Here is a 57030-nt window from a genome sequence, read left to right on the forward strand (position 1 = left end):
CCATGATCGGCAGCACCGCGCCGTTCATCGTCATCGACACGGTCATCTCGCCGAGCGGAATGCCGTCGAACAATTGCCGCATGTCGAGGATGGAATCGATAGCCACACCCGCCATGCCGACATCGCCGGCGACGCGCGGATGGTCCGAATCATAGCCGCGGTGCGTGGCGAGATCGAAGGCAACCGAAAGGCCTTTCTGGCCGGCGGCAAGGTTGCGCCGGTAGAAGGCGTTGGATTCTTCGGCGGTCGAAAAACCGGCATATTGCCGGATGGTCCAGGGTTGCTGGACATACATGGTCGGGTAGGGGCCGCGCACGAAGGGCGGCAGGCCCGGATAGGTGTCGAGATGCGACAATCCCTTGAGGTCGGCCTGACTGTACAGCTGCTTGACGACAAGGCCTTCCGGCGTTGTTCGCTGTCCCTTGACCTCGACAGGCGCGCGGCGCGGCGGCACCCAGCCGATCTGACTGAAATCCGGAATCAAGAAGCGGCCCCGATGGATTGATCGATGCGGACCGGAGACAACGCTTCGCACAGGACGACGCCCTCGGTGAAGGCAGGTCGCTTCTCTGCGTCCAGCGTCTCGACCGGGCGCTCGCTTTTCAACGGATAAAGCGTGGCGCCGACAATGGCCCGCTCGTCTGACTTGAAGGCTATGGCGCGATGGGCGGCGGCGTTGCGGACGCGCTGCTGGATATGTCCGTCCCGAAGGCTGGACAGCACGCCACCCTCAGCCTCGATGGCCTGTAATTCCGCCCACGCGGCTTCGCAAAGGTCTGAGGTCAGCGCTTCGACGGCGCCGGAGCCATGGGCGGGATCGGCGACATGATCGACATGGCTTTCATTGGCCATGATCAGCTGCGCGTTGCGCGCGACGCGGCGGGCAAAGGCGGCCGGCAGGCCGTGCGCGATCGTATGCGGCAGGATTGAGATCGAATCGGCGCCTCCCGCCGCCGCGGCGAAGCAGCCGATCGTCGTGCGCAGGATGTTGGTTTCGGGATCCAATGCCGTCATCATGCGAAATGATGTCTCGGCATGGATGTTGGCCGTGGAATTGGGGATCGAGCAGGCCTCCTGCACCCGTGCCCACAGCCTGCGCAGGGCTCGCACCTTGGCCATCGACAGGAACTGGTCCTGGTCGACGCTGAGCGCGAAACCGATATGAGGCGCGGCATAGACGAGCGGCTGCCGCGCCTTCTCGAACATTCGCAGATACGAGACCGCCGAGGCCAGCATGATGCCGAGTTCCTGCGCTTCCGTGGCGCCGGCATTGTGGAAGACGCGACCGTCTGCCTCCAGAAGCACACCCGGAACGCCCATCGAGAAGAAATGCGCCAGCGATTGCGGCATGGATTCCTGCAGCGCCTCGATCGACATGCGCAGCCGGCCGGTGCCGGCGAGGATAGCAGCCGGATCGATGCCGAAGGAAAGGTTGAGCTTTGCCGGATCGGAGCGGCGCTTGCTCAGGAACGCCACCAGCCAGTCGGCCATGGGGCGGCTCCAGGGGTGGGTGTCGATACGGATCTGGACCCGGTTGAGGGGCACGCCCTCCAGCACCGTCTCGAGCGCCTGCGCCGTCCTCGGCAGGCCGTAGCCAAACGCGTTCGGGGCGCCCTCGAAGACGAGCGACAACCCCGTCGCGCCCTGGGCGACATCTTCCAGGGCCTGCCTCTTGGCGCGTTCGACATCGGGATCGTCGACGCGCTGGCTGACGATCCACGGCGATTGAGGATTGGCGCGCACGATCGGTTCCGTTCCGGTCGCGCGTTCATAGAGCGGCTCGACGCGGATGTTGTCGTCGGTATGCGAGACCAGCTGTTCCCCGAAGGAGGCGCCGGCCAACGCTTTTCCCGCCAGGGTCAGCCATCGCTGACGCTCCGCATTCGTTGGCTCAACATCCCTGGTCAAGGCTCCGGCGCCCATTCATCGTCCTCGTTCTATGTGGCCGCACCAGCCCGGACAGCTCAATCTACGGTCCCCGGTCAGTTATCGCAATGCACGCCCAGGGCTTGAATTCGACCACCTGATATTCGATCCACCTGATATAGGTCGCTTGCGTGGACGGACCATGGACGATTGCCAAACACCATCGAAATCCGCAAGTTCCAAAATCCGATTTTGGCGATTGGTCCGATTTGGACGATAGCCCTGATTGAACGATTGGTCCTGCCTTGGACAATTGTCATTGTCGCTGTGCGGCAGCCTCACTATACCATCGGGCAAAGGTTGGCTTTAGACACATCAGTTTTGCGGAGACCCGAGCTATGGCTGACGACACCAGTATTTTTATCGGCGCCAGCCGCAAGCCCGACGACAGCTATCAGCGCGCCGAAAACCTGCTGCTGCAATACGGAAATCGCCATGGCCTGGTGACCGGCGCCACCGGTACGGGCAAGACCGTCACCTTGCAGATCCTGGCCGAGGGATTTTCCAACGCCGGCGTTCCGGTCTTCTGCGCCGACATCAAGGGCGACCTTTCCGGTATCGCCATGATAGGCACCGCCCAGGATTTCCTGGTCAAGCGGGCAGAACAGGTCAAGCTCGACCCTTACGACTTCCAGGAATTTCCCGTCATCTTCTGGGATCTGTTCGGCGAGCAGGGCCACCCCATCCGCGCCACCATTTCGGAAATGGGCCCGCTGCTGCTGTCGCGGCTGATGAACCTGACCGACGCGCAGGAAGGCATCATGAACATTGCCTTCCGCATTGCCGATGAAGAGGGCCTTCTTCTCCTCGACCTCAAGGACCTGCAGGCGCTGCTCGCCAACATCGCGGAGCGCGCCGAAGAAATCAGCGCCCGTTATGGCAACGTCACCAAGCCGTCGGTGGGGGCGATTCAGCGCACGCTGCTGGTACTTGAGCAGCAGGGCGCGGCGAACTTCTTCAGCGAGCCGGCTTTGCGCATTGCCGACATCATGCGCACCACCCGCGACGGTCGCGGCGCCATCAGCGTGCTGGCCGCCGACAAGCTGATGATGAATCCGCGCCTTTACGCGACGTTCCTGCTCTGGCTGATGTCGGAGCTGTTCGAGGAACTGCCGGAGGTTGGCGACCCCGACAAGCCGAAGCTGGTGTTCTTCTTCGACGAGGCGCACCTCTTGTTCGACGAGGCGCCGAAGGTGCTGATCGACCGGGTCGAGCAGGTGGTCCGCCTGATCCGCTCGAAAGGCGTCGGCGTCTATTTCGTCACGCAAAACCCCTTGGATATCCCCGAAAAGGTTCTGGCCCAGCTCGGCAACCGCGTGCAGCACGCGCTGCGCGCCTACACGCCGCGCGAGCAGCAGGCGGTGAGGACGGCGGCCGAAACCTTCCGGCCCAATCCGGATTTCGACTGCGCCACCGCCATCACCCAGCTCGCCACCGGCGAGGCCCTGGTCTCGACCCTGGAGGCCAAGGGCATTCCGTCCATGGTCCAGCGCACGTTGATCCGTCCGCCGTCATCGCGGCTTGGACCCATCACCCCGGCCGAGCGGCAGAAGCTGATCGGGGAAAGCCCGGTCACCGGCCAGTATGACCAGGTTATCGACCGCGAATCGGCCTTCGAAATGCTGCAGAAGAAGGCCAAGCAGGCGCAGGACGCCGAGGCGCAGGCGCAGCAGGCCGGCACCGGCGGCTCGCGCTGGACCATTCCAGGCTTCGGTAATGACGATCCCGCGCCGCAGTCCGGTGGCCGGCGCGCGCCGGCGCCGCGCCCCTCCAATCGCCAGACGGTGGCCGAGGCCGCGATCAAGTCGGTAGTGCGCTCGGTCGGCTCGTCGGTTGGACGTGCCATTGTGCGCGGGATTCTGGGTAGTTTGTCGCGGGGACGGTAGGATCGGGGCAGCCGCAACGCCACTGCCCCCTGAAACTCAGAAGCCCCTGAAACTCAGAAGATCGCGTTCGTGACCGCTTTGACTGGGCCGAGCAGCACCGATCCATCCGGCACGCCGGCATCGATCGGGATCGCCTTGTGGTTGGCCGTCGCCACCATCGGCTGGCGAGCGTCGCTGGTCACGATGACCGGCGTTTTCGAGGGCACGCGGTCATAAAGGTCGATAATGTCCTGGTTCATCAGGCGCACGCAGCCCGACGACACCGATTTGCCGATCGAGCGCCATTCCGGCGAGCCGTGCAGGCGATAGAGCGTGTCCACATTGCCCTGGAAGAGATAGAGCGCACGTGCGCCGAGCGGGTTCTTTAGGCCGCCGGGCATGCCGCCATTGTCGGCGCTGTACTGCTTCAATTCCGGCTGGCGGGCGATCATCTCATCCGGCGGCGTCCACTTCGGCCATTTCTGCTTCCACTGGACGACAGCGTCGCCCGACCATTCGAAGCCGGCGCGGCCAAGGCCGACACCATAGCGAATGGCCTGGCCGCCCGGGCGAACCAGATAGAGGAAGTGGCCTGTCGTATCGACGACGATGGTTCCCGGCTTCTGCCCGGTCGGGTCGGGTACGATCTGGCGCAGGAACTGCGGATCGATCCTGTCGACGGGGATGGCCGGCAGATCGAAACCGCCATCGTTGACCGCAGCGTACATCGACGCATAGTCGGCGAGCGGAGGTTCGACATAGGTTGGTGGCGGCGGCGGCTCGGCTGGTCCCGGTCCGGTGGTGGCGCATGCGGAAACCGCGATCGAGGCGGCGCCCAGGGCTGCGGCGTTGAGGAAGCCGCGACGGCTCAGGCGATAGGATTCGATTTCGGTTATGGACATGGCTGCCTTCTTTAAGACTCAAATCGCAACAAAGCGTCAACACGCCGACGTTCGCTGCGGGTGCCTGACAACACCTGAGGCGATAGGCGGTTCCGATTCTGGCTCGAACGTGGACAAACAAAGGCGAAGCTGTGACTGCGCCGCCACTGTGGCGTTGGGGCCACAGGTCAGCTAGGCGCCGGATACGAGGGCCTCCAGCGATGGCAGGATCAGGGCCGGTGGCAAGTCCTGGTATTCCTCCGGCTGGTTGGAGCGGTTGATCCAGACCGTGCGGAAGCCGAATTTGGTGGCGCCCGCAATGTCCCAGCGGTTGGAGGACTGGAAGGAGACCGCGCCGGGGTAGAGGCGCCATCCCGTGGCGACCATGTCGTAGACAATAGGATCGGTCTTGAAGCGACGCACCGCATCGACCGAATAGATGTCGTCCAGGACCTGGTCGAGTGCCGCCGACTTGACTGCTGCCTGCAGCATTTCGGGCGAACCGTTGGAGAGGATCGCCAGCCTGGCGCCCGAAGCCTTGAGCGCTTTCAGCACGGCCGGCACTTCGGGATAACAGTCCAGCCGCCAGTAGGCTTCCAGAAGTTTCGCCTTGAGGCTCGGATCGGCCGAAGGGACCTTGCGCAAGGCGAAGTCCAGCGCCTGTTCGGTCAGCTGCCAGAAATCGGCATAGGCGCCCATCAGCGTGCGAACCCAGGAATACTCGAGCTGTTTGGCGCGCCAGATTTCGGACAGGAGTTGGCCGTCCGGGCCGATCGCGTCCGCATGGCGGCGCACGGCGGCGTGCACGTCGAACAGCGTGCCATAGGCGTCGAACACGTAGGCGGCGTATTGCATGGCAACAGTTTTGAGGCGAGGCGGGACAAGGTGCAAGCCTTGATTGCAGCGCACCCGTCGCTGGCCTCAACAAAACTCCCCGATGCTGGTTGACGGCGGCGGTCAAAGCATCATCCAATGTTGTCACACAAGATTGACCGGAACGGGAAAACGCGATGACACTGGCGGCGGCGGCGCAATCCGCGACATGGACTTTCGTCGATGGCGATTGGTACGAAGGCAATGTCGCCATTCTGGGGCCGCGCAGCCATGCCATGTGGCTCGGCACCAGCGTGTTCGATGGCGCGCGGTGGTTCGAAGGCGTGGCGCCCGATCTCGAACTTCATGCCGCACGCGTCAATGCCTCGGCGATCGCGCTTGGGCTGGCGCCGAACATGACGCCCGAGCAGATCGTCGGGCTAACCTGGGACGGATTGAAGAAATTCGACGGCAAGACGGCGGTCTACATCAGGCCGATGTACTGGGCCGAGCATGGCGGCTACATGGGCGTGCCGGCCGATCCCGCCTCGACCCGTTTCTGCCTCTGCCTCTATGAATCGCCGATGATCTCACCGACCGGCTTTTCGGTGACCGTGTCGCCATTCCGGCGCCCGACTATCGAAACCATGCCGACCAACGCCAAGGCCGGCTGCCTCTATCCCAACAACGGCCGCGCCATCCTCGAGGCCAAGGCGCGCGGCTTCGACAACGCGCTTGTGCTCGACATGCTGGGCAATGTCGCGGAGACCGGAAGCTCGAACATCTTCCTGGTCAAGGACGGCCATGTGCTGACGCCGGCGCCGAACGGAACCTTCCTGTCCGGCATTACCCGCGCGCGCACGATGACGCTGCTTGGCGACTATGGGTTCACGACGACTGAAAAGACGCTGTCGGTGCGGGATTTCCTCGAAGCGGACGAAATCTTCTCGACCGGCAACCACTCCAAGGTGGTGCCGGTCACCCGCATGGAGGGCCGTGATCTGCAACCCGGCCCGGTGGCCAAGAAGGCACGTGAACTCTATTGGGAGTGGGCGCATTCGACCTCGGCTGGCTGAGATAGCCGGCCTTTTTGTCGCCGCGCGGCTGGTCACAGGAAAAGCGTGTGACAGTTCCCGGGAACCCGCTTAGAAAGGGAACCGGCGCTTCACTTCCGGAGTTGCTCCAGCTCAATCCCGACCTATCTTACTCCGGTATCCACACCGGATTTTCCACGAGGGAGTACTACCCATGGCTTTCGAATTGCCCGCTCTGCCCTACGACTATGAGGCCCTGCAGCCCTATATGTCCAAAGAGACGCTGGAGTATCACCACGACAAGCATCACAAGGCCTATGTCGACAACGGCAACAAGCTCGCCGCCGAAGCCGGCCTTGGCGATCTTTCGGTCGAAGAGGTGGTCAAGCAATCGTTCGGCAAGAATGCCGGTCTCTTCAACAATGCTGCCCAGCACTACAATCACATCCATTTCTGGAAATGGATGAAGAAGGGCGGCGGCGGCAACAAGCTCCCTGGCGCGCTGCAGAAGGCTTTCGACAGCGATCTCGGCGGTTACGACAAGTTCAAGGCTGATTTCATTGCCGCCGGCACAACGCAGTTCGGTTCGGGCTGGGCCTGGGTTTCGGTCAAGGACGGCAAGCTGGCGATATCGAAGACGCCGAACGGCGAGAACCCGCTGGTTCATGGCGCATCGCCGATCCTCGGCGTCGACGTCTGGGAGCACTCCTACTACATCGATTATCGCAACGCCCGGCCGAAATACCTCGAGGCCTTCGTAGATAGCCTGATCAACTGGGATCACGTGCTTGAACTCTACGAAAAGGCGAATGCCTGATCAATCTTCCGAAAGGCCCGGCACCCCCGGGCCTTTTCTTTTCGTCTCGAACCCCACGGCTAGGGTCATGCAATTTCATGCGGGAGAATGGGAATATTCCACCTCCCGCATCCGTTAACGTCCTGTCCTGAAATGCCTTCACCACGGAGCCAAATGAATGAGAAAGCTTGTCATCGCCATCTCCATGCTCGCACTCGCCGCATCGGCGGCCTTTGCCGATCCGATCCTCGATCGGCAGGCTCTGATGAAGGAACGCGGAAAGATCGTCGGCGGCCTGTCGAAAGTGGTCAAGGGCGAGGAGCCATTTGATGCCGCCGCGGTGCTGACGCAGTTGCAGGCACTGCAGGCAAATGCCGAGAAGTTCGACGTAGAGGCCTTGTTCCCGAAGGGCACCGACACCGGCGACACCACGGCGGCGCCAAAAATCTGGGAAGACATGGCCGGCTTCAAGGCGACCGAGGACAAGTATCTCGCCGATGTCAAGGCTGCGGTCGCGGCGGCTCCGGCCGACGTCGATGCGCTGAAGACGCAGATCGGCACCATCGGCTCGGACTGTGGTACCTGCCACCAGGGCTACAGGGTCAAAAAGGGCTGATCGCCAGCCATGGCATGGCTGAAGAAGCTCGTCGGCGCGGCCCTCGTCCTGGGCGTCGCCGGCGCGTCGGCGGGGTGGCTGCTGTCGGCACCGGTCACGCTTGATGCGGCGACCCTGGCGCAACTCGGCCCAGGCGATGTTGCCCGGGGCAAGCGCATCTTCTATGCCGGCGGCTGCACCTCCTGCCATGCCAAGCCCGGGTCGCAGGGCGATGCACGGCTTCAGCTCATAGGCGGGCTCGAACTCAAGACGCCATTCGGCATCTTTGTTCCGCCCAATATTTCGCAAGATCCCAAGGACGGCATCGGCGCATGGTCGGCCGGGAATCTCGCTAACGCCATGCTGAAAGGTGTGTCGCCTTCGGGCGAGCATTTCTATCCGGCATTCCCCTATGCCTCCTATGCTCGCATGAAACCGTCAGATGTCGCCGACCTTTACGCTTTCTTGAAGACGCTTCCCGCCGTCGCCGGCAAGGCGCCCGGCAATTCGCTGGCGTTCCCGTTCAGCATCCGGCGCGGCATTGGCCTGTGGAAGCGGCTCTATCTCAGTGACAAGCCTGTCGTGCCCCTGCCGGATGGCGCGCCAGACCCTGTGATGGCAGGCCGCTACCTGGTCGAAGGACCGGGCCATTGCGGCGAATGCCACACGCCGCGCGACCTCGCTGGAGGCACCAAGAAAAGCGAATGGCTGGCCGGTGCGGTGGCCGCCGAGGGCTCGGGCGTCGTGCCGAACATCACTTCGGGCGAGGGAGGTATCGGCAGCTGGTCCGCGTCCGACATCGCAAACTACCTCGAAACCGGATTCACGCCGGACTTCGATTCCGTCGGCGGCGCCATGGTCGACGTGCAGCGCAACATGGCCGAGCTGACGGCGGACGACCGTGCGGCGATTGCTGCCTATCTGAAGGCGGTGCCGCCGCGTCCCAACGGCTATCCGGCGCGCAAGAAAAGTACGAACTAATCCTCGGACTGCAGGTGGCGATCGCCGAGGAAATCGAAGCCCGTTTCGAAGAAAAGGTTGTAGTTGCAGGTCATCTCCTCGCCAGGCGCGATGTCGCGCAAGGCGTAGGTCTCCTCGGGCGACGAGACATCGCAATTCGGCTCGTCGTCATGGTTCATGTAGCGGGCATCGTCGGCTTCGAAGACGATATAGGCGGGATCGCGACGGTCGGGGTAGGAATAGCGGTCGAGGTAGTTCTTCACCGGCCCGGTTTCGCTCTCATAGGTCTCGACGTCGATGATCCGATCGAACCGGGGGTCGAGCTTCCAGACCAGCGTGCCCTTGGCAATATGGTTCTTGGCAAACACACCGATGCCCTGGATCGGCGATTTGTCGAGATAGACGTCGACGAGCAGCATAATGGACCCTTGTGCAAGTGCGGACTTCGTGCCCGGGAAAACCGTGCCTTGGGTAGCGCGCGACCGTCGCAATTGCGAGCGGAAATGAGCCGCGCGGAATTCAAAAAGTGATGATCATCAGGCCTGCCAGCAGACGTGGTTCGCCTGGCCTCAGCGCTCTTGCAAGGCGAGGCGGACACCCAGGGCGCAGTAGATGCCGCCGACAACCTTGCCTTGCCATTTCAGCACTGTCGGATTTCGGCGCAGGAAACTGCCGAGCCGCCCTGCGCTCACGGCAAACACGACCGTGCTGAAAAGCCCCAGCATGACGAAGATGATCCCCAATACGGCCAATTGAACCATCACTGATCCGTTTTCGGGCCACACGAACTGAGGCAGGAACGCCAGGAAGAAAAGCGCGGTCTTGGGGTTGAGCACCTCGGTCAGGACAGCCTGTCGAAACGACTTGCCGGCGGAGCTTGCAAGCGCGCCGGCGGTCGGATCGGTTGGCGCTTTCTCGATGATGGCCCGAATGCCGAGGTAAAGAGGTAGGCCGCGCCGATATACTTTACGATGCTGAACAGCGTCGCCGATGTGGCGATGATCGCCGAGATCCCAACCATCGCCATGGCGGTATGAAACACATCGCCGGCCGCGATCCCGCCGCCTGTGGCGATTCCGACTCTCGTCCCCGAACTCGTTGCGCGGGCGATCGTCAACAGCGTGGCCGGGCCAGGAATGAAGACAAAGCCGAGCACAACCGCGATGTAAGCTATCGCTGTGGCCAGATCGATCATCGCAGCGTTCCTCCGTGAGCTATGCCTTGTCCGTCACCTTCAGCGTGAAGGCATAAGTATAGGCGATCTCCTCCAGGCGTGAAAACCGGCCGGAGGCACCGGCATGGCCGGAATCCATGTTGATCCTGAACAGTACCGGATTGTCGCCGCTCTTGCGGTCGCGCAGCCGCGCAACCCATTTGGCCGGCTCCCAATAGGTGACGCGCGGATCGGTGAGACCGGCGAGCGCCAGGATCGGCGGATAGTCGAGCGCGGCGACATTGTCGTATGGCGAATAGGCGGCGATCGTCAGGTAATCGTCGGCCGACGCGATCGGATTGCCCCATTCTGGCCATTCTGGCGGGGTCAGCGGCAGCGTTGAGTCGAGCATGGTGGTGAGTACATCGACGAAGGGAACCTCGGCCACGATGCCGCCGAAGCAATCCGGCGCCATGTTGGCGATGGCGCCCATCAGCATACCGCCGGCCGAGCCGCCTTGCGCGACGATTCGGTCATGCGCGGTATAGCGCTCGGCAACGAGGTGGCGGGCGCAGGCGATGAAATCGGTGAAGGTGTTCATCTTGTGCGCCCGCTTGCCGTCGTCGTACCAGCCATATCCCTTGTCCTTGCCGCCGCGCACGTGGGCGATGGCAAACACGAACCCACGGTCCACCAGCGAGAACCAGTTGGTGTTGAAGGCGGCCGGCACGGTGATACCGTAGGAGCCGTAACCGTAGAGCAGGCATGGCGCGGAGCCATCCAGCGGCGTGTCGCGGTGATGCAGAAGCGAGATCGGCACCAGTTCGCCATCGGCCGCCGGCGCCATCAGCCGCCTCGTGACGTAGAGGTGCGGATCGTGGCCGGACGGCACTTCCTGGGTCTTGAGCAGCACACGCTCACGAGTGCGCATGTTGTAGTCGAACATCTGTGACGGTGTCGTCATCGACGAGTAGGAAAAACGCATCATCTCGGTGTCGTATTCCAGGGACCCTGAAAGGCCGAGCGAGAAGGCTTCCTCGTCGAAGGAAATCAGATGCTCTTCGCCGCTGGCCCGATCCCGCACGACGATGCGCGGCAGGCCTTCCTTGCGCTCGAGCCGCACCATGTGGTCCTTGAAGCCGATCACCGACAGGATCAGCCGGCCGGGTTCATGCGGCACCAGTTCCTGCCAGTTGGCGCGGACCGGGTCGCTCGCCGGCGCCGTCATGATCTTGAAGTCCTTGGCACCGTCCGCGTTGGTCAGGACGAAGAAGATATCGCCGCCTTCCTCAAGTTCATATTGAAGGCCGGTCTCGCGCGCCGAAACCAGCTTCGGCTTGGCAAATGGATCGCTGGCGCTCAACAGGCGGTATTCCGAAGTCTCGTGATCGTTGATGCCGATCATGATCCATTGGTTGTTGCGGGTCCCGTCGACGTTCATGAAGAAGCCGGGGTCGGTTTCCTCGTAGATCAGCCGGTCGTTTTCAGGGGCCTGCCCCAGTGCGTGGAACAGCACCTTCGACGGCCGGTGGTTTGGGTCGAGACGCGTATAGAAGAACCCGTCATTGCCCGCGTCCCAGACCCCCGAACCGCCGGTGGCCTGTATCTGGTCCGCCAGTTCCTTGCCGTCGGCAAGGTCGCGCACACGCAGCGTGTAGAATTCCGAACCCTTGTCGTCGAACGCCCATAGCAACTTGCTATGATCGGCCGAATGATCGACGCCGCCAAGCCGGAAATAGGCCTTGCCCTCGGCCTCGGCGTCGCCGTCGAGCAGGATCTGCTCGGGTCCGCCGCCGCGCGGCGTTCGGAAATAGCGCGGCTGCTCGCCGCCGAGCTTGAAGGAAGAGCCGTAGGCATAAGGCCCGTCCTTCATGGGAACGGAAGAATCATCTTCCTTGATGCGGCCCTTCATTTCCTTGAAAAGCTGCTTTTGCAGATCTGACGTGTCGGCCATCAGCGTCGACTGATAGGCATTCTCGGCTTCGAGTTCGGCGCGGATCCCAGGATCGAGCAAGGAAGGATCCCTGAACATTTCTTGCCAGTTATCCGCTCGCAGCCAGGCATATTCATCGGTTCGCGTGATGCCGTGATGCGTGTCCGAGACGGGCCTTTTCTCGGGGGCAGGGGCGCTGGCGATTGGAAATCGGGAAGTCCTGGTCATTGCGTCTCGCTCTGGAAATATCTTGAATGACGAATGAACACGCCGATCAGGGCAGGTTCAAGAGCCGTGGCGTAGAGTTGGTGTCGGCCCATGCGACGGCCGGGGGAGAGAAGATGACTATTCGGTCTCGTATTGCTGCGGCTTTCGCCGTCGCTTCGCTAAGTCTGGTCTTTGCCGGCCAGTCTCATGCGACCGTATTTTCGGCTTGGCAAGTGGCCAATGTGCCGTTCGGCGACACGCTCAATGTGCGCAAATATCCGTCGGGAACATCCCAGAAGCAGGTCGCATACCCGAACGGGATCGTCCTGCAGATGACCGGACGATGCACCGGCGGCATAAACCTGCTCGATATCGCCAATCAACCGGCATGGAAACAGCAGCAGACGGTTCGCTATCGCTGGTGCGAAATCTGGCATGACCCGGCCAAGAACGGCACCTTCGTGACCGGCTGGGCCTATGGCAGATATATCATCCCGTATTGAACGACCATCGATTTTGGCCCCGACGGGTTCGGCCGGCGGGCATGTCGCCTGGTTGCCTGCCCGACAGAGAGGAGCGGCAACCTGTGGTTTTGAGGACAGATGCGAACAACCAAGTTTGCCGAAGCGACGGCAAAGCAAACGAGAGCATTGAAACCTGATTTGTGAGTTATCGCGAATGTAACGGTGAACTGACGTTACGTCAGGCTTTATCGGTTTGGCGGGCGAAATATCGAAAAATTACATGATGCACGAAAGATTGAAGCTGATCGCGGAATAGTTGATCAAGATTCATAAATATAATGCGCGCAACGAATTGACTTACTTGACCTGCGGCCGCATTGATGTCCCCGTGACACGAATCGCGGCAGCTCTATCTGCGCAAATTCGTGCAATGCCCTGCCTGTAAAAAGGGGCACAGACCGACGTAACTCTTGTTGGGGCCTGAAGACCATGGATATTGTCGAAACACCTTCCAGAAACAATGATGCGCTGATCGAGCTCACCGCCGACGTGGTGGCTGCCTATGTCAGCAACAATCCGGTGCCGGTCGGCGAACTGCCGAACCTGATATCCGATGTCCATGCCGCCCTCGGGCGTGTGGGCGGAACCGTCGAACAGGCGCCTGCCGACAAGCAGAAGCCGGCTGTCAACCCGAAGCGCTCGGTTCATGACGACTACATTGTCTGTCTCGAAGACGGCAAGAAGTTCAAGTCGCTCAAGCGTCACCTGATGACCCACTACGATCTGACGCCCGATCAGTATCGCGAAAAGTGGAACCTGGACCCAAGCTATCCGATGGTTGCCCCGAATTACGCGGCGGCCCGCTCGCAGCTTGCCAAGAAGATGGGCCTCGGCCGCAAGCGCAAGGCGGCGCGGTAGTCGCTGCTTGCCAGATTGGATTGAAATCAAACGGCGCCTTCGGGCGCCGTTTGATTTCAGGGGTGGGCGGAAGATCGACAAGTCGATCAGGCAGTCTGGGCGAGCGCCATCTCGGCATCGCGTTTGATGCGCTTGACCATCGAGCGAAGACCGTTGGCACGCTGGGGCGACAGGTGCTCGTCGAGGCCGAGTGCCTTCAGCGTCGCTTCCGCATCGATTTTCTGGATTTCGCTGGCCGTCTTTCCGGAAAACAGCGCCAGCATGATCGCAACCAGTCCGCGCACGATATGGGCGTCCGAATCGCCGGTGAAAGTGATGACGGGGTCGGCGCCCGGACCCCGTTCGGTGGTCAGCCAGACCTGGCTGACGCAACCTGGCACCTTGTTGGTGGCGTTGCGCTCCGCATCGGGAAAGGGCGGCAGCGCTTCGCCGAGTTCGATGACGTAACGATAACGATCCTCCCATTCGTCAAGGAACGAGAAGTCGTCGCGGATCGTCTGGATCGTGGTCGTCATGACCCGGATATAGTCACGCGGCGGCGCCGCGTCACGGAAAAAACAAGGACACCGCGGGCGTCGAGAGGGCAGACTGCCCGCGGTGCGCCGTCGAGACGGCTTAATTGTTTATCGGCAGGTTGACCGTTTCAGGCAGGACGACTTCCGGTACGCTGCCCGTCATTGTCGAGGTATCGGGGCCGGCGGACTTGTCGTCCAGCATGGCCGCCGCGATCTTGGCAGTTTCCTTGGCGCGTGCGGTGATGGTGTGCATCGCCGACTTGCCCGTCTCGCAGACATCGGGCTTGCGTTCGCAGATACCGGCGATGTCGCCGACGGCGTCTCGCGCCGCGAACAGGGCCTGGATCGGCCCGACGCTTTCCTGGCCCGTTTCATCGGACCCGACACCCAGCGGCAGCGCCAGCAGCACCAGTGAAAACCAGAAAGCCATTCTTATCAGGAAGAACATGCCTTGCCTCTCGTCGTGACCGGATCATGCATCATATGGCATGACCTCTTTTATGGGCAGGATGTTGACACACAGGCACAAAGGACGGCTTGCACGATCGCCGAGAATTTTCCTCAAATTTTAGGCAAATTCGAAACGAAGCGTTTTGCTGTCGATTTGTTTCATATCGGAACGATTCTTCTCACCATTCGATAACCATCTATCCCGTTGAATGAATTGTGTCTTCGAGGAAATAAAGCGGCTTCGACGACTTGGCCCGCGGTCCGACGACAGGGCCGCCAGGATAACCCTCCGTTTACTATGGCTGCATTTGACCGGGTTTTCGGCCGCCGTCATCCCGATATTTGCCGCAGGGCGGGCCTTGGTCGGCCCTGCCTTATCCATTCCTTAAACGCTGGATGCGAGTTTCAAAGCCAACCAAGACAATCTGCAAAAGCAGAGCTGTTCACGACGAGTGCGAGTGCGTTGAATTGATGCCGATCGAGGCCAGATACGCTGAATTGCCTGGTGCAATAGCGGCCGGTTGTGAGCGCATGGTTCATCCCAGCGTTCTCGAACGGAGCGACCGCGAGCGCCAGCGCCGTTTCATCGGCGTGATGCTGGCCGCGCCATTTTTTGCAGCGGGTGCCGCGGTCACGCTGGTTACATCGGGGATGGGCGCCGCGGTGACCATGGCCGCCATTTTCGCGGCCTTCGGCCTGTGCTGGTTCGTCGCCCTGCTGGTAGCCGCTACCGGCAAGATGGCTGCCGCGGGGCCGATCGCCCTGGCGATGGCGGCGCTTGCCCTTGCCGGTCTCATCGGTGCCGCCGGCGGATTGAGTTCACCTGTCGCCATGCTTACCCTGGCGCTGCCATTCGAAGCCTGGTGGATCGGCGCGTCACGGCGTGCGGCATTGTGGGGGGGCGCGACAGCCGTCATCGCCATCGCCCTTCAGTCCTTGTCGGCCGCCTTCCTTCCATTGGCGGATGCGCACATCGCCGCCTGGCATTGGCTGGTGCCATTGGCCTGGGCGCTGGCCCTCATCCCGCGGATATCGGCTTTTCGCGGCACCGCCGGCGCGGCCGATACGCTCGATGCCGGTGATCGACTGGAAGACATCATCGACGCGGTGGTCTTGCGGGTCGCCCGCCACGGCGAGGTCGTGGATGCATCCGCCAAGTCGCGTACGCTTCTGAAATTGCCGCCTGAGCTGTTGTCCGGAACGGGCCTCTTCGATCGGGTCCACCTGTCGGATCGTGTCTCCTATCTCAGCGCCCTGGCCGACATGCGTGACGGCGCACGGTCGCGCCGCCTCGAATTGCGCATCAGGCTGCCCCAGAGTGGCAACGGCGCCCACAACGGAAGTGGCTTTGTGGCCGACAATTACCAGCCATTCGCGCTCGAACTGGTGCGTGGCGAGAAACAAGGCGACGTCTTCACGCTTGTCCTGCGCCAGAATGACGAGACCGCGCGACTGCGCGAAGAACTGGCGCAAGCCAATGAGACGGCGGCCGCCGCCGAAGTGGCCAAGGGCCGGTTCCTGGCAGTCGTGAGCCATGAACTGCGCACGCCGTTGAACGCCATCATCGGCTTCTCCGACATGCTGCTGCACGAGATGTTCGGCACCTTCAAGGATCCGCGCCAGAAGGAATATGTCGGTCTGGTGCGGGACTCGGGCCAGCATCTGCTGGCAGTCGTGACATCCATACTCGACGTATCGAGGATCGAATCGGGCGTTTACGCCACCGAGCCGGAGCCGTTCCGGTTCGTGGAAGCCGCAGACATGTGCCAGTCGATGATGCGGCTGCAGGCGCAGGCCAAGAATATCGACCTGCAGACGCAGATCGCCCCTGACGCCGGCGATATCAATGCCGATCGCCGCGCCGTACAGCAGATGCTCATCAACCTCGTTTCCAACGCGATCAAGTTCACCCCCGACGGCGGCGATGTCGTCATCGGCGCCAAGCGGATCGGCTCACGTCTGCATTTCTGGGTGAGGGACACCGGTATCGGCATCGCCGAGGAGGATTTCGCCAATCTCGGCAAACCCTTCACGCAGATCCAGAACGACTATACCCGCCGCTTTGAGGGCACGGGTCTTGGCCTTTCCCTGGTGAAGGGGCTGGTGGCCTTGCATGAAGGGACCATGTCGATCGAAAGCATGCCGGGCGAGGGCACCACGGTCACCATCAGCCTGCCGGTCGGCGGGCCGAAGGGGCGCCCCGCCAACCCGACCGGAGTGCTGACAATGCCGGTGACGAGGGCGAAAGGGGACGGAAATGGCTCGCTCCGCAAAACAGGCTAAGGCGGTCAAACGCCGCGGCAATGCCTTTCAGGACGGCGCCATCGCCGTCGGCGGCATGATTTCGCGCAATCCCGTCCTGGTGGGAGGATCGACCGCATTCCTGGTGACGCTGTTCTATGTCTCGGCGAATGCGCTATGGTATCAGCCTTTCCCGCACGCCGGGGCGTTTTTCGCCACACGCAATTTCCAGGGCGTTCCGCACGCCGCCGCCGACGAGCCCGAGACGACAATCAACATCGTGCGGTCCAATGCCACGCCCGCCCCGATCAAGGGTGACCCGGTGGTCGAGCAGGTGCAAGGCATATTGAAGGACCTTGATTTCTATTCCGGCACCGTCGACGGCATTTCCGGCCCCAACACGCGCAAGGCCATACAGGCCTATCAACAGAAGGTCGGGCTGAACGCCTCGGGCGAGATCGACGCACTGCTCCTGGATCAACTGGGTGCAACGCCGAAGACGGCTGCCGTGCCGAAACCGCAACCTCGTCCTGACATGCCGCCGGCCGCAGTTCCCGTGTCCTTGCAGACCAACGAGGCACAGGCGAATGCCGCCTTGCAGGGGCCTGACCCCCGCATCGTCAAGATCCAGGCCGGGCTGAAGGCCTTCGGCAATGACGACATGCAACTGGATGGCGTCGTCGGCGCACGCACCAAGGCGGCGATCAAGGAGTTCCAGTCACTGTTCGGCTTGCCGCAGACCGGCGAGCCCGACGAGATCGTCTACGTCAAGATGCGCGAGATCGGCCTCACCAACTGACGGCCGAAAACGACGGCTCGCCCTCCACGGGAAATTTCGGTAGAGAGCCCGCATGTCGTCGGGAGTCTTCCATGCGCGTAACCGCTGATCTGTGGGTCTCGGCCCTGTTGCGCCGGGTTTTCAGCGCCGGCGGATTTGCCGCCGTGGTCAATCGCGGCGCGACGGAGGCCGGGGCCGTGTTCATCCTGGCGCGGGGCAGGCTGGGTGAAACGGCTCTCTACGGGCCGGCACCGCAGACAAGCTACGATTCGGCCAAGCCCGAAGACCGTTTTTTCAGCCTTCTCGCCGCCGGCAACGATGCCGCCGTGCTGGATGCGAGACTGGAGCGCGAGAAAAAATTCGATCCCGACATCTGGGTGGTCGAGATCGAGGCCGGTAGCGTTCCCATCGAGGAACTTATTTCCGTGAAGACGCCCTGAGGCCGGGGGCGTCGGCTTCGTCGCTGTTGGAGGCCCTGCGGCTGTCGCCGTTTGCCGGTGGCTTGCCGCGAACCGTCTTGGACAGGGTTTCGGCCTTCCACTCCCGCACCATATCCAGGGCCGCGTCGCGATGCAGCAGGCGGTAGCGGTCGAGATAGGCGCGGATGGCCTGGGGATGCGGGAACAGGCCGGGATAGACGGCGACAGTGATCAGGAATGCCCGGTCCTCGCTGAAGTCGAGCGAACGCAGCGCCGCAAGCAGCGGCGCATAGTTCTGGTGGGCGGTCAGCGATTGCGCAATCGAAAAATCAATGTCGAGAGCGTCCGCCAGCGCGGTGTGGAAGAACGCGGCGTTTCCCGTCAGTGCCGTCTCGCGCAGTTTGACAAAGGTGTCCGCGCCGGGGAACGCGTCAATCTTCGCCGCCAAGGCTTGGTCGCCGGTGCGCATCATGGAGCGCAGCTTGCGCCGCGCGCTCTCGGCGGCAACGCCGGATGTCTGCTGAGTTTCCGCGCTGTCCGCCGTCGCTTGCGCCTTCACGACAAGGCTCTGCGCCGGGGCTGCTTCCGGATCCCGCGTCCGCACCAGGGTCGGCCTTTCGAGCGCCCTGATCAGATCGGCGATGGTCGGGTTCAGATCCTTGCGCCGCGCTATGGCGCGCGCATGCGGCAGCCCATGCCGGCCAATCAGCGCGATCAGGTCGATGTCGCTGACGGCGCGCGAGCGGATGAGCAGTGGAGCGGCAATGTCGACCGGTTCCTCGCAGAGGCGCCGCACCAGGGCCGCGGGTGCGTATTCGCATTCGGAAAGGGCGGCTGCCACGTAGCGCCGCGATTCGACGGATACATCATCGAACAGAGGCAGCGTCAGGTCTTCGAGTTGGCCGATCTCCCGGCGCGACGGCCGCGTCAGCGAGCAGAACGCGGAAACGGCGGCGCGGAACAGCCTTTCGGCTTTTCCCGATTGCGTCCTTATCGCGATTTGCCTGAAATCCGAAGATGACACGAAGGATACGCCTGACACCAGATACACACTCGACCTCGCGCACCGGGACTATGTCGGTTTCGCGATTGCCTCGGTCAGAACTCACTGACCCGGGAACAAAGATCAATTTAGCCGCGATCCGTTAGCGCTCCGTTAACCCTCTGCCGGCCTTAATGATATTTGGAGGCGTTGCGTTGTGCTCCGGGGAAACCGAGAGGAATGCGCGAATCATGGGCATGGTACTGTCTTTCGTGCCGCGTGCGGCACCGGCCAATCGAGCCAAGCAAACCACCGAAATACCGGCGGCCGTGATCATATTTCCCGGCATCCGTTATGAGCGGTCCAGCACCGGCGAAGCCCGGCCTGCAGGGCCAGACAAGCCGGGATCGCCACGGACGCCAGTCCCCCATCACTGAGCAGTCCCCCACCACTGAGCTTTGCTGAAGCCATGGTGTGGCCCGTCAGCCTCTGCTCCGGATCCGCGATCGAGGCTTAGAAATCCTGCAACTCGCAGGAACTCTGATCGAGAAAGCGCGACACGATCGGCTTCCAGCTCTCGTCGGGTACGAAGCTGCGGATGACGAAGATGCCTTCATCGATGGGCGCCTCGACGAAGATCGCTCCCTGAAGATCCTCGGGCAGGTCCTTGCGCACGTCGATCATCTGCGCCGGCGTCAGCACGACGGCATCCAGCTTGCCGCCCGCCGCCGTGTGGTCGTTGAAGGAATAGATGTTGTGACCGCTGCGGTCATAGACCGACACCGACCAGAACGGGACGTCCCCCGGCGCCTTGATCCGGACCATTCCTTCCTCGAGGTCGAAGCGGCAGGCCGTTGCGTAGAACAGCGGGTCAACCGATTTCACCACCGGTGCGCCGCCCGCTTCGGCATCGAGCCGGTTCATCTTGTAGAGATCCGAAGCCATGGAGAGACGCGACCAGGCGTCGCGTTCCGAAAATTCCGGCACCAGAAGCAGGACGACAATGTGGACGATGCCGGCGCCGACGAGGCCGAGCAGGATGGCATGCAGAAGCCTGCGCAATGCGGCACGCAAACTACGCATCGCAGCCCGCCTTGACGATCCTGGGCAGCGAAACGTCTGACAGGCCGGTGCTGCTGGCGATCGGCGTGTCGTAGAGGGTCAGGACGAAATACATCCGTCCAGAACCGTCGGTCAGCAGCCAGTTGCCCGGCATCGGGTGATGGCCCACGGATATAATCACGGAATTGTCCGGTTGGCGTAGCACCTCGTAGGACTGAAGAGCCGCAAGCCGCGATTTGCCGGTCTCGACGACGCCGAGCGACTGATCGGCGGCATAAAGCGTCCAGAACCGCGCTGTCGGAAATCCGCCCTCGATCCTGTAAGTGCATTCCCGCTTGAGCTGGTCGCCGGCGGCATCCTTTTCCGCCACGAAGGACAGGCCCTCGGCGCGACCAAGCGCCAGCACGCCCTCGCGCGCCACGCGGGCCTTGGAATAGGGGTCCGCGGCCGGTGTGCCGATGTCGGGGAAGGCAGTCCACTGGCCGATCCTGATTGCGCCGACACCGTCCTGGATCTTCAGCGCATACCAGACGCTGGCACCGCCTCCGCCAATGGCTATGGCAAGCGAAATCAGCATCAGGAAGGCGTTCTTGAGCATGAAGGGCCAGGTGCGCGCAGGATTGCCGTTCGGGGATATCGCGGCGCGGGGCCTTGTGGCAAGCAGGCGTGATGGATTTGCCAGTCGGTCTTGTCTCAGCGGGCGGATATCACAGTGCCGACAACGTTTCGGGTGAAGCGGGGGCGTCGAGTTTGGGGGCCGCCTGGAACATCTGGCTCATGTCCCGCAACGTCTGTGTGGTTCGACTGGACAGCACCGGCGGCCGCTCGGCGGCGGCATCGGCCGCTGCCTGCTCCTCGCTCTTCTTCTGTGCCTCGGCGGCCTTTGCCGCGACCTCCTCGTCGACGAAGGGCTTGTCTATCCCCGGGATCGGCTTCAAGTCGATGTTCTGGTGCGCGTAGACCATCAACCGCTGCCACACCATCGCCGGCAGCGAGCCGCCGGTCATGTTCTTGGTCGGGGTGAAATCGTCATTGCCCAGCCACACGGCTGCCGTGTAGTTGCCGGTAAAGCCGACGAACCAGGCATCGCGGTAGGATTGCGTGGTGCCGGTCTTGCCGGCGACGACGATGTTGGGAATTTGCGCCCGCCGCGCCGTGCCCATCACCGGCACGGCCGCCAGCATGGTGTTCATGGATTTCAGGGCCTGCTCGGACAGGACGCGATGCGGCGGCGGCGCGTCCTTGGTCCAGTCATACACCACGTCGCCGGTGCGGGTTACGAGCTGGGTGATGCCGTGCCGGGAACCGACGAAGCCATTCTGGGCGAACACGCTGTAGCCCGTCGCCTGGTCCATCACGGTCATGCCCGAGGTGCCGAGCACCATCGTCTTGTGCCCTTCGAGCGGCGATTCCACCCCAAACGATTCCGCCAATGCCTTGATCGGCGCGATGCCGAGATGGTCCTTGGCGAGCCGCACCGGCACGGTGTTGATCGACTTGGCCATCGCCATGATCAGCGTGATGTTGCCCGCCGACTCGCCGCTGTAATTGTGCGGCGACCAGTTGCCCCAGCTGATCGGCCCGCCAGAAATGATCGAGTTCGGCGTGAAGCCGTGTTCCATCGCCGTGGCGTAGACATAGGGCTTGAACGATGAGCCGGTCTGGCGCAGTGCCTTGGTGGCGCGGTTGAACTGGCTGGCGCCGTAGTCGCGGCCGCCGACGATCGCCCGCACCGCGCCGTTGGTGTCGATCACCACCACGGCCCCTTCGGTGACGTTGTACTCCTTGCCGAACTGGCGCAGGTGGAACTCGACGGACTCCTCCGCCGCCTTCTGGATGTTGGCGTCGAAGGTGGTGTGGGCAACCAGCGAGTGCTGGCCGGGCTTGGCGATCTTCTTGACCTCGTCGAAGGCCCAGTCGAGGTAGTAGTCGGGGCTCTTCTGTTCGCCGCGGTCGACGACGTCGGCCGGATGCAGTCTGGCCTGCAGCACCTGGCCTTCGGTCATGAAACCGGAATCGACGAGGTTGGACAGCACCACGTTGGCCCGCGCGCGCGCCGCCGGCAGGTTGATATGCGGCGCGTATTTGGTCGGCGCCTTGAACAGGCCGGCCAGCATCGCCGCCTCGGCAAGGTTCAGGTCCTTGACGCTCTTGCCGAAATAGAAGTCCGCCGCCGCCTCGATGCCGAACGTGCCACCGCCCATATAGGCGCGGTCCAGATAGAGCTGCAGGATTTCCTTCTTCGACAGATTGGCCTCCAGCCACAGCGACAGGAACGCCTCCTTGATCTTGCGCTCGAACGTGCGCTCATTGGTCAGGAACAGGTTCTTGGCCAGCTGCTGGGTGATGCTCGAGCCACCTTGGACGACCGAATTCGCCCGCACGTTCTCGAAGATCGCGCGCGACAGGCCGAGCACATCGATACCGTAATGGTCGAAAAACCGGCGGTCCTCGGTGGCGAGGACCGCCTTGATGACATGGTCCGGCATCTCGTCGACCGGCACGGAATCGCGCTGGATGATGCCGCGCTGGCCGATCTCGTTGCCATAGCGGTCCAGGAAGGTGACGGCGAAGTCGCCTTGGGCACGCCAGTCGCCGGTGGTGTCCTGGAAAGCGGGTATCGCCAGCGCCAGCATCACCACCATGCCGCCGGCGCCGAGTGTAAAACCTTCGCTCAAAAGTTCGATGAAGCCGCGGCGCCAACCCTTGAGACGGAAGCGCCGCGAGAAGATCGTCGCGGCCTCCCAGAACTGGCGTGCCTTGAACCCGATCTCATAGAGCGAGGAATCGAGCCACGCGTCCAGCGCCAGCAACCAGGCGGCGATCGGACCTCTTCTCTTGCGTGGTTCAGGGCTGACCATTCAAAAAACCCGGCTCGGTTCTGGCGCGACCTGAAAACCGCAAGCGGGCAATTTCAGGGCGGCGCCCTGTCCGACTATTCATCCATTTACGGACACTCACAAGGGCGGCGAGGACACAGGGGCACGGTTTGTTGATGGAAGAGCCAGGTACCCGGCGGCCGGTCCCTCGCCCGCCAGGTGCTCGAGCCGGCGAGCGGGAGCTGTTTTGCCGTTTTCCCGACTATCAGGCCGCCTCGCGTTTCAGCGCCTGTGCCATGCAATGGATACCGCCGCCGGTCTTGGAGATTTCGCTCATGTCGACGGCCGCGACCTCGAAGCCGCGCGCCTTGAGTTTTTCGATCAGCGTCTTGCTGGACGTCGGCGCGATCACCCGGTCCTTGCCCAGCGACATGAAGTTGCAGCCGAGCGCCATCGTGTCCTGGAAGGGAACGTCGATGATCTCGTGCCCCTTGCCCTTCAGCCAGTCGACGATGCCAGGCTCGGTGCAGGCGAGGCAGACGGCAGTGAGCTTTTCGGCGATCGGCACCACCATCAGGTCGATATGGACGTAATATTCGTCGATGAAGGCAATGCGTGTCTCCCAGCCTTCCTTCTCGAACCACCCCTGCACCTGCCGGGCGCCTTCCTCCTGCGTGCGGGCGCCGCCGCAGCCGATCAGCACCACGCCGTCCTCGATGACATTGAAGTCGCCGCCCTCGAAAGTGCCGGCCGTAACCATGTCGTAGATCGGGATGCCGAGCTTTTCATAGGTGCGGATGGCGGCGTAGTTCTCGCCGCGCCGCCACCAGTTGGCCATGGCGGTGATGATGGCGCCATAAGGCGTCATGACGCTGGAATCGCGGGAATAGACCTGCATCGGCAGTTCCGGCGTCGGCTCGTGCCAGTGAATGTTGACGCCGAAATGCTCGTAGGCCGCGACAAGATCCTTGTGCTGTGCCTGCGCGATCTGAACGTTGCAAGGGGCTTCACGCAGGTGCTTGCGCGACAGCGAACTGGTCGACAGGTGGCGCAGGAAATTCGGCGATCCGAGCAGCACGTCGGTCAACACGTCGGTTTCGTTGGCGAAGCCCCAGACGGTCAGCGGCTGGGTGCCGCCGGCCGGGTTGCGGCGTTGCAGCGAAAACGGCTCGGCGATGATGCGGTCATGGACGGTCATGCGGGTTCTCCTCGTGGGCTCTTCTAAAGGGTTGGTCAGGTCATGCATTGCTTGGGATCCACCAGTCGCGGCCGCGCGCGGTGGTGACATATTCCGGCCAGCGAAAGTTGATCGGCGGGTCGTAGTCGCAGAGCGGCGCGATCCAGTTGGAGCCGCCGACGCCACCGCCGGTACGGGTGATGAACTCGTCCATTGCCGCATCGCGGGCGGTCTCGTCCTCGAGCAGGCGCAGCGCCGTCAGCGCGACCGTCTTGGCGGCGCAGATGACCATCGGGTCGATCGTCGCCGGAATGCCACCCAGCGCATTCATCACCCAGGAGGGATAGGCACCGCCATTCGCCGAGCGGAGCGCTGGGCGGGCGACATAGAAGCGGGCGGTCGGCGCGTGCCAGCTCATGTCGGTGTAGTCGTCGGAGGTCGAGTTCACCTGGGACGGCGGCAGGTCGCGGCGCAGGATCGCCTCGGCCCCTTGTGGCGAAATCAGCCGCTCAAGCTCCTCGATAAAGGGGTTTCCGGTAGCAGTGCCGCCGGCATTGACCTGGATTTCCCGCGCGATCTTTCTGGCGGCCTCGTCCCAGCGTGGCGGCCCGACCGTCGACAGGGCTTCATAGGCAACCCCGGCCATGGCGTGGTTCGCGAGCCCCGGCCGTGACTTCGACACCCAGTGCCGCTCGTAGCGGCAGCCGCTGATCGCGGCCGCGGCCGCGGCATTGCGGTCGAGCACCGTCGTTACCTGCTCGGCCATGCCGATGGTGGGCACGCGGATCATGTACTGGATCTCGGCCAGTCCCGCCGGCAGATTGTCGGCCGTGGCCTGGCCGGCCGTCAGGATAGCCTCGCTGATCGACCAGCCGCCCTGGTGCGGCAGCATGGAATCGCGCAACGCCTTGGAGGCCATGTACATGGTCATCAGCGCGTCGTTGGCGCCCGGTGCCCTGACGGCCGAATGCGCCTGCGGGATCGGTGCGCCGTCGCTTGCGCGAACCCAATTTTCGGGTTCGTCGCAGACGAAGCGATAGATCATCGCGTAGGCCGCGCCGCAATGCGTGTCCCAGCGCGCGGTATTGCAGAGCGGCAGCATGTAGAAGGGATGGAAGGAGATCATGCCGGCAAGGTCGTCATAGTAGCCCTTTGCCGCATGGATCGGCTTCGAACCGCGCACTTTCTCAGCCGGCTCGCCGGTAAAGCGCAGCGTGCCTTGGATGTCGTGGCGCTGCATGGCGGCTTTGGTGGCGAGCAGGCCGCCGAGACTTGCTATGCCGAGCCCCGAATGCGGGTCGGTATGGCCGCCGGCCTCGGCGCCAAGGCCAGGTCGCGGCTGCCTCACCGTCACGGCGTCCTGGCAATTGCCGGGCACGGCATCATATTCGGCATACATGCCCACTGTCGGTCCGGCACCGTTCGTCCAATGGGCGCAAAGGGCGGTCGGCATGCCGCCCGAGCCTTCCTCGACCGAAAATCCCTCGCGCTTGAGTCGATCGACATACCAGGCGGCCGACTGGTACTCGCGCCAGGCGGTCTCGCCGAAATCGAAAATGGTGCGTGTCCATGCCGACAGCAGGGGCTGGATGCCGTCCAGGCAGGCAAGCGCGGTCTCTTGCGCCGATGTCGTCACCGGTTTCTCCATGCTCTAGAAGAAAGCAGTGAAGCGGCTCGCCAAAAAGTGATATGTTTTCCTGGTTCATGCAAATTCGGTTCACCTCTTGAGAATCCCATCGACACAGGCGCTACGCGCGCTCGACAGTTTTGCCAGGCATGGCAGCGTCTGGCGCGCCGCCGACGAACTGCACCTGACCCGCAGCGCGGTGAGCCACCAATTGCGGCTGCTCGAGCGCGATCTCGGCTTCGATCTGCTGGAGCGGATCGGCAAGGGGGTGGCGCTCACCCCGCGTGGGCAGCGCTATGCCAGCGACGTTCGCAAGGCGCTGACCGTGCTCGGTGACGCGGTGACGCGCGATGCCGGCACTGGCGTCGGCGGCTCGTTCGCCGTCTCCTGTACGCCGGGTTTCGCCTCGCTGTTCCTGTGCACCCATATCGGCGAGTTCCGGCAGATGTACCCTGACGTCGCGCTGCGCATCCTGACGCCCCGACGGCTCGACGATGTCAGCAATGCCGAGGCAGACGCCTTCATCGCCTTTGGCGTGGGCAACTGGCCGAACCGCATGGCCGAGCTGTTGTGCGAAATCTCGTTCACGCCGCTCTGCAGCCCGACGCTGCTCAACAAGGTCGGAGGCCTTTCCAGGCCGGCGGACGTACTGCGCGCCAATCTGCTTCATCTCGACGACACCGAGGATTGGGCACGCTGGCTGGCGCTGTCCAAGGTTGAAAACCCGGACACCGAAGGCGGCATCTTCTTTTCCGACATGAACCTCGTCTTCTCGGCGGCGATTGCCGGGCAGGGGATCGCCATGGGTGACGAACTGACCAGCCGCCGTGCGCTGAGCGAAGGCCGTCTGGTCAGGCCTTTCGACATCGCGATCAAATCGCCGCGCTCCTATTTTCTGGTCTCCGAACACGCAAAGGCCTCGCACCCGGTCCTGGAAGCCTTCGCGGGATGGCTGAGGTCGACTCTCTCCGAGAATCGCATTCAGCCTTATTGAGGGGCAGGGTGGCGTCAGCCCGCCATAGATGAATGAAATTTGCCGATCAGGCGAAAACTATTCGGTTGCGGTGAGCTTCCGCCCTGCCTACGATTTGGCTCAACGGTAAGGATAGAGGCAGGATGCAGCAACCCGGCCGGGCCGCAGAGATCAAGGCAATCGGGATCGGCAAGAGCTTCGGCTCGTTCCGTGCGCTGGACAATCTGACGCTCGACATAGGCCGCGGCGAATTCCTGACGCTGCTTGGGCCCTCCGGCTCCGGCAAGACCACCTTCCTGATGATCCTGGCCGGCTTCGTGCAGCCGAGCGAGGGCAGGCTTTTCAGCGACGGCGCCGATATCACCGACCGCCCGGCCGAGCAGCGTGCCGCCGGCATGGTGTTCCAGGGCTATGCGCTCTTTCCGCATATGAGCGTCGAGGCCAACATCGCCTTCCCGCTCAAGGTCCGCAAGAAATCGGCCGCCGAGATCAAGAAGCGTGTCGGCGAGATGATCGAGCGCGTCGGTCTGGTCGGCCACGAGAAGAAATTGCCCTCGCAGCTTTCCGGTGGCCAGCAGCAGCGCGTCGCGCTGGCCCGGGCGCTGGTGTTCGAGCCGGGCGTGCTCCTGCTCGACGAGCCGTTTTCGGCGCTGGACAAGAGCCTGCGCGGCCAGATGCAGGCAGAGATGAAGCGCCTGCACCAGGAGACCGGCACCACCTTCGTCTTCGTTACCCACGACCAGAGCGAGGCGCTGGCGCTGTCTTCGCGCGTCGCCATATTCAATCATGGCAAACTGCTGCAGGTCGGCGCGCCGGACGAGGTCTACGACCGGCCGGACAATCGCTTCGTCGCCGAGTTCCTCGGCGAGATCAACATGCTGCCGCTGAAGGGGGTTAAGGCCGTCGACAACGGCTCGACGGGCCTTTGTGAGGACCGCGCGGTCAGCATGCACTGCAAGGCTGAGAAGGTACGTGGCGACGCCATCCTGGCGATCCGGCCCGAACACATGTCGATAGCGCGCGAGGCTGCCGCCGGAGAGAACGGCATTGCCGCGACGGCAATCGCCTCGACCTATCTGGGTGCGGCGACCAAGCTCGACCTCACCACGCGCCAAGGTGCCAAAGTCACCGTCTCGGTGCCCAACGAGGTCGCGGCGGCGGCGCTCAGCAAGGGCAATTCCGTGTGGCTGACATGGCCGGCGGAAAAGGGTTTCCTCCTTCCGGACGGAGGACAATGAGCGCCGGCGCGGCCTGATCAGCCGCACCGGCTTCCGGAATCAAAATCAACGAAAACAAAGGGGAATTGACATGAACGACACCAAGAAACAGGCCATCGAAACGCTGTCCGAAAGAACGAGACGCGGCGAGATCTCGCGTCGGCAGTTCACGCAACTCGCTGCCCTCGTGCTCGCCGGCACGCCGATGCTGCTGCGCTCGACCGGTGCCTTTGCCGCAGCAAAGGAACTTGTGCTGGTCAACTGGGGCGGCGATGCCATCACGGCCTACGACGCGGCCTATGGCCAGGCCTTCACCAAGGATACCGGTATCACCGTCAAGATGGACGGCTCGGGCCCGACCGAAGGCGCGATCGCCGCGCAGTCCAAGAGCGGCGCCCCGACCTGGGACCTGGTCGATGTCGACCCGTTCTCGGCCATTACGCTCGGCGCGCAAGGCATGCTCGAGCCGATCGACTACAACATCGTCGACAAAAAGAAGATGCGGCCGGGCTTCGGCTGGGACTATGCCGCCTCGACCTATTTCTTCTCCTATGTCATCGCCTACGATTCCGAGAAATACGGCAAGGATGCACCGACCGGCATGGCCGACTTCTTCGATGTGAAGAAATTCCCGGGCAAGCGTTCGCTCTACAAATGGGGCGTGTCGAGCTGGGAAGCGGCCCTTTTGGCCGACGGCATCGCGCCGGCTTCGCTCTACCCGCTCGACCTAAAACGTGCGCATGACAAGATATCAGCCTTCAAGGAAAACGTCGTCGCCTATTGGGGCGGCGGCGCCGAGAGCCAGAGCGTGCTGCTCAATGGCGAAGCCTCCATGGCGATCGTCTGGTCGACGCGTGCCTCGCTGATCGAGCAGGATTCCGGCGGCAAGATCAAGTTCATCTGGGACCAGGGCCTGATCTCGCCCGGCGCGCTGGCCGTGCTCAAGAACAACCCAGGCGGCAAGGATGCGGCGATGAAGTTCATCGCCAGCGCCCAGGATCCGGAAAAGCAGCTCGTCATGTTCGACAAGCTCGGCCAGGGTCCGGCCAATCCGGCGGCCGACGCGCTGATCCCCGCCGACAAGAAGCGCATCAACCCCGTCGATCCCGAGAACATGAAGAAGCAGATCCCGCTCGACATGGACTGGTACGCCAAGAACTATGGGCCGGCGCTCGACGAATACACCAAGATCATCTCCGCCTGACCGGCGGCGATGCTGATCTGACATGAGAGGCGTTCTCTCCGACAGGATGGGCGCGGCGCTGTTGATGGCGCCGCTGCTCCTTTTTCTCGGCCTTGCCTATGCCTGGCCATTTCTCGGCGTGGTGAAATGGAGTTTCACCTTGCCGACGCCCGGGCTTGGCCAGTACGAGGCGTTGCTCACCGACGATCTGGTCCAATCGGTGTTCATCCGCACGCTGCGCATCGCCGCGATCGTCACTATAGTGTCGGTCGCCGCCGCCTATGCTATTACGGTCGTCTGGGTTCGCGGCAGCCCGGCGCAGCGCCTCATCGCCGAATTCTGCATCCTGGTGCCGTTCTGGATCTCGGTGCTGACACGCGCCTTCGGCTGGGTGGCGCTGCTGTCCAATCGCGGCCTGATCAACACCTGGCTGCAGTCGATCGGTTTTATCTCCGAACCGCTGACTTTGGTACGCAACGAATTCGGCGTCATTGTCGGCATGACGCATTTCCTCATTCCTTTTGCTGTCTTTCCGCTGGCTTCGGCCATGCGCAGCCTTGACGAGCGTGTTCTGCTCGCCGCGCGCGGCCTCGGCTCCAGCCGCATGCGCACCTTCTGGACGGTGTTCGTGCCGATGACGCGCTCCGGCATTATCGGCTCCGCGATGATCGTGTTCGTCTTCTCGCTCGGTTTCTTCGTCACGCCGGCGATTCTCGGCGGCGGGCGCAGCGTCATGATCGCCGAACTGATCTATCTCCGGATATTCCAGAGCCCGGACTGGGGGCTGGGGGCTGCGATCAGCGTCGTGCTGGTACTGTTCGTCGGCGCGCTGATGGCGCTCTTGTTTCGTTATGTCAGACCGAAGCAGCTGATCTGATGCCGACTTATCGCCCCGGTCCTGTCTCGCTGGTTATCGCCGCCCTGGTGGCGCTGTTCCTGCTGTTGCCGCTGCTGGCCGTCATTCCCGTGTCGCTGACGCCGAGCCGCATGCTGGCGATGCCGACGGGCGAATTGTCGTTGCGCCACTACCGATCGTTGATCGAGGATCCGCGCTGGCTCCAGTCGATCCTGCTTTCGATCCGCATCGGCATCGTCAGCAGCGCCATTTCAACTGTGCTGGCGCTCTGCTTCAGCCTCGGCGTCTGGATGTTCCAGCCGCGCTTCACCGCGACCCTCGTCGGCTTCGTGCTGTTGCCGATGGTGGTGCCACCGGTGGTTTCGGCGGTCACGCTCTACTTCCTGCTCACCTCGATCTCGGGCGTCAGTTCCTTCTTCGGCTACGATACCTGGCTCGGCGTTGCCATGGCGCATTCGGTGATGACGGTGCCGTTCGCGACGGTGCTGATCCTGGTCTCGCTCAGCCAGCTAGACCGACGCATCGACCTTGCCGCGCGGGGGCTTGGCGCAAGTGTTTGGGAGCGCGCCACGCGCGTCATCATGCCCAACGTCAAGTTCGGCATCGTCACCGCGGCGCTGCTGTCCTTCGTGCTGTCCTGGGAAGAGATCGGCGTCACTTTGTTCATCACCTCGGTCAACGCCATCACGCTGCCGCGCCTGATGTGGATGGGACTACGCGACAACATCGACCCGGCGATCGCCGCACTGTCGGTGATTTTGATCATCATTACCGTGCTGGTTCTGGCGGTGAGGAGCGTCGTGGTCAGGCTGAACCGGGGGAGCAAGCCGGTCTAGACGAACCGCACCGACACTTTGCCGAACCTGCCCAAATCGCCAATGACTTCGTCACCGGCGGCGACGCTGATCGGTGTCACGCAAGTTCCGGTGATCACCACCTGTCCCGGTTGGAGCCCTATGCCAAGCCCCGACAGCTCATTGACCAGCCATGTCAGGGCGATGCGCGGGTCGCCGAGGACAGCCGCGCCCGTTCCGTCGTGCCGCGACTTACCCGAAACGAAACCGGTCACCGGGTACTCCGCGAGGTTCACGTCGCGCCAATCGTCTTCGGCAGGCTGGCCGATCACAAACAGATTGGCGCAGGCATTGTCCGCGATCAGCTGCAGCGCGCCGACAGCGCAGAAATCATCATATCGTGAGTCCGGTATTTCGATCGCCGGATGCAGGGTCGCCACGGCGTCCATGACTTCAGCGATTTCATAAGGTGCCGCGCGAGGTGGGATCCGGCGGCCGAAACGGAATGCGAATTCGACCTCGGCGACCCGCATCTTGCTCGTCGCGAGCGAGACGATCCCGCCGACCTCGACCGCTTTTTCGGCGAGCAGACGCCCGGCCATCGGGCCGTCGACGTTGATATGCCTTTGACCGGCCAGGCTGGTTGCCGCGATCTTCCAGCCGAAAAGCGGGGCCGCCGAACGCTCCATGACATGCGACTGGATGGCGTAACCTTCGGTGCGCGTTTTCGGCCGCAGTTCCTCGGGTATGGCGTCGAGATGGGTGCCATTGTCCCAATGGCCTACCAGCAGACGTGACGCGGCCCTGGCCTTTTCTGGATCGAGCATGATCAGCTCCGGAAATCGGGAACATGCCCCTCTGTCCGGCCAAGCCGGCAAGGAACATTCCGTCGTATGGACCAGCCTATATGGGGCAAGATCGCGTGACCAGACAATCGGAGGCAAGCTCATGGTCAATTTGGCTCTACCGCGCCGGCCGACGAGATTGTCGGCAAGTCGCATTTTCGAGATCATCGGCGTTCATGATTCCGATGACGAATCGCCATCGTCTTCGCGTGGCGAACCGCTATATCTGAGAAGGGATGCGGACATGGGCAGGCTTTGGAAAAGCATTGTCGGTGGCGCAACGGCTTGAGGAAATGGACGATGACCGCGCCCGGCGATTTGCAGCAGGCCCTGTTTCTAAGATTGAAAAGCGATGCGTCGCTGTCGGCGCTGCTGGGCGGCGCCGGACTGCTCGAGCGGGCAACCGACAACGTCGCCTTTCCCTATGTGACTTCAGGTCAGACTTCTGCCTTTGACTGGGACACCGGCGCCGAGAACAACGACGACCAGCTGATCACGCTGCATGTCTGGTCGAAGGCGCATGGCGAGGCCGAGACCCGGGCGATCATGGATGCCATCAAGGCGCGGCTTGCCGGAGCGGTGTTGGTTATAGGCCCGCGTGGCCAGACGCGGCTGTCGCTGGAATTCAGCGAGGCGCGTTACGATGAGGAACTCCTTGTCCACCATGGCCTGCTGCGATTCCGTGCGCTGACGCAGGAAAACGCCTGACGCACTTTCAATATCACCAAAACGGAGTCTAGACTGAGCTTTCGCGGGTTTCACTGGGGGGCGGTGAAATCCAAGATGTCTGTCTCGCGTTGCAGGGGTGTGGCGAGCATGGTTTCAGGGCCGTTCACTGTTCATTTCACGTTCAGCACCGATGCGTTACAACGCGGGTCATGAAAACGCTTCGCTCCCATTTCCGAACCGCGACCCTGGCGCTTAGTGCCGCCGGGCTGTTTGCGTCGCAGGCAATGGCGATACCGGTCATCGAGCCCGACCAGGCCAGCCCGATCGTCCTGGCTGCATCCGACTGCTATGCGATCGGTCAGCAGGTGGCTCAGCAGAATGGCGGAACGCTCGCCAAGGCTTCGGCATCGACGCGTGGCGGCCAGCCGGTCTGCGTCATCGTCGTGCTCGTGCCCGGCAAGGACGGACAACGTCCGCGCCGCTCCGAAATCGTCGTTCCGCAGAACTGACCGCTCTTCCCTCCGTTTCCCAGGCCGGCGGAATCGGCCTATATCTGGAATCTTCAATCAACAGGCATTGGTCCCCGTATGCGCGTACTCGTCGTCGAGGATGACAAGGATCTCAACCGGCAGATCTCGGATGCGCTGGTCGATGCCGGCTATGTCGTCGATCGTGCCTTCGACGGCGAGGAGGGCCATTTCCTCGGCGACACAGAGCCTTACGATGCCGTTGTGCTCGACATCGGCCTGCCGCAGATGGACGGCATCAGCGTGGTCGAGCGCTGGCGTCGCGGCGGCCGCAAGATGCCGGTGCTGATCCTGACCGCGCGTGACCGCTGGAGCGACAAGGTCTCCGGCATCGACGCCGGCGCCGACGACTACGTCACCAAGCCGTTCCACATCGAGGAGGTGCTGGCGCGCGTCAGGGCCCTGATCCGCCGCGCGGCCGGCCACGCCTCGTCGGAACTGACCTGCGGGCCGCTGCGTCTCGACACCAAGGCTTCGAAGGCCGATGTCAACGGCGTGCCGCTGAAATTGACCTCGCACGAATTCCGGCTGCTTGCCTATCTGATGCACCACATGGGCGAGGTCGTTTCGCGCACCGAACTGGTTGAGCATCTCTACGACCAGGACTTCGACCGCGATTCCAACACCATCGAGGTCTTTGTCGGACGATTGCGCAAGAAGATGGGCATCGACATGATCGAAACCGTACGCGGCATGGGCTACCGCATGCGCGAGCCGGAGGCGTAAGGCGGAACCGCTCCCCACCAACCCGGCCGTGGGCAGACGGCTCTCGCTGCGCGCGTGGCCGCGCTCGCTGACGTTCCGCGTCATCGCCTTCTCCACCGTGTGGGCGATCCTGACCCTGGTCGTCATCTTCACCCTGATCACAACGCTCTACCGACAGGCCAGCGAGCGGGGCTTCGACAGCCTGTTGTCGGCGCATCTGTTCAACCTGATCGGCTCCATCGGCATCTCCGACAGCGGCGCGTTGACCGGCTCCCCCGATCTTGGCGATCTCCGTTTCTCGGAACCGAATTCGGGCTGGTACTGGTCCGTCGAGCCCGCCTCGGAAGGCGTGCATGGCGATCTTCACTCGTCGTCCATGACCCGGACCATCCCGTCGCCGGACGTGGCGGATGTTCCCTTCAACGCCAATTTCCAGCGCAGCTATGCCGCGCAAGGCATCAATGGCGAGGAGCTGGTCGTGTTCGAGAGCGAATTCGTTCTCGACGCGAAGAACCGCGCCGCGCGCTTCCGCGTCATGGGCAACAAGACCGAGTTGGAGCAGGAAATAGGAACGTTCCAGCGCCGCCTGCTGACCTATCTCAGCCTGTTCGGCATCGGCATGATCGCCATCAACGCCATCGCCATCCTGCTCGGGCTGCAGCCGTTGCGCAGGGTCCGGAACGCACTCGCCATGGTGCGCGAGGGCACCGCACAGAGGCTCGACGGCCGTTTCCCGGCCGAGATCGAACCGTTAGCCAACGAAACCAACGCCTTGATAGAAAATAACAAACGCATCGTCGAGCGCTCGCGCACCCAGGTCGGCAACCTCGCCCATTCCCTGAAGACACCGCTTGCCGTTCTGCTCAACGAGGGCCGGGCGCTTGGCGGCGCCAAGGGACAGTTGATCGCCGAGCAGGCCGCCTCCATGCAAAAGCAGATCGACCATTACCTGCAGCGTGCCCGCGTCGCGGCGCAGCGCGACAGCGTCGTCTATCGCACGCCGGTGGCACCGCTGGTGCAGCGCATGGTGCGCGTTTTGCAGAAGCTGAACCCGCGGACCAGCCTGTCGCTGTCGCTGCCGGCCACCGAGATCGTCTTTGCCGGCGAACGCGAGGACCTCGAGGAACTGCTTGGCAATCTTCTCGAAAATGCGGTGAAATGGGCAAGGAGTGCTGTCGCGATCTCGGTCGTGCCCTTGGCCGGCAAGGATGAGAGCCTGTTTGAGATCAGCATCGAGGACGACGGACCGGGGATTCCCGAGGATAGGGCCCGTGAAGCGCTGAAGCGAGGGCGGCGCCTCGATGAGACCAAGCCTGGGACGGGCCTGGGCCTTGCCATTGTCGCCGATCTCGTCAACGAGTATGGAGGCGTCCTGGCACTCGAGCGGTCCGGCATGGGCGGACTGAAGGCGACGGTGCGATTGCGGAGCCTGCAGTAATGCTACCCAGGCCAATCGGCAGCAATGGAAGGCGCATCTTGTGGCGGCATATCGATTGACCCCAGAGCAGCCGCCAGTGGCCAAATTTCCGACAAATATCAACACTATGGCCACGCCTACTTCTCCGATGACGCGGCCCCCGGCGCATCCATGGCAGGCTCCAACTCAAGAAAACTGGTTGTTGGCATGAAGATTCGCGTCGCGCTTGTTTCCGCATTGCTGGCCGTGTCGGGCTGCACCACCTTGAGCGGCAAGGGTCCGACCGTGGCGGCGACACCGGCCTCGACGCCTCCGGCCGGCGGCAAGGTCGTTACCAAGTCGATCATCTCCGCCATGGGCGGCGGCCTCATTGGCGGGTCGATCGGCAACGGTCTGAGCGACACGGAGAAGCGCAGCGCGCTCGAGGCCGAATACAAGGCGCTCGAATACAACACCAGCGGCCAGAAGGTGACCTGGAAGGGCGATCAGGCCTCACGCTATGGCGAGGTCGTCCCTGCCCAGCCTTACCGCGTCGGTTCGCAGGATTGCCGCCAATACACGCAGACGGTGTTCACGGGCGGCGCCAGCGTCACGGCGCACGGAACAGCCTGCCGCAATGCCGACGGCAGTTGGACGCCATTGACCTAGCCAGCCGGGTCTCGTTGCGATCCGGCCGGTGGATTTCGATCGCGACATTCGGCGCGTGCCGTCAAAGCGTCGCAGGATGCCTGTGTTGGCAGGGCAGGGCTCTGCCGTTATTGGAAGAACCATGCTGTTCTGGGTCATAGCCGCAATTCTCACGCTGGGCGCCAGCCTGGCGGTGCTTTTGCCGTTGGCTGGTGCCTCCAAGGGCGCATCATCGAGTGGCGATCACGATCTGGAAGTCTATCGCGATCAACTGTCCGAACTCGACCGCGATGCCGGGCGCGGTTTGATCGGGCCCGCTGAAGCGGCCGAGGCGCGCGCCGAGATCGCCCGCCGCATCCTTCGCCTGGGCAACGCGGATATGCCGGCCAAGGCGTCCGGCAGGTCATCGGGCACCGTACGGCTTGTCGCGACCGTTGCGGTGCTGGCGGTTCCGTTGGTCAGTTGGGGGCTCTACAGTCAGATCGGCTCGCCTGACCTGCCGTCGCAGCCGCTCAGTGAGCGGTTGGCCAAGAACCCCGCCGACAGTTCGGTCGATGAGCTGGTGGCGCGCGCCGAGGCCCATCTTGCCGCCAATCCTTCCGACGGCAGGGGCTGGGACGTGCTGGCGCCGGTCTATCTGCGTATGCAGCGCTTTGCCGACGCCGCGGCGGCCTACCGCAACGCCATTCGCCTGGACGGCGACAGCGCTGTCCGTCAGGCCGGTCTCGGCGAGGCGATCGCCGGTGCGGCGGGCGGCATTGTTTCGGCCGATGCCCAGGATGCCTTCGAGGCGGCCTTGAAGCTTGACCCGGCCAATGCGAAAGCCGGTTTCTATCTGGCCATGGCACTGGCGCAGGAGGGCCGTGGCAAGGAAGCGGCCGCGGCCTGGCAGGCTATGCTTGGTACACTGCCGCCGGATTCGCCGTGGCGCGGCGCTGTCGAACAGGCGCTGGCCAAATCCGGCGGCCCGGAAGTCGCCTCCGGCACGACCGTGAAAGGCCCCGATGCCGCCGATGTCGACGCGGCGTCCTCCATGTCGCAGCAGGACAGGGAAGCCATGATCAACACCATGGTCGCCGGCCTGGACGACAAACTTCGTCAAAATCCGCGCGACCCGGAAGGATGGATGCGGCTGGTTCGTTCCTATGTCGTGCTGGGCAAGGCCGATCAGGCGCGCGATGCGCTGGGCCGCGCCATCGCGGTCTTTGGCGCCGATAGTGACGAAGCCAAGAAATTCACCGCCTTTGCCGCCTCGCTCGGCTTGACGGCGACGGAGTAGAATTGGGTATGACGCGCAAGCAGAAACGATTGTCGGTCATCGCGGGCGGATTGGTTTTTCTGGGTGCCGCCACCGGGCTGACCTTCTATGCGCTTGGCCAGAAGGCGTCCTATTTCTACATGCCGGCCGATCTGACCACCGCCAGCGTTCAGCCGGGCCAGCGCATCAGGCTCGGCGGTTTGGTCGAAAAAGGCACCATCCAGCGCGGCCAGGGCGCAACGGTTGCCTTTTCGGTCACCGACACCCACAAATCGGTCAAGGTGACTTATACCGGCATCTTGCCCGACCTTTTCCGCGAAGAGCAGGGTGTCATCACCGAGGGTACCTTCGGCCCCGACGGCGTCTTTGTCGCCGACAGCGTTCTGGCCAAGCACGACGAGCGCTATATGCCCAAGGAAGTAGCCGACGGCCTGAAGGCCAAGGGCGTCTGGCAGGAGAGCAAGAGTGAGTGACTCTGGCGGAAGAGCAAGTGTGAGCCGCGCGAATGGTTGAAACCGGACATTTCGCCTTGGTTCTGGCGTTCGCGCTTTCACTGGTGCAGACGATCGTGCCGCTGTTTGGCGCGAGGCTGAACAACCAGCGCCTGATGGCGGTCGGCGGTCCGGTCGCGGTGACCGGTTTCGCGTTGACGGCGCTGTCCTTCGCGGCCCTTGCGAGCGCCTATGCAAGCTCTGATTTTTCCCTGGCGAACGTCTGGGAGAACTCGCATTCGCTGCAGCCGCTGATCTACAAGATCACTGGAACCTGGGGCAATCACGAAGGTTCGATGCTGCTCTGGGTGCTGATCCTGACCTTCTTCGGCGCGCTTGTCGCCGCTTTCGGCTCCAACTTGCCGGCGACGCTGCGCGCCAATGTGCTCGCCGTGCAGGGCGCTATTGGCGCTGCCTTCTTCCTGTTCATCCTGGTGACCTCCAATCCTTTCATCCGGCTCAATCCTGCGCCCATCGAAGGCCGCGATCTCAACCCGATCCTGCAGGATCTTGGCCTCGCCATTCACCCGCCGATGCTCTATCTCGGTTATGTCGGCTTCTCGATCTGCTTTTCCTTCTCGGTCGCCGCCCTCATCGAGGGTCGCATCGATGCCTCCTGGGCGCGCTGGGTGCGGCCATGGACGCTGGTCGCCTGGATGTTCCTGACCGGCGGCATCGCCATGGGATCGTACTGGGCCTATTACGAACTCGGCTGGGGCGGTTTCTGGTTCTGGGATCCGGTCGAGAACGCTTCCTTCATGCCGTGGCTGGCGGGCACCGCGCTGCTGCATTCGGCCATCGTCATGGAAAAGCGCTCGGCGTTGAAGATCTGGACGCTGTTGCTCGCCATCCTCACCTTCTCGCTGTCGCTGCTAGGCACCTTCCTGGTGCGTTCGGGCGTCCTGACTTCCGTCCATGCCTTTGCCACCGATCCGACGCGCGGCGTCTTTATCCTGTGCATCCTGACGCTGTTCATCGGTGGCTCGCTGGCGCTGTTTGCGCTGCGCGCCTCGAAGCTGACGGCAGGCGGTCTGTTTCACCCGGTTTCGCGCGAAGGCGCGCTCGTCCTCAACAATCTGTTCCTGACCACGGCGACCGCCACGGTGCTCGTCGGCACGCTCTATCCGCTGGCGGTCGAGGCTTTTTCGGCCGACAAGATTTCGGTCGGAGCGCCGTTCTTCAACCTTACCTTCGCGCCGCTGATGGTGCCGCTGCTCGTGATGGTTCCCTTTGGGCCGCTGCTGGCCTGGAAGCGCGGCGATGTCTTCGGCGTTGCGCAGCGGCTGATGGCCGCGTTCGCGGCCGCACTTCTTGCGACACTGGTTACGGTCCTGTTCATCGACGGCGCTTCGGTGCTTGCCGCGCTTGGCGTCGGCCTCGGCGTCTGGCTGATCCTTGGCGCGCTGACCGACCTCGCCACCAAGGCGGGGGTCGGCAATGTCGCCGCGCCGACAATGGTCAGGCGTCTGGTTGGTTTGCCACGCTCGGTCTTCGGGACTGCTTTCGCGCATCTTGGCCTCGGCCTGACCGTGCTCGGCATTGTTGGCACGCTCTGCTTCGGGACGGAGAAGATCCTGTCCATGCATGCTGGTGAAACCGTCGAAATCTCCGGCCGCACGGTGCGGTTCGTCGGGCTCTATCCTGCGCAGGGACCGAACTACAGCGAGGATCGCGGGCGTTTCGAGCTGATCGGCGTCAGCGGCAGCCCTGTCGGCGAAGTCAGCTCCGCCAAGCGCTTCTATCGGGTGCGGCAGATGACGACGACGGAGTCCGGCATCAAGACTCTTGGCCTTTCCCAGCTCTACATTTCGCTCGGCGACGAGGGCAAGGACGGCTCGGTCGTGGTGCGTCTGTGGTGGAAGCCGCTGGTAACGCTGATCTGGGGCGGCGGCTTGGTGATGATGGCGGGTGCGGCGATGTCGCTGATGGACAGGCGCCTGCGGGTCGGCGCGCCTTCGCGCCGTCGCAAGCAGGCGGTGGCGCCGGCGGGCATGCCATGAGGGCAAGGCTTTCGGTGACGTCGATAGTCCTGTTGCTGGCATTGTTCTTCGCCGGAACGGCAATGGCGGTGAAGCCCGACGAGATGCTGGCCGACCCGGCACTCGAGGCGCGGGCGCGGGCGCTGTCGGAAGGCCTGCGCTGCATGGTCTGCCAGAACCAGTCGATCGACGAATCCGACGCGGACCTTGCCAGGGACCTGCGTATCCTGGTGCGACAACGCCTTGTCGCGGGCGATACCGACCGGCAGGTGATGGATTATGTGGTTTCGCGTTACGGCGAGTTCGTGCTGCTGAAGCCACGCTTCGATCTGCGCAACGCGCTGCTGTGGGGCACGCCGGTTCTCCTGCTTCTGGCCGGGGGCGTGTTTATAGTGCTCAGTGCGCGGTCGCGCCGGCTTCCGGCAACGGCAGCGCTCTCGGTCGAAGAGCAGGCCGCACTGGACGCGATCCTCCGCCGCGACTGACGGCTGCCGTCGCCCGCCAACATTACCAAAGTTTCATGTGCCGGAAATGGCGTCGTAATGTGCGCTTCCCTAATTCTCGTTCCTTGAGGATGCCGATCAAGGCGCGTCCGCTTGAAAGAGGATAAGAGATCCATGAATATTGCCCCCGATTCATATTTTCGCACCCGCAAGCGTCTTCTGGCTGCTGCCGCGTCTATCGCGGTCGCCGGTGCGATCGGCGTTGGCGCGCTGACCAGCGGAACCAGCCCCGTTCTCGCTGACGCCGTGCGCGTCGAGGCCCCGCAGGTTCCGAGCTTCGCCGATGTCGTGGAGCGTGTGTCGCCGGCCGTGGTCAGCGTCAAGGTCAAGGCCAAGATCCAGCCGACCGCCGATGATGGCTCCGACGATCAGGACGGCCTCGACAATCTTCCCAACAATCCGCAGCTGCGTCGTTTCTTTAAGGAATTCCGCGGCTTTGGCGACCAGGGCGGCCAGAACGACGAAGGTCATCGTCGCTTCGGACATCGCGACCGCAACAATGGCGAGCCGCGCCCGGTAGCGCAGGGCTCCGGCTTCTTCATCTCCGAAGACGGTTACCTCGTCACCAACAACCACGTCGTCGAAGAGGGCACCGCCTTCACCGTTGTGACCAATGACGGCAAGGAACTCGATGCCAAGCTGGTTGGCACCGATCCGCGCACCGATCTCGCCGTGCTCAAGGTCGATGGTGGCGGCAAGTTCACCTATGTCGACTTCGCCGACGATTCCAAGGTTCGTGTCGGTGACTGGGTCGTGGCTGTCGGCAATCCGTTCGGCCTCGGCGGCACCGTCACCGCCGGCATCGTCTCGGCGCGCGGCCGCGATATCGGCGCCGGCCCCTATGACGATTTCCTCCAGATCGACGCCTCGGTCAACCGCGGCAATTCAGGCGGCCCGACCTTCAACCTCAACGGCCAGGTGGTCGGCATCAACACCGCCATCTTCTCGCCTTCCGGCGGCAGCGTCGGCATCGCCTTCGACATTCCGGCCTCGACCGCCAAGCAGGTCGTCGGGGACCTGATGAAGAGCGGTGCGGTGCAGCGCGGCTGGCTGGGCGTCGAAATCCAGCCGGTCACCTCCGACATCGCCGAGTCGCTCGGCCTGAAGTCCAACAATGGCGCCTTGGTTTCGAGCGCCCAGGACGATGGCCCCGGCAAGAAGGCCGGCATATCAGCCGGCGACGTGATCACCCAGGTCGACGGCAAGGACGTTGCGTCGCCGAAGGAGCTCGCCCGCCTGATCGGCGCCTATTCGCCCGGCAAGTCTGTTGATGTCACGGTCTGGCGCGACGGCAAGAGCCAGACGGTCAAGGTCGATCTCGGCAAACTGCCGGCGAGCGACAAGCAGGCCTCGAACGACCAGCAACAGCAGCCTGCCGCTCCGGCAAAGCCTGACACGCTGGCCGATCTCGGTCTCACCGTCACCAAGTCTGAAAACGGCAAGGGTCTGGTGGTGACAGACGTCGACCCCGACAGCGCCGCCGCCGATCGCGGCATCCAGCCGGGCGACGTCATCACCGCGGTCAACTCGGCGGAGGTCAATGGCACCGAAGACGTCACCAAGGCCATGGCCGATGCGGTCAAATCCGGACGCAAGGCGGTGCTGATGCAGATCACCCGTGACGACAACAACCGCTTCGTCGCGGTGCCGGTGGCCAAGGGCTGAGACGACTTTTCCAATGCGGCGGTTTCAACACCCCCGAGTCGCCGCATGGGGAAAGTAAGAAGGAGAGCCCGTTAGTCAGTCATCGCGCTCTCCTTCAGCGGCAGCGGGCTTCCCATCGCCCGCTGCCGCGCCCGCATCTGGCTGCCCACTCAGGCCCTCGTGCCCGATGCCGGTTGGTCCCGGGTTGCAGGTAACGACATGACCGGGAACTGGCATGTTCGGCCTAACGACGCCACGGAACAAAGATTTTATCGCGTACGCTCTCGATCGTCTTGATCGCGATGCGCTTTGGCAAAGGCTAAAATGCAGATGCCGGCTACTCAACCTTCAAGCGAAATCGCGTATAACGGCCCTATGAAGATTCTCGTCATAGAAGATGATCGCGAGGCTGCGGATTATCTGCAGAAAGCCTTCACCGAAGCCGGTCATACCGCGCATGTTGCGGGTGACGGCGAGACCGGCTTCGCGCTTGCCGATGCGGGTGACTACGATGTGATGGTCATCGATCGGATGATGCCGCGCCGCGACGGCCTGTCGGTTATTGCCGCCCTCCGCTCCAGGGGCAACACGACGCCGGTGCTCATCCTTTCGGCGCTGGGCGAAGTCGATGACCGGGTCACCGGCCTGCGCGCCGGCGGTGACGATTACCTGACCAAGCCCTATGCCTTTTCCGAACTTCTGGCTCGTGTCGAGGTGCTCAACCGACGCGCCAGCGCCAAGGAGGCCGAGACCGTCTACCGGGTTGGCGATCTTGAACTCGACAGGCTATCGCATTCTGTCCGCCGGGCGGGCCGTGAGATCACGCTCCAGCCACGCGAATTCCGCCTGCTCGAATATCTCATGCGCCATGCCGGCCAGGTTGTGACGCGCACGATGCTGCTCGAAAATGTCTGGGACTATCATTTCGATCCGCAGACCAATGTCATCGACGTCCACGTCTCCCGGCTGCGCGGCAAGATCGAAAAGGGCTTCGACAAGCCGATCCTGCATACCGTTCGCGGCGCCGGCTACATGCTGAAGGGCGGCTAGGCGGCGGCATGGCGCTTTCCGTGCCCGCCATCATGAAGACGACGGCCGCGCGGCTTTCGGCGCTCTATCTCTTGCTCTTCGCGCTCTGCGCGGTGCTGCTCGTCCTCTATATGACTTCGCTCTCGGCGCGCATGCTGACCGGGCAGACGCAGGAGACCATCAACGACGAGGTGCTCGGCCTTGCCCGCGCCTATCAGCGCGGTGGCCTTCCGGTATTGGTCCGCGTGGTCGAGGCCCGCTCGCGGCAGCCCGGCGCCAATCTCTATCTGATCGCCGATGCCAACGGCCAGATCCTGACCGGTAACGTGCAGAGCCTCGAGCCGGGCGTTCTCGAAAACGAAGGCTGGACCACCAGCCCTTTTTCCTATCAGCGCTTTGGCGAGGGAGAACTCGACCGTCTACGCAATTTGCCTGCCGACAAGGGGACCGCACAGCCCGACCAGAGCGACACGCAAGCGCAGGGCGAGAAGGGCCACAACGCCATTGCCCTGGTGCTGCGGCTGCCGAACCAGATGATCATGCTGGTCGGCCGCGATCTCGGGGAACCAGAGCGGTTCCGTGCCGTCATCCGCCGTTCGCTGATGCTGGCGCTCGGCATGATGGCCCTGGGTGGCATCCTGATCTGGTTCTTTGTCGGCCGCGCGGCGCTGAAGCGTATCGATGGCGTATCGGAGGCAAGCCGGCGCATCATGGGCGGGGATCTCTCCGGCCGGCTGCCGGTAACCGGCGCCGGCGACGAGTTCGATCGGCTTTCGGAAAACCTCAACGCCATGCTGGCCAGGATCGCCACGCTCAACGAAGGCCTCAAGCAGGTTTCCGACAACATCGCGCATGACCTCAAGACGCCGCTGACCCGGCTGCGCAACCGGGCCGAAGCGACGCTTTCCGGCAAGCAGAAGACATCGGACTATCGACAGGCGCTGGAAGGCACCATCGCCGAGTCCGACCAGTTGATAAAGACCTTCAACGCCATCCTGATGATCTCCCGCCTGGAGGCCGGATACTCTTCCGAGCACACCAGCCGCGTCGATCTGGCGGCGGCCGTCCGTGATGTCGTCGAACTCTATGAGCCGGTGGCCGAGGAGGCTGGCGTTTCGCTGGACGCCGAGGTGAACGGTGCTTTTGTCGTCGACGGCAACCGCGAGCTGATCGGCCAGGCGCTCTCCAACATCGTCGACAATGCGATCAAGTACTCGACCGATTCGACGTCCAAGCCGGCGGTCCGTGTAAAGCTCGAACGCACGCATGGCGAGATCAGGCTTTCCGTCACGGACAATGGCCAGGGCATTCCCGACGACGCCGATCGCGCCCGGGCGACGGAGCGCTTCGTGCGGCTGGAGAAGAGCCGTTCGCAGCCTGGTTCCGGCCTTGGCCTCAGTCTCGCCAAGGCGGTCATGACATTCCATTACGGCCGGCTTGACCTGCTGCCTGGCAATCCAGGACTATCCGTGGTCATGAGTTTCCCGGCACGCGAGGATCACTGATGGCGGCCGTTGCCAAGCGGAGCAAGACAGACTGGCTGCTCAGCCTGGAAACCCCGCTTGTCCCGCTCGACGCGGTTCGGGCACGACAGGAGCTGGCCGAAATCGCGGACGCAGCGCGCGAAGAGGGGCTGACACGGGTGGCCAAATTCCTGGCCGGCAAAGGGAAGGCGCAGGATCTCCTCGCCGCTGTCTTCGACCTTTCGCCATTCCTGCGCGACACGGCGCGCCGCCGGCCGCAAATCCTGGACGGGCTGTTCGACCTGCCGATAGAGGCCCGTCTGAAGGCGATCACCGCCGCGATCGACAAGGCGCCGCTGGCCGAAACGGTCTCGGAATCCGGCCTGATGATGGCGCTGCGCCGGCATAAGGCAGAGGCGCATTTCCTGATCGCGCTCGCCGATCTTTCGGGCGAGGCCGAAACCTCGCTGACCGTAAGGCGGTTGAGCGATCTCGCCGACGCCTGCACCCGCGCGGCAGTCGATTTCCTGCTGCGTGACGCGCATGGCCAGGGCAAGCTCAAGCTGCCCGACCTCGACACCCCCTCGCATCGATCGGGCTGGATCCTGCTCGGCATGGGCAAGCTTGGCGCGCATGAGCTGAATTTCTCCTCCGACATCGACCTCGTCGTGTTCTTCGATCCGGAGGCACCCGCCGTGGTCGATCCTCTCGACGCCACCGACCTGTTCTCACGCCTGACGCGCCGGCTGGTTCGCATCCTGCAGGACCGCACCGAGCACGGCTATGTCTTCCGCACCGATCTGAGGTTGCGTCCCGATCCCGGCTCCACCCCGCTGGCTATCCCGGTTGAAGCCGCGCTTCGCTACTACGAAGCGCGTGGCCAGAACTGGGAGCGTGCCGCGATGATCAAGGCCCGCCCGGTGGCCGGCGATCTCGCCGCGGGCGATGCCTTCCTCAAGGAGCTCCAGCCCTATATCTGGCGCAAATACATGGATTACGCGGCGATTGCCGACGTCCATTCGATCAAGCGCCAGATTCATGCCCATAAGGGCCATGGCGAGATCGCGGTGAAGGGGCACAACGTCAAGCTCGGGCGCGGCGGCATCCGCGAGATCGAGTTCTTCGTCCAGACCCAGCAGCTCATCGCCGGCGGCCGCTTTCCGGAGCTGCGCGGCCGCGAAACCGTGCCGATGCTCGGTCAGCTCGCGGCCCGAGGCTGGATCACATCAGACGCAAGAGACGCACTCGCCCTCCAGTACTGGTTCCTGCGCCGGGTCGAACACGCCATCCAGATGGTGGCCGACGAGCAGATGCACACGCTGCCGGAAGACGATGAAGGGCTGGAGCGCATCGCCCACATGCTGGGCTTCGCCGACGCCGCCGCGTTCGCCGGGGCCTTCCGTGCCTCGCTGCAGCAGGTCGAGCGCCACTATGCGGCGCTGTTCGAAACCGCGCCCGAGCTTTCGGCCGGCATCGGCAACCTGGTCTTCACCGGTGACGTCGACGACCCGGACACGCTGCAGACCCTGCACGGCCTCGGCTTTCAGCGGCCGAGCGATATCTGCCGTGTCATCCGCGGCTGGCATTTCGGCCGCTATCGCGTCACCCAGTCGGCGGAGGCGCGCGAGCGGCTGACGGAACTGACGCCGGCACTGCTCAAGGCCTTTGGCCAGACGCGCCGGGCCGACGAGGCGCTGGTCCGTTTCGACGAGTTCCTCGCCGGCCTGCCGGCGGGCATCCAGTTGTTTTCGCTGCTGCAGTCGAATCCCGCACTGCTCAAGCTGATGGCGACGATCATGGGCGCGGCACCAAGGCTGGCGGCCATCATCACTCGCCGGCCGCATGTCTTCGACGGCTTGCTCGACCCGGCATTGCTGACCGAGCTGCCAGACCGCGCCTATCTCTCGGGGCGGCTTTCCGCCTTCCTCGAGGGCGACAGGGCCTATGAGGACGTGCTCGACCGCTTACGCATATTTGCTTCCGAACAGAAATTCCTCATCGGTGTGCGGCTGCTCGCGGGCTCGATCGACCCGGCCCGCGCCGGCCGCGCTTTCTCCGATCTTGCGGACCTGACCATTGCGGCGGCGTTGCAAGCGGTGATCGCCGAATTCGCGGTGCGCCACGGCACGATCGCCGGTGGCGTGGTTTCGCTGCTCGGCATGGGCAAGCTCGGCAGCCGCGAATTGACGGCCGGATCGGATGTCGATCTCATCCTGCTTTACGATCACGACGCGGACGCCGAGGACTCCGATGGTGAAAAGCCGCTGGCGCCGTCGCATTACTACACCCGCATGACGCAGCGGCTGATATCCGCGGTATCGGCGCCGACGGCGGAAGGGGTGCTTTATGAGCTCGACCTGCGTTTGCGGCCGTCCGGCAACAAGGGACCGGTCGCCACCCATATCGATGCCTTCAAGAAATACCAGCGCCAGGAAGCCTGGACCTGGGAACACATGGCGCTGTCGCGGGCGCGGCCGATTGCCGGCGACGCCGGCCTCTGCGCCGAGGTTGAAGCGGAGGTCGCCGCGCTGCTCGGCCAGCCACGCGACGCGGCGAAGGTGAAAACCGAAGCTTCCGACATGCGCGCCATGATCCAGCAGGAAAAACCGCCCCGCGACCTGTGGGACATCAAGCTCATACCGGGCGGTCTGATCGATCTCGAATTCATCGCCCAGGTGGCTGTCATCACTGGGCAGGTCGAGGCCGGGCCACGCGCCACCGGTACGGCCGAGATCCTGTCTCGTCTGACGCCCCGTTTCGCCAATGCCGTGATCCGGCAGGACCTTGGCGAGGCTTACTCCCTTTATCTGGCACTGACCCAGATGACGCGGCTGTGCCTCACCGGACCATTCGAACGTGACGACGTTCCGCCGGGGCTTTCGGATCTGCTTCTGGCGGTCACCGACCTGCCGGATTTCGGTGTGCTGGAAGCACATCTCAAGGAGACGTCGCAAAAGGTCAGGAAGGATTTCGACCTTCTGCTTCGTGCCGGAGGGTCGTGACCAACGACCGTTCGGCCGCATCGGGGGTGACGATGCAACAGGAGAAAACCATGAGAAAGACAACCAAGCTCGCACTTGCATACATCGCCCTGGCCGGAGCCGTCGGCGGCGCGGCCTATGCCGAGAACCTTGACAGCGCCAACGTGCGTGAGCGCACCATGATGCGGCTCGACAAGGCGATGAAGGACAATGACGGCAAAATCACCTTCGACCAGTTCTCCGATGTCATGGACGCGCGGCTCAAGAAGCTTGTCGCAGACAATGGCGGCAAGCTGACTGTCGCTCAACTCGCCGACGCGCTGGAGAAGGCGCGCTTCGAACGCATGGCCAGGCGCATCATCGCCCGTTACGACAGCAAGGGCGACGGCACGCTGACATCGGATGACATCATCGGCCGCGAAAAGAAGCTTTTCGCAATGCTCGACAAGAACAATGACGGCAAGATCGAGAAGGGCGAACTGCCGAAGGACGGGCGCGATGACCGTCAATGGGATGGCGAAGGCAACGAAGGCGGCGTGCAGTAAGATTGGTTGATGCGGGCTCCGACATCGCCAACCGGAGCCTGTCGCTCAGGCCGCGGCCTTGACCGCCGTTGGCGCCTTCTTCACGGGAATGCGCACCGATACGATCGTGCCGACACTTTCGGTCGAGCGGATCTTCAGTGCACCGCCTTGCAACTCGGCCAGCGAGCGCGAAATGGCAAGGCCAAGGCCGGAGCCGGCATGGTTCTTGGAAAACTGGTTCTGCACCTGCTCGAAGGGGCGCCCCAGCTTGCCGAGGGCTTCCTTCGGGATACCGCAGCCATTGTCCTCGATCGTCAGCACCAGCGCGCCTGACGTGTTGCGGGCCCTGACCGATATGTGGCCGCCCTGGCCGGTGAATTTCACCGCGTTGGACAGGAGATTGATGACGATCTGCTTGATCGCCCGGCGATCGGCAAACAAAGTCAAGGCGTCGGCAATGCGCGTTTCCACGGTGATCGCCTTCTGCGCCGCCTGCAGAGAGACGACACGCACCGTCTCGCTGATCAGCGGACCGAGGTCGATCTGTTCCTGGTCCAGAGAGAACTGGCCGGCTTCGATCTTGGACATGTCGAGAATGTCGTTGATGACGCCGAGCAGATATTTGCCGCTGCTGTTGATGTCGGTGGCGTACTCCTCGTAGCGCTCCGAGCCCAACGGACCGAACAGCCTCTGTTCCATCAGTTCGGAGAAGCCGATGATGGCGTTGAGCGGTGTGCGCAGTTCATGCGACATGTTGGCCAGGAATTCGGATTTGGCCCGGTTCGCCGCTTCGGCGCGCTCGGTTTCCTTCATGTATTTGCGGTTGAGGTCGACCAGTTCGCGCGCCCGTTCCTCTTCGGCCCGGCGGGCGAGGCTGAGATCATGGATCGTCGCCATCAGCCGGCGTTCGCTGTCGACGAGTTTCTCCTGGTGCAATTTGATCTGGGTGATATCGGACCCGACCGAGACGATGCCACCGTCCCTGGTCCTGAGCTCGTTGACCTGCAGCCAGCGGCCGTCGGACAGCTGCCGCTCGAATGTGGCGCCGCCCTGCGGACCGTTGGTATTGGCGAGCCGGCGCTCCGAAGCGAAGGCCAGCATCCGCTCTTCCAGGGAAGCGCGCGTCACACCTGGCATCACGTCGCGATCCGAGAGCCCGTTGTCCTGCTGATATTTGGAATTGCACATGATCAAGTTCTGAGCCGAATCCCACAGCACGAAGGATTCATTGATGTTCTCGATCGCGGTCCTCAGGCGAAGATCGGCCGCTTCGGAGCGCAGCGCCAGATGGCGCTGCTCGGTGACGTCGACGGCGATGCCGATGAGCTGGATCTCCGGCGCTTCCGGGTCCATGACCTGGGCGCGGGCGCGCATCCACACCCACTGGCCATCGGCATGCCGCATCCGGAACACCTGGTCGATGTGGTCGATCTCGCGCGCGACGATCCTGTTGGCGAGTTCGAACAGGTCGCCATCCTCGGGATGGATGATCTCGTCGACCTCGCCGAAGGACAGCATCGTCTCGCAGGGCTCATAGCCGAGCATGTCGTACATCGAGCGTGACCAGTACATCTTGCCGCGCACCATGTCCCAGTCCCACAGGCCGCAGCGGCCGCGGACCAGCGCCATGTCGATACGCTGATGCGCTTCGACATAGATGCGGTCGGCTGCCTGCGCGCGCGCCGCCTGTCCGAAATAGGCATAGAGGATGATGATCAGCACGCCGGCCGTCAGCACAAACAGGGTGACGTTGAGCGAGACGGTCTTGCGCCACGTGTCGAAGACCGCCTCTTGGGGGACGAGCGCCGCCGCGGCTCCCTTCCTGTCCTTGCTCAGGCTGACCGCCGCGTACCAGTCCTGCCCGCCGATGTTGACCTCCATGACGCCGGCCCGGTCGCCGAACATGAACAGAGGTTGGCCGCCCTGGACGAGGCCGTCGAGCGAATGGCCTTGCCAGGGCACCGAACGCGGCGTCACCGCGGTGATCCTGAAGGCGCTGTCGGTAATGACTAGCACATGGCTGCGGCCCATGGCGCCCTGGCGGCTGGTGGTCTCCAGCAGGTCCTGCGTGGCGCCCGGCAGCGTGTCCGCTGTGGTGGCGAGCGAACTGGCGAGCTGCGCGGCGGCCAGCGTCAGGATAGCCTTGGCATCGCGCTCCACGTCGTCGCGCTCGTTCATCAGCGAGATTACACGCAGCGCCGCGATGACGAGCAGGAAGATGACGATGAGGGCCGGTATCGACCGGCGCAGCAGCGGTTCGGCCGCCAGAAGCCGCTTGTAGGCCGGTTCGGCAATGAGCCGCGTATTCCCGGCAAGGCCGTCGCCGCGCGTCTCGCGACGCGCAAAAACCATCCCACCGGGCGCGCCCCACGCGTCCGCCTTTGCCATAAATGGCACTCCCCGATTTCAGTATGTCGCATTTCTATGTGCTGGTGATCCGGCAACACCGCACTTCCGAATCGCCATTAAAGAATCAAAGGTGATTCGCCTTGTCCAGTGGTCGGGCGAAAAAAGATTAAAAATCGACTAAAATGATGGGCTTTTAGAACCCGGCCTTCTTCCGCAGGGAAGAAGGCGGGAGCGCCTAAGCCAACGTGCGCTCGACGATGTCGCGCAGATCCGCCGATAGGTTTTCGGCATTGGCGATCGAAACCAGCACTTCCCGAGCCTGGGCTTGCCTGCCCGGTTCGAGCGAGCGCCATGACCTGAGCGCCGTCGCCAGCCTTGCCGCCACTTGCGGATTGCGCTTTTCAACCTCGAGCACCGTTCGTGCGAAGAAGCGGTAGCCTTCGCCGTCGGCGCGGTGAAAGCCGGTCTGGTTGGCGCTGGAGAATGTGCCGATCAACGAGCGCACCCGGTTCGGATTGCCCATCGAGAAGCCGGCATGAGCGGTCAGGGCGCGAACCGTCTCCACCGCCTGCGGCCCAGGCACGCTGGCCTGGATCTGGAACCATTTGTCCATCACCAGCGGGTCGGACGCATATTTCTGTTCGAAAGCCGCCAGCGCCTTGCTTGCCTCCGGCGATCCTTGGTGGCGATGCGCAAGCACGGCCAATGCGGCCGCCCGGTCGGTCATGTTGCTCGCGGACTGGAAATGGCCGGCCGCCAACGCCGCTCCACCTGGCAGCAGCGAGAGATAATCCAGCAGAATGTTGCGCAAGGCACGCCGTCCGGCACTCGCCGCGTCGGGGCTGAAAGCGCTCTTGTCGGCAAGGCTGTCGTAGAGGCCGGAAAATGCCTCGCCATTGGCCATGCCGATCGCCAGCGCAAGCGCCTGTCGGGCCGCATGGATGGCGTCGGGATCGATGTTCTTGCCGATGTCGCGGGCGATGTCGGCGTCTCCAGGCAGCGCCAGGGCCAGGGCCCGATAGGCTGGCTCCAGCGTCTCGTCGCTGGCGATGCTGCCGGCAAGCTCGGTCAGCCGTGGGGCGAAGTCCGGCTGTTTGCCGCCAAGGATCTGGCGGAAGGCAGCGATCAGAGCATCGGTCAACAGCGTGTTGAAGGCCTGCCAGCGCGAGAAGGCGTCGCTGTCATGGCGGGCGAGGAAGTACTGGTCGGCCGCCTTCTGCTCGGCCGACAGCGTCACCGGCGCCGAAAAGCCACGGTTGAGCGACACCGCCGGGCGCTCGGCCACGCCCGAGAAACGCACCACATGGCGACGCTTGCGGACATGGATGACGCCGTCCTCGACGCTCGCGCCCTCGACGCCGCTATACGCGACAGGTTTGCCGCCGGCGCCGATCAGGCCGAAGGCGAGCGGGATATGCATCAGCCGCTTGCGGCTTTCGGAGGGCGTCGGCGGCACCGACTGCTCGATCTCGAGCGTGAATTCCTGTGCGGCCGGATTGTGCGTCGAACTCACCGTCAGGTTGGGTGTGCCCGCCTGATGATACCATAGCGCGAATTGCGACAGGTCGCGGCCGGACGCGTCCTCGAACACCTTTATGAAATCCTCGATGGTCGCGGCCTCGCCGTCGTGGCGTTCGAAATAGAGGTCCATGCCGGCGCGAAAGACCTCGGCCCCGAGAATGGTGCGGATCATGCGCACCACTTCGGAGCCTTTCTCGTATACCGTCGCCGTATAGAAATTGTTGATCTCGCGGTAGCGGCGCGGCCGCACGGGATGCGCCAGCGGGCCCTGGTCCTCGGGAAACTGGTGGGCCCGCAGCGTGCGCACCTCGGCGATGCGCTTGACAGCGCGCGAGCGCTGGTCGGCGGAGAACTCATGATCGCGGAAGACCGTCAGCCCTTCCTTCAGGCAAAGCTGGAACCAGTCGCGGCAAGTGATTCTGTTGCCTGTCCAATTGTGGAAATATTCATGCGCGATGATCGCCTCGATATTGGCGAAATCGGCGTCCGTCGCCGTCTCCTGGTCCGCCAGCACGTATTTGTCGTTGAAGATGTTGAGACCCTTATTCTCCATCGCGCCCATGTTGAAGTCCGACACGGCGACGATGTTGAAGACGTCGAGGTCGTACTCGCGGCCAAACGCCTCCTCGTCCCATTGCATCGACCGCTTCAGCGCGTCCATGGCGTAGCCGGCGAGCGCCTCCTTGCCGGGCTCGACATAGATGCCGAGCTCGACCTTGCGGCCGGACATGGTGACGAAATTGTCGGCGACCTGGCCGAGATTGCCGGCCACCAGCGCGAACAAATAGGATGGTTTGGGGAAGGGGTCGTGCCATGTGGCGTAGTGCCAGCCTTCGGCGAGATCGCCGCTCTCGACCGGATTGCCGTTCGACAGGAGCAGCGGCGCTTCGTCGCGTCGCGCATCGATGCGCACCGTGTAGACCGACAGGATATCGGGGCGGTCGAGGAAATAGGTGATGCGGCGAAAACCCTCCGCCTCGCATTGCGTGCAGTACACGTTGTTCGAGCGGTAAAGGCCCATCAAGGCCTCGTTGCCGGCTGGGGCCAGTTCGGTTTCGATCAGCAGCTGGAAACGAGGTGCCGCCGGCGGTTTGAGCAGGGTCAGTTGGTCGGGGCTCGCCAGCAGATCCGCCGGTCTCACCACCTTGCCGTCGACTTCGACGCGTTTGAGCGTCAACCCATCGCCGTCGAGCACCAGCGGAGCCGACGCGGATATGTCCTCGCGGCGTTCGACGGTCAGTATCGCGGTGACGACCGTTGCCTGCGGCGAAAGACGGAATTCAAGGCTGGTTTTCGGAATGAGGTAGTCGCTGGGGCGATAGTCCTCGAGTTTGAAGACCTGGCCTGTATCGGTGCGCATTCCCTGGCTTTTCCTGTCTTTTCCGGGACCGGACATGATCTGACCGGTCCAAAAATTCGAAGTCCGCGCTCTTTACACGAAACACTCCCTCGACAAAACTGCGGCAGGGCCTAATTCAGGTCATCCTTTCCTTGTCGCGAGGCAGTCATGACGGCCGTCACACCGAAATTCGGGATGGGCGCTTTCGTTCGGCGCGCCGACAATTTCCCGTTCTGCCATTTCGAGAACCGTAGCGTGCCCTCGACCACGGGCAGAGACGCATTGCCAAAGTGACATCAGGAGCGGGGGCGCAACCAGAGACGACGGGCGGCCACGGCACCCTGAGAGGCATCGTGCTGAAGATCGTCTCCGTGGCGGTTTTTGTCGGCATGCAAACCTGTATCAAGGCGGCAGGCGATGTGCCTGCCGGGCAGATCGTCTTCTTTCGTTCCTTCTTCGCCATCTTCCCGATCATTGTCTTCCTGACGTTGAAGGGACATCTGGCCACGGCATTTGTGACGAAACGCCCCTTCAACCACGTCGCGCGTGGCGTCGTCGGCGTCGGTGCCATGGGGCTCGGCTTTTTCGCGCTCACCAGGCTGCCTCTTCCCGAGGCGATCACCCTGAACTATGCACAGCCGCTGCTGGTCGTGGTGTTCTCCTCGGTCTTCCTTGGCGAGACGATCCGCGTCTATCGCTGGAGCGCTGTCGCGATCGGCCTCATTGGCGTGCTCGTCATTTCCTGGCCGGAGCTGACGCTGCTCAATTCGGATGAAGGTCTCGACGACCAGGAGGTCCTGGGCGTCATGGCCGCGCTGGCGGCCGCGGCAATCTCCGCTGTCGCCATGCTGTTGGTGCGCAATCTCGTGCAGACGGAGAAGACGGCGACCATCGTGCTATGGTTCTCGTCGACGGCGAGCGTGCTCTCGCTGTTGACGCTGCCCTTCGGCTGGCAGTCGCTGACGCCAATACAAGCCACGTTGCTCATCCTCGCCGGCTTTTGTGGCGGGCTCGGCCAGATTTTGATGACCGCGGCCTACCGTCATGCCGAAGCCTCGGTCGTGGCGCCTTTCGAATACACCTCGATGATCCTGGGCGTCGTCGTCGGCTACTTCGTTTTCGGCGACGTGACCTCGCCCGGCACGCTGGTCGGTGGCGTGATCGTGGTCGCCGCCGGCATCTTCATCATCTGGCGCGAACGGCAGCTGGGTCTGGAGCGGACGCGCACCCGCAAAGCTGCGCTGCCGCAAGGGTGATCAGGACCGTTCCTTCGCCAAGCGTACCAGCATCGCCCGTGTCTGCTCATCGGCCGGGAAAAAGGATTCGATCGCCAGTTCCGAAAGGGTGACATCCAGTGGCGTGCCAAACACGGTGATGGTGCTGATGAAGGAAAGCACCGTGTCGCCATGGGCAAGCCGCAGCGGATGCACGATCGCATTCGGCTCGACTGGCGCCGGCCGGCTGCTCTGCAGGCCAGAGGGGTAGCCGCGAAGCTCTTGCTCCAATGCCACCAGCACCGGGTCACCGGCGGCATCGTTCTGATGTTTCAGCCGTTCGAGCAGGTGGGTGCGCCATTCCTGGAGGTTCACGATCCGTGGCGCGACACCACCTGGGTGCAGGCTGAGCCGCAGCACATTGACGGGTGGCTGGAGCAGAGAGGGCTCGGAAACATCGGCCAGGAATGGCCCGATCGCCGTGTTCGCCGCAACCAGGTTCCAGTGCCGGTCCACCGCCAATGCCGGAAACGGCTCATGCCCCTTGAGCACCATCTCGACCGCCGCCATTGCCGGTGCCAGCGTCGTATCGGTGAGCGGCCGTTCGCTGAAGCTCGGCGCGAAGCCCGCGGCCAGCAGCAATTGATTGCGCTGCCGCAGCGGGATCGCAAGCTGCTCGGCCAGATGCAGCACCATGTCGCGCGAGGGCGCGGCACGCCCGCTTTCGACGAAGGAGAGATGCCGTTGCGAGATCTCGGCCTCCATGGCGAGGTCGAGCTGGCTCATGCGACGTCGCGTGCGCCATTCGCGGATCAGGCTACCGGCGGAGGTTTGGGGCGTTGTCATGCAGGACGACTAGGCTGACGCTGAATGTATTTCAATTACCTGCAAGGTCATCGTTAGCTCACTTCCCGCAGCTTCGCCTTCACTTCGAGAAAATCCCGCCATGCGAGCTTCTTGTGCGCGGGGGTGCGCAAGAGATAGGCCGGGTGCAGTGTCGGCATGGCTGGAATGGCAATGCCGGAACCCGTTGTGTGCACGCGCCAGTTGCCGCGCAGCCGCAGGATTCCTTCCGAGGTGTTGAGCAGGGTCTTGGCCGACGGGCCGCCGAGATTGATCAGCACCTTGGGATTGACCAGCTCGATCTGACGCTCGATGAACGGCCGGCAGATCTCGGTCTCGTGCGGCGTCGGCGTGCGGTTGCCGGGTGGGCGCCAGGGAATGACGTTGGCGATGTAGACCGAGCTACGGTCGAGGCCGATCGCAGCCAGCATCCGGTCGAGCAGGCGGCCCGAGCGGCCGACGAAGGGCAGTCCTTCAATGTCCTCGTCACGGCCTGGGGCTTCACCGACCAGCATGACAGCCGCTTGCGGGTTGCCGTCGGCGAATACCAGGTTCTTGGCGGTCGCCTTGAGATTGCAGCCCTCGAAAGCGGCCATGTGCTGGCGTAATTCGTCCAGCGACATTGCCGCGGTCGCCAGCTGGCGCGCCAGCGCCGCCTGCGCTTCGTCGGGCACGGCCGAGGTCGGCGGGCGCGGGGCCGGAGCATCCGGCACGGCGCGCCCATCGAGGCGCGGCGGAGCCGTGGGCGGCTCCGGTGCCTTGCTTTCGCGCGGCGCCGCCGGCGTGCGCTCCGCCGGCTTCGGCACGGCCTCCGCGAACCGATTGACCGGCGCATCCTCCAAAGCCTCGTCAACACCCGCGCTGGCATAGAAGGCGAGCAGATCGGCCAAATCGACCGGATTGTTGGGAGAGGCGGCAGTCATGGCCGCACCATCGTCCGGGCGGGATCAATTTGCAACCTCGGCGAGGTCGATGGCGGCAGCCAATCCCGCCTGCCAAGGTGAGGTCGCGGTCTAGCCAGTGGGTATGCGTGGATCCTGAACCAAATAGAAGGTCCATCGCGGCGTGTAGTCGGTCATCAGGAATTCGAAGCTGGCGGTCTTCAGCGGGTCCACCTTGCCGTTTTTGAACAGCAGCCGGTCATAGGGCTCGAAATCGCGGTCGAAATCGGCGAAATTGCTCGACCAGATATTGTCGGGCGTCTTGTTGCGCTGGTCGAACGAAAGCCCGTCTCCGAACACGCTTGGCTGGTCCAGTATTTCCTGAAGCTCGAACTGGAACTCGATCCAGGCCTGGCCGCTGTTGTTGAGCGCGTCGATGCGCATATACATGATGCCATTGGCGAACTCGCCTGCTCTGCCGAATGCCTGGATCGGCTTTGTGGTACGGATGGTCAGCGTCACGGGTGTCGCCGAATTCAGCTCTTCGGTGATGATCAGCGGATCGTCCTTGGTTCCGATGCCGGAGGCTCCGGTGATGCGGAAACCGCCAAGCTCGTCGGAGAACGAGTACGCGCCTGTCGCCCAGACCTTCACTTCATCCGCGACGGCATGACCCGGGCTCGACGCCAGAAGGGCCAAAATAAGCGCCCGGCAGGCCCGGCCGGGCGTTGATGGAAAGCGCGTCGAAGAGAAGCCGCCTGGCCCGGGAATGCGCATGGCGGGAAGTATGGCCGATAAGCAAGCCGTCGAACAATAGAAAACGCAAGCCTGGCGGGTCGCGCCGCGCGGAAATGGCCTCTCTGCCGCGCAAAGCGCGACTTTTTGGCCAAATCGGCATTGTCACGTATGCGCCGGTTTCCTGTCGCCAATTGATGCGCTATGCAGCGCAGGAGCCAGCAAGATACGCCAACGGCGGCAAGCCAGTGCGGAGGGGTTGATGAGCGATATCGAACGCGAAAGCATGGAATTCGACGTGGTCATCGTCGGTGCCGGACCGGCCGGCCTTGCCGCGGCCATCCGCCTCAAGCAGGTCAATCCCGAGCTCTCCGTCGTCGTGCTGGAAAAGGGCGGCGAAGTCGGCGCCCACATCCTGTCGGGGGCCGTCGTCGATCCGATCGGCATCGACCGGTTGCTGCCTGGCTGGCGCGAGGAGGATGGTCATCCCTTCAAGACGCCGGTCACTGCGGACCATTTCCTGGTGCTCGGCCCCGCCGGTTCGTTCCGCCTGCCCAACATCTTCATGCCGCCGCTGATGAACAACCACGGCAACTATATCGTCTCGCTCGGCAACGTCTGCCGCTGGCTGGCTGGCAAGGCCGAGGCGCTCGGCGTCGAGATCTACCCAGGCTTTGCCGCGGCCGGCCTGCTCTACAATGAAGAAGGTGCCGTCACCGGCGTCGTCACCGGAGACATGGGCGTCGAGAAGGACGGCACGCATGGTCCGGGCTTCGCGCCGGGCATGGCGCTGATGGGCAAATATGTGCTGATCGGCGAAGGCGCGCGCGGTTCGCTGGCCAAGCAGT

The 57030-nt window shown here is 63.3% G+C and carries 51 protein-coding genes and 1 pseudogene (2 of these 52 running past the window's edge); 31 read left to right on the forward strand and 21 right to left on the reverse strand.

Going from position 1 to position 57030, the window contains the following annotated elements; genetic code table 11:
* Together scpA and FJ943_RS27630 are read right to left on the reverse strand one after the other, a co-directional pair.
* Window positions 1-484: the 5' end (the start) of a methylmalonyl-CoA mutase gene (gene scpA, locus FJ943_RS27625; RefSeq protein WP_140726647.1), read on the reverse strand. Its footprint begins 1637 nt before the window's first position; the window shows 484 of its 2121 coding nt (coding positions 1-484); its start codon is at window positions 482-484; the stop codon falls past the left edge of the window.
* Window positions 481-1923, reverse strand: a complete 1443-nt coding sequence (locus FJ943_RS27630; protein WP_140726650.1) for a methylmalonyl-CoA mutase subunit beta — start codon at window positions 1921-1923, stop codon at window positions 481-483. The genes scpA and FJ943_RS27630 overlap by 4 nt, the downstream gene beginning before the upstream one ends.
* A gap of 341 nt (window positions 1924-2264) precedes the next feature.
* Between FJ943_RS27630 and FJ943_RS27635 the strand changes: the two genes are divergently transcribed.
* Window positions 2265-3812: a helicase HerA-like C-terminal domain-containing protein gene (locus FJ943_RS27635; protein WP_140726652.1), complete on the forward strand. Its 1548-nt coding sequence runs from the start codon at window positions 2265-2267 to the stop codon at window positions 3810-3812.
* 53 nt (window positions 3813-3865) lie between these two features.
* On the opposite strand, the gene FJ943_RS27640 is transcribed toward FJ943_RS27635, so the two are convergent.
* Window positions 3866-4693, reverse strand: a complete 828-nt coding sequence (locus FJ943_RS27640) for a L,D-transpeptidase (protein ID WP_140726655.1) — start codon at window positions 4691-4693, stop codon at window positions 3866-3868.
* A gap of 171 nt (window positions 4694-4864) precedes the next feature.
* Complete coding sequence (locus FJ943_RS27645; RefSeq protein ID WP_015318656.1) at window positions 4865-5527, reverse strand: haloacid dehalogenase type II; 663 nt, start codon at window positions 5525-5527, stop codon at window positions 4865-4867.
* A gap of 155 nt (window positions 5528-5682) precedes the next feature.
* On the opposite strand from FJ943_RS27645, the gene FJ943_RS27650 reads away from it, so the two are divergent.
* The 4 genes from FJ943_RS27650 to FJ943_RS27665 all read left to right on the forward strand — a co-directional run bounded on the left by FJ943_RS27650 (window position 5683) and on the right by FJ943_RS27665 (window position 8891).
* On the forward strand, window positions 5683-6561 hold the full coding sequence (locus FJ943_RS27650; protein WP_015318655.1) for a branched-chain amino acid aminotransferase: 879 nt from the start codon (window positions 5683-5685) through the stop codon (window positions 6559-6561).
* 172 nt (window positions 6562-6733) lie between these two features.
* On the forward strand, window positions 6734-7336 hold the full coding sequence (locus FJ943_RS27655; RefSeq protein WP_015318654.1) for a superoxide dismutase: 603 nt from the start codon (window positions 6734-6736) through the stop codon (window positions 7334-7336).
* Window positions 7337-7493: 157 nt separating this feature from the next.
* Complete coding sequence (locus FJ943_RS27660) at window positions 7494-7931, forward strand: cytochrome c (RefSeq protein WP_015318653.1); 438 nt, start codon at window positions 7494-7496, stop codon at window positions 7929-7931.
* 9 nt (window positions 7932-7940) lie between these two features.
* Entirely contained in the window at window positions 7941-8891 is a 951-nt protein-coding gene (locus tag FJ943_RS27665) for a cytochrome c (protein WP_140726658.1), read from the forward strand.
* On the opposite strand, the gene FJ943_RS27670 is transcribed toward FJ943_RS27665, so the two are convergent.
* The 3 genes and pseudogenes from FJ943_RS27670 to FJ943_RS27680 form a co-directional block, all read right to left on the reverse strand.
* Window positions 8888-9289 carry an SET domain-containing protein-lysine N-methyltransferase gene (locus tag FJ943_RS27670; RefSeq protein WP_015318651.1) on the reverse strand — a complete coding sequence of 134 codons (402 nt, stop codon included), beginning with the start codon at window positions 9287-9289 and terminating at the stop codon, window positions 8888-8890. The two genes, FJ943_RS27665 and FJ943_RS27670, sit on opposite strands and share 4 nt — an antisense overlap.
* Before the next feature lie 150 nt (window positions 9290-9439).
* Window positions 9440-10065: pseudogene (locus FJ943_RS27675) on the reverse strand (LysE family translocator).
* A gap of 19 nt (window positions 10066-10084) precedes the next feature.
* Window positions 10085-12184: a S9 family peptidase gene (locus tag FJ943_RS27680; RefSeq protein WP_140726661.1), complete on the reverse strand. Its 2100-nt coding sequence runs from the start codon at window positions 12182-12184 to the stop codon at window positions 10085-10087.
* 113 nt (window positions 12185-12297) lie between these two features.
* Between FJ943_RS27680 and FJ943_RS27685 the strand changes: the two genes are divergently transcribed.
* Both FJ943_RS27685 and FJ943_RS27690 read left to right on the forward strand, forming a co-directional pair.
* Window positions 12298-12666, forward strand: coding sequence for an SH3 domain-containing protein (locus tag FJ943_RS27685; RefSeq protein ID WP_140717854.1), 369 nt, complete (start codon window positions 12298-12300; stop codon window positions 12664-12666).
* Between the two features lie 450 nt (window positions 12667-13116).
* Window positions 13117-13545 (forward strand): MucR family transcriptional regulator, encoded by a 429-nt coding sequence (locus FJ943_RS27690; protein ID WP_015318648.1) that lies wholly within the window; start codon window positions 13117-13119, stop codon window positions 13543-13545.
* A gap of 86 nt (window positions 13546-13631) precedes the next feature.
* Here the strand turns inward: FJ943_RS27690 and FJ943_RS27695 are convergent, their stop codons facing one another.
* Both FJ943_RS27695 and FJ943_RS27700 read right to left on the reverse strand, forming a co-directional pair.
* A complete protein-coding gene (locus FJ943_RS27695) occupies window positions 13632-14060 on the reverse strand; it encodes a SufE family protein (protein ID WP_015318647.1) in 429 nt (142 codons plus the stop codon).
* Window positions 14061-14160: 100 nt separating this feature from the next.
* Entirely contained in the window at window positions 14161-14508 is a 348-nt protein-coding gene (locus tag FJ943_RS27700) for a DUF5330 domain-containing protein (RefSeq protein WP_015318646.1), read from the reverse strand.
* A 533-nt stretch (window positions 14509-15041) separates the two neighbouring features.
* Here FJ943_RS27700 and FJ943_RS27705 point away from each other — a divergent pair.
* The 3 genes from FJ943_RS27705 (at window position 15042) to FJ943_RS27715 (ending at window position 17969) form a co-directional block, all read left to right on the forward strand.
* Window positions 15042-16793 (forward strand): HAMP domain-containing sensor histidine kinase, encoded by a 1752-nt coding sequence (locus FJ943_RS27705; RefSeq protein WP_140726664.1) that lies wholly within the window; start codon window positions 15042-15044, stop codon window positions 16791-16793.
* The gene (locus FJ943_RS27710) at window positions 16768-17550 is read left to right on the forward strand and encodes a peptidoglycan-binding protein (RefSeq protein ID WP_140726666.1); all 783 of its coding nucleotides are present in this window, start codon (window positions 16768-16770) and stop codon (window positions 17548-17550) included. The genes FJ943_RS27705 and FJ943_RS27710 overlap by 26 nt, the downstream gene beginning before the upstream one ends.
* A 71-nt stretch (window positions 17551-17621) precedes the next feature.
* Window positions 17622-17969, forward strand: a complete 348-nt coding sequence (locus FJ943_RS27715; RefSeq protein WP_140726669.1) for a DUF1491 family protein — start codon at window positions 17622-17624, stop codon at window positions 17967-17969.
* On the opposite strand, the gene FJ943_RS27720 is transcribed toward FJ943_RS27715, so the two are convergent.
* The 6 genes from FJ943_RS27720 to FJ943_RS27750 form a co-directional block, all read right to left on the reverse strand.
* Complete coding sequence (locus FJ943_RS27720) at window positions 17947-18972, reverse strand: hypothetical protein (RefSeq protein WP_140726672.1); 1026 nt, start codon at window positions 18970-18972, stop codon at window positions 17947-17949. The two genes, FJ943_RS27715 and FJ943_RS27720, sit on opposite strands and share 23 nt — an antisense overlap.
* A 471-nt stretch (window positions 18973-19443) precedes the next feature.
* Window positions 19444-20013 carry a DUF1254 domain-containing protein gene (locus FJ943_RS27730; RefSeq protein WP_140618565.1) on the reverse strand — a complete coding sequence of 190 codons (570 nt, stop codon included), beginning with the start codon at window positions 20011-20013 and terminating at the stop codon, window positions 19444-19446.
* Window positions 20006-20590 (reverse strand): DUF1214 domain-containing protein, encoded by a 585-nt coding sequence (locus FJ943_RS27735; RefSeq protein ID WP_015318639.1) that lies wholly within the window; start codon window positions 20588-20590, stop codon window positions 20006-20008. Before FJ943_RS27735 ends, FJ943_RS27730 begins: the two co-directional genes overlap by 8 nt.
* Before the next feature lie 109 nt (window positions 20591-20699).
* Window positions 20700-22853 (reverse strand): penicillin-binding protein 1A, encoded by a 2154-nt coding sequence (locus tag FJ943_RS27740; protein WP_140726675.1) that lies wholly within the window; start codon window positions 22851-22853, stop codon window positions 20700-20702.
* 223 nt (window positions 22854-23076) lie between these two features.
* Entirely contained in the window at window positions 23077-24009 is a 933-nt protein-coding gene (locus FJ943_RS27745) for a dimethylarginine dimethylaminohydrolase family protein (RefSeq protein WP_140726678.1), read from the reverse strand.
* 40 nt (window positions 24010-24049) lie between these two features.
* Window positions 24050-25636: an amidohydrolase gene (locus FJ943_RS27750; RefSeq protein WP_181174658.1), complete on the reverse strand. Its 1587-nt coding sequence runs from the start codon at window positions 25634-25636 to the stop codon at window positions 24050-24052.
* A 76-nt stretch (window positions 25637-25712) separates the two neighbouring features.
* On the opposite strand from FJ943_RS27750, the gene FJ943_RS27755 reads away from it, so the two are divergent.
* The 5 genes from FJ943_RS27755 (at window position 25713) to FJ943_RS27775 (ending at window position 30680) form a co-directional block, all read left to right on the forward strand.
* The gene (locus tag FJ943_RS27755) at window positions 25713-26609 is read left to right on the forward strand and encodes a LysR substrate-binding domain-containing protein (RefSeq protein WP_140618559.1); all 897 of its coding nucleotides are present in this window, start codon (window positions 25713-25715) and stop codon (window positions 26607-26609) included.
* 122 nt (window positions 26610-26731) lie between these two features.
* The gene (locus FJ943_RS27760) at window positions 26732-27826 is read left to right on the forward strand and encodes an ABC transporter ATP-binding protein (RefSeq protein ID WP_140618557.1); all 1095 of its coding nucleotides are present in this window, start codon (window positions 26732-26734) and stop codon (window positions 27824-27826) included.
* 70 nt (window positions 27827-27896) lie between these two features.
* Complete coding sequence (locus FJ943_RS27765) at window positions 27897-29009, forward strand: ABC transporter substrate-binding protein (RefSeq protein ID WP_140663157.1); 1113 nt, start codon at window positions 27897-27899, stop codon at window positions 29007-29009.
* 22 nt (window positions 29010-29031) lie between these two features.
* The gene (locus FJ943_RS27770) at window positions 29032-29865 is read left to right on the forward strand and encodes an ABC transporter permease (RefSeq protein WP_015318632.1); all 834 of its coding nucleotides are present in this window, start codon (window positions 29032-29034) and stop codon (window positions 29863-29865) included.
* The gene (locus FJ943_RS27775; RefSeq protein ID WP_140726684.1) at window positions 29865-30680 is read left to right on the forward strand and encodes an ABC transporter permease; all 816 of its coding nucleotides are present in this window, start codon (window positions 29865-29867) and stop codon (window positions 30678-30680) included. Before FJ943_RS27770 ends, FJ943_RS27775 begins: the two co-directional genes overlap by 1 nt.
* Here FJ943_RS27775 and FJ943_RS27780 read toward each other — a convergent pair.
* Complete coding sequence (locus FJ943_RS27780; RefSeq protein ID WP_140726687.1) at window positions 30677-31465, reverse strand: fumarylacetoacetate hydrolase family protein; 789 nt, start codon at window positions 31463-31465, stop codon at window positions 30677-30679. The genes FJ943_RS27775 and FJ943_RS27780 overlap by 4 nt on opposite strands.
* A gap of 318 nt (window positions 31466-31783) precedes the next feature.
* Between FJ943_RS27780 and FJ943_RS27785 the strand changes: the two genes are divergently transcribed.
* The 14 genes from FJ943_RS27785 to FJ943_RS27850 all read left to right on the forward strand — a co-directional run bounded on the left by FJ943_RS27785 (window position 31784) and on the right by FJ943_RS27850 (window position 47321).
* Complete coding sequence (locus FJ943_RS27785) at window positions 31784-32191, forward strand: DUF3168 domain-containing protein (RefSeq protein ID WP_015318629.1); 408 nt, start codon at window positions 31784-31786, stop codon at window positions 32189-32191.
* A gap of 170 nt (window positions 32192-32361) precedes the next feature.
* Window positions 32362-32661 (forward strand): hypothetical protein, encoded by a 300-nt coding sequence (locus FJ943_RS27790; protein WP_015318628.1) that lies wholly within the window; start codon window positions 32362-32364, stop codon window positions 32659-32661.
* Between the two features lie 78 nt (window positions 32662-32739).
* Window positions 32740-33405: a response regulator transcription factor gene (locus tag FJ943_RS27795; RefSeq protein ID WP_015318627.1), complete on the forward strand. Its 666-nt coding sequence runs from the start codon at window positions 32740-32742 to the stop codon at window positions 33403-33405.
* A gap of 28 nt (window positions 33406-33433) precedes the next feature.
* Window positions 33434-34822, forward strand: coding sequence for an ATP-binding protein (locus tag FJ943_RS27800; protein ID WP_015318626.1), 1389 nt, complete (start codon window positions 33434-33436; stop codon window positions 34820-34822).
* A 186-nt stretch (window positions 34823-35008) separates the two neighbouring features.
* On the forward strand, window positions 35009-35449 hold the full coding sequence (locus FJ943_RS27805; protein WP_041163489.1) for a hypothetical protein: 441 nt from the start codon (window positions 35009-35011) through the stop codon (window positions 35447-35449).
* 121 nt (window positions 35450-35570) lie between these two features.
* Window positions 35571-36707: a c-type cytochrome biogenesis protein CcmI gene (gene ccmI, locus FJ943_RS27810; RefSeq protein WP_140726690.1), complete on the forward strand. Its 1137-nt coding sequence runs from the start codon at window positions 35571-35573 to the stop codon at window positions 36705-36707.
* 8 nt (window positions 36708-36715) lie between these two features.
* Window positions 36716-37159, forward strand: a complete 444-nt coding sequence (gene ccmE, locus FJ943_RS27815) for a cytochrome c maturation protein CcmE (protein ID WP_015318623.1) — start codon at window positions 36716-36718, stop codon at window positions 37157-37159.
* Window positions 37160-37191: 32 nt separating this feature from the next.
* Entirely contained in the window at window positions 37192-39177 is a 1986-nt protein-coding gene (locus FJ943_RS27820) for a heme lyase CcmF/NrfE family subunit (RefSeq protein ID WP_140718135.1), read from the forward strand.
* Window positions 39174-39641 (forward strand): cytochrome c-type biogenesis protein, encoded by a 468-nt coding sequence (locus FJ943_RS27825; RefSeq protein WP_015318621.1) that lies wholly within the window; start codon window positions 39174-39176, stop codon window positions 39639-39641. The genes FJ943_RS27820 and FJ943_RS27825 overlap by 4 nt, the downstream gene beginning before the upstream one ends.
* Before the next feature lie 132 nt (window positions 39642-39773).
* Window positions 39774-41324, forward strand: a complete 1551-nt coding sequence (locus tag FJ943_RS27830; protein WP_140618544.1) for a Do family serine endopeptidase — start codon at window positions 39774-39776, stop codon at window positions 41322-41324.
* Window positions 41325-41678: 354 nt separating this feature from the next.
* Complete coding sequence (locus FJ943_RS27835; RefSeq protein WP_041163488.1) at window positions 41679-42353, forward strand: response regulator transcription factor; 675 nt, start codon at window positions 41679-41681, stop codon at window positions 42351-42353.
* A gap of 8 nt (window positions 42354-42361) precedes the next feature.
* Window positions 42362-43837, forward strand: a complete 1476-nt coding sequence (locus tag FJ943_RS27840) for an ATP-binding protein (RefSeq protein WP_140718131.1) — start codon at window positions 42362-42364, stop codon at window positions 43835-43837.
* Window positions 43837-46797, forward strand: coding sequence for a bifunctional [glutamine synthetase] adenylyltransferase/[glutamine synthetase]-adenylyl-L-tyrosine phosphorylase (locus tag FJ943_RS27845; protein WP_140726693.1), 2961 nt, complete (start codon window positions 43837-43839; stop codon window positions 46795-46797). The genes FJ943_RS27840 and FJ943_RS27845 overlap by 1 nt, the downstream gene beginning before the upstream one ends.
* 50 nt (window positions 46798-46847) lie before the next feature.
* Window positions 46848-47321 carry a hypothetical protein gene (locus tag FJ943_RS27850; RefSeq protein ID WP_140726696.1) on the forward strand — a complete coding sequence of 158 codons (474 nt, stop codon included), beginning with the start codon at window positions 46848-46850 and terminating at the stop codon, window positions 47319-47321.
* Window positions 47322-47366: 45 nt separating this feature from the next.
* Here FJ943_RS27850 and FJ943_RS27855 read toward each other — a convergent pair whose 3' ends face one another.
* Together FJ943_RS27855 and pepN are read right to left on the reverse strand one after the other, a co-directional pair.
* The gene (locus tag FJ943_RS27855; RefSeq protein ID WP_140726699.1) at window positions 47367-49688 is read right to left on the reverse strand and encodes a PAS domain-containing sensor histidine kinase; all 2322 of its coding nucleotides are present in this window, start codon (window positions 49686-49688) and stop codon (window positions 47367-47369) included.
* A gap of 196 nt (window positions 49689-49884) precedes the next feature.
* Window positions 49885-52530, reverse strand: a complete 2646-nt coding sequence (gene pepN, locus FJ943_RS27860) for an aminopeptidase N (protein WP_140726702.1) — start codon at window positions 52528-52530, stop codon at window positions 49885-49887.
* Window positions 52531-52799: 269 nt separating this feature from the next.
* Here pepN and FJ943_RS27865 point away from each other — a divergent pair, with 269 nt between their 5' ends.
* Entirely contained in the window at window positions 52800-53765 is a 966-nt protein-coding gene (locus FJ943_RS27865) for a DMT family transporter (RefSeq protein WP_140618532.1), read from the forward strand.
* Here the strand turns inward: FJ943_RS27865 and FJ943_RS27870 are convergent, their stop codons facing one another.
* The 3 genes from FJ943_RS27870 to FJ943_RS27880 form a co-directional block, all read right to left on the reverse strand.
* Window positions 53766-54569, reverse strand: coding sequence for a helix-turn-helix transcriptional regulator (locus tag FJ943_RS27870; RefSeq protein WP_015318612.1), 804 nt, complete (start codon window positions 54567-54569; stop codon window positions 53766-53768).
* Window positions 54570-54622: 53 nt separating this feature from the next.
* Entirely contained in the window at window positions 54623-55489 is an 867-nt protein-coding gene (locus FJ943_RS27875) for a uracil-DNA glycosylase (protein ID WP_140618530.1), read from the reverse strand.
* 90 nt (window positions 55490-55579) lie between these two features.
* Complete coding sequence (locus FJ943_RS27880) at window positions 55580-56224, reverse strand: hypothetical protein (RefSeq protein ID WP_140726705.1); 645 nt, start codon at window positions 56222-56224, stop codon at window positions 55580-55582.
* A gap of 220 nt (window positions 56225-56444) precedes the next feature.
* Between FJ943_RS27880 and FJ943_RS27885 the strand changes: the two genes are divergently transcribed.
* Window positions 56445-57030, forward strand: the beginning of a protein-coding gene (locus FJ943_RS27885) for an electron transfer flavoprotein-ubiquinone oxidoreductase (RefSeq protein WP_140726708.1). It continues 1094 nt past the right edge of the window; only the first 586 of its 1680 coding nucleotides appear in the window; the start codon lies at window positions 56445-56447; its stop codon lies beyond the right edge, outside the window.

Source organism: Mesorhizobium sp. B2-3-10 (assembly GCF_006442275.1).
Classification (GTDB): domain Bacteria; phylum Pseudomonadota; class Alphaproteobacteria; order Rhizobiales; family Rhizobiaceae; genus Mesorhizobium; species Mesorhizobium australicum.

What these genes read in the sequence shown, in the direction of transcription:
- FJ943_RS27795 (WP_015318627.1), top strand. Translation starts at nt 32,740, where the DNA reads ATGCGCGTACTCGTCGTCGAGGATGACAAGGATCTCAACCGGCAGATC.
- FJ943_RS27715 (WP_140726669.1), top strand. Translation starts at nt 17,622, where the DNA reads ATGCGCGTAACCGCTGATCTGTGGGTCTCGGCCCTGTTGCGCCGGGTT.
- pepN (WP_140726702.1), bottom strand. Translation starts at nt 52,530, where the DNA reads ATGCGCACCGATACAGGCCAGGTCTTCAAACTCGAGGACTATCGCCCC.
- FJ943_RS27680 (WP_140726661.1), bottom strand. Translation starts at nt 12,184, where the DNA reads ATGACCAGGACTTCCCGATTTCCAATCGCCAGCGCCCCTGCCCCCGAG.
- ccmI (WP_140726690.1), top strand. Translation starts at nt 35,571, where the DNA reads ATGCTGTTCTGGGTCATAGCCGCAATTCTCACGCTGGGCGCCAGCCTG.
- FJ943_RS27645 (WP_015318656.1), bottom strand. Translation starts at nt 5,527, where the DNA reads ATGCAATACGCCGCCTACGTGTTCGACGCCTATGGCACGCTGTTCGAC.
- FJ943_RS27740 (WP_140726675.1), bottom strand. Translation starts at nt 22,853, where the DNA reads ATGGTCAGCCCTGAACCACGCAAGAGAAGAGGTCCGATCGCCGCCTGG.
- FJ943_RS27790 (WP_015318628.1), top strand. Translation starts at nt 32,362, where the DNA reads ATGAAAACGCTTCGCTCCCATTTCCGAACCGCGACCCTGGCGCTTAGT.
- FJ943_RS27710 (WP_140726666.1), top strand. Translation starts at nt 16,768, where the DNA reads ATGGCTCGCTCCGCAAAACAGGCTAAGGCGGTCAAACGCCGCGGCAAT.
- FJ943_RS27850 (WP_140726696.1), top strand. Translation starts at nt 46,848, where the DNA reads ATGAGAAAGACAACCAAGCTCGCACTTGCATACATCGCCCTGGCCGGA.
- FJ943_RS27780 (WP_140726687.1), bottom strand. Translation starts at nt 31,465, where the DNA reads ATGCTCGATCCAGAAAAGGCCAGGGCCGCGTCACGTCTGCTGGTAGGC.
- FJ943_RS27825 (WP_015318621.1), top strand. Translation starts at nt 39,174, where the DNA reads ATGAGGGCAAGGCTTTCGGTGACGTCGATAGTCCTGTTGCTGGCATTG.
- FJ943_RS27655 (WP_015318654.1), top strand. Translation starts at nt 6,734, where the DNA reads ATGGCTTTCGAATTGCCCGCTCTGCCCTACGACTATGAGGCCCTGCAG.
- FJ943_RS27635 (WP_140726652.1), top strand. Translation starts at nt 2,265, where the DNA reads ATGGCTGACGACACCAGTATTTTTATCGGCGCCAGCCGCAAGCCCGAC.
- FJ943_RS27695 (WP_015318647.1), bottom strand. Translation starts at nt 14,060, where the DNA reads ATGACGACCACGATCCAGACGATCCGCGACGACTTCTCGTTCCTTGAC.
- FJ943_RS27745 (WP_140726678.1), bottom strand. Translation starts at nt 24,009, where the DNA reads ATGACCGTCCATGACCGCATCATCGCCGAGCCGTTTTCGCTGCAACGC.
- FJ943_RS27840 (WP_140718131.1), top strand. Translation starts at nt 42,362, where the DNA reads ATGGCGCTTTCCGTGCCCGCCATCATGAAGACGACGGCCGCGCGGCTT.
- FJ943_RS27785 (WP_015318629.1), top strand. Translation starts at nt 31,784, where the DNA reads ATGACCGCGCCCGGCGATTTGCAGCAGGCCCTGTTTCTAAGATTGAAA.
- FJ943_RS27705 (WP_140726664.1), top strand. Translation starts at nt 15,042, where the DNA reads ATGGTTCATCCCAGCGTTCTCGAACGGAGCGACCGCGAGCGCCAGCGC.
- FJ943_RS27670 (WP_015318651.1), bottom strand. Translation starts at nt 9,289, where the DNA reads ATGCTGCTCGTCGACGTCTATCTCGACAAATCGCCGATCCAGGGCATC.
- FJ943_RS27690 (WP_015318648.1), top strand. Translation starts at nt 13,117, where the DNA reads ATGGATATTGTCGAAACACCTTCCAGAAACAATGATGCGCTGATCGAG.
- FJ943_RS27855 (WP_140726699.1), bottom strand. Translation starts at nt 49,688, where the DNA reads ATGGCAAAGGCGGACGCGTGGGGCGCGCCCGGTGGGATGGTTTTTGCG.
- FJ943_RS27760 (WP_140618557.1), top strand. Translation starts at nt 26,732, where the DNA reads ATGCAGCAACCCGGCCGGGCCGCAGAGATCAAGGCAATCGGGATCGGC.
- FJ943_RS27640 (WP_140726655.1), bottom strand. Translation starts at nt 4,693, where the DNA reads ATGTCCATAACCGAAATCGAATCCTATCGCCTGAGCCGTCGCGGCTTC.
- FJ943_RS27805 (WP_041163489.1), top strand. Translation starts at nt 35,009, where the DNA reads ATGAAGATTCGCGTCGCGCTTGTTTCCGCATTGCTGGCCGTGTCGGGC.
- FJ943_RS27845 (WP_140726693.1), top strand. Translation starts at nt 43,837, where the DNA reads ATGGCGGCCGTTGCCAAGCGGAGCAAGACAGACTGGCTGCTCAGCCTG.
- FJ943_RS27650 (WP_015318655.1), top strand. Translation starts at nt 5,683, where the DNA reads ATGACACTGGCGGCGGCGGCGCAATCCGCGACATGGACTTTCGTCGAT.
- FJ943_RS27770 (WP_015318632.1), top strand. Translation starts at nt 29,032, where the DNA reads ATGAGAGGCGTTCTCTCCGACAGGATGGGCGCGGCGCTGTTGATGGCG.
- FJ943_RS27880 (WP_140726705.1), bottom strand. Translation starts at nt 56,224, where the DNA reads ATGCGCATTCCCGGGCCAGGCGGCTTCTCTTCGACGCGCTTTCCATCA.
- FJ943_RS27665 (WP_140726658.1), top strand. Translation starts at nt 7,941, where the DNA reads ATGGCATGGCTGAAGAAGCTCGTCGGCGCGGCCCTCGTCCTGGGCGTC.
- ccmE (WP_015318623.1), top strand. Translation starts at nt 36,716, where the DNA reads ATGACGCGCAAGCAGAAACGATTGTCGGTCATCGCGGGCGGATTGGTT.
- FJ943_RS27730 (WP_140618565.1), bottom strand. Translation starts at nt 20,013, where the DNA reads ATGCGTAGTTTGCGTGCCGCATTGCGCAGGCTTCTGCATGCCATCCTG.
- FJ943_RS27630 (WP_140726650.1), bottom strand. Translation starts at nt 1,923, where the DNA reads ATGGGCGCCGGAGCCTTGACCAGGGATGTTGAGCCAACGAATGCGGAG.
- FJ943_RS27830 (WP_140618544.1), top strand. Translation starts at nt 39,774, where the DNA reads ATGAATATTGCCCCCGATTCATATTTTCGCACCCGCAAGCGTCTTCTG.
- FJ943_RS27835 (WP_041163488.1), top strand. Translation starts at nt 41,679, where the DNA reads ATGAAGATTCTCGTCATAGAAGATGATCGCGAGGCTGCGGATTATCTG.
- FJ943_RS27875 (WP_140618530.1), bottom strand. Translation starts at nt 55,489, where the DNA reads ATGACTGCCGCCTCTCCCAACAATCCGGTCGATTTGGCCGATCTGCTC.
- FJ943_RS27735 (WP_015318639.1), bottom strand. Translation starts at nt 20,590, where the DNA reads ATGCTCAAGAACGCCTTCCTGATGCTGATTTCGCTTGCCATAGCCATT.
- FJ943_RS27820 (WP_140718135.1), top strand. Translation starts at nt 37,192, where the DNA reads ATGGTTGAAACCGGACATTTCGCCTTGGTTCTGGCGTTCGCGCTTTCA.
- FJ943_RS27685 (WP_140717854.1), top strand. Translation starts at nt 12,298, where the DNA reads ATGACTATTCGGTCTCGTATTGCTGCGGCTTTCGCCGTCGCTTCGCTA.
- FJ943_RS27700 (WP_015318646.1), bottom strand. Translation starts at nt 14,508, where the DNA reads ATGTTCTTCCTGATAAGAATGGCTTTCTGGTTTTCACTGGTGCTGCTG.
- FJ943_RS27750 (WP_181174658.1), bottom strand. Translation starts at nt 25,636, where the DNA reads ATGGAGAAACCGGTGACGACATCGGCGCAAGAGACCGCGCTTGCCTGC.
- FJ943_RS27660 (WP_015318653.1), top strand. Translation starts at nt 7,494, where the DNA reads ATGAGAAAGCTTGTCATCGCCATCTCCATGCTCGCACTCGCCGCATCG.
- FJ943_RS27870 (WP_015318612.1), bottom strand. Translation starts at nt 54,569, where the DNA reads ATGACAACGCCCCAAACCTCCGCCGGTAGCCTGATCCGCGAATGGCGC.
- FJ943_RS27775 (WP_140726684.1), top strand. Translation starts at nt 29,865, where the DNA reads ATGCCGACTTATCGCCCCGGTCCTGTCTCGCTGGTTATCGCCGCCCTG.
- FJ943_RS27765 (WP_140663157.1), top strand. Translation starts at nt 27,897, where the DNA reads ATGAACGACACCAAGAAACAGGCCATCGAAACGCTGTCCGAAAGAACG.